The sequence below is a fragment of the Streptomyces diastatochromogenes genome (assembly GCF_002242805.1).
Lineage (GTDB): Bacteria > Actinomycetota > Actinomycetes > Streptomycetales > Streptomycetaceae > Streptomyces > Streptomyces diastatochromogenes.
Genome location: NZ_MCGQ01000004.1, coordinates 114781 through 160442, shown reverse-complemented (window position 1 = coordinate 160442; position 45662 = coordinate 114781). Strand labels below are relative to the sequence as shown.

Here is a 45662-nt window from a genome sequence, read left to right as displayed (position 1 = left end):
CCACGCCGACGTAGAGGAGGGGGAGTAGCGTGCCGGGCGTCGGGTGGAAGGCGCCTTGGGTGGCGAGGCTTGCCGCCTGTACGGGCAGCAGGAGGACCGTGCCGACGAGGAATGTGGTGAACAGGAAGGCGGTGCCGTCCAGTTCGGCGGGGCGGCGGCGGAGCAGCGCGCTGTAGGCGGCGAAGCAGCAGGACGCGGCGATCATCCACAGGTCACCGGCGCCGAAGCTCGCCCCGCCGCCCATGAGCAGCAGCACGCCCGCGCAGGCCGTCAGCAGTCCGAGGGTCCGCCGCGCTCCGAGCCGTACGCCGCCCAGCCGCTCGAACACCGCCATCAGGACCGGCGAGGCGGCCATGATCATGCCCATGGTGGGGGCCGGGGTGGTCAGGCCCGCCTGGTTGACGAGGGTGTTGTAGACGGCGACGCCGAGGAGGGAGGCGAGGAGGACGTAGCGGGCGTGGCGTCGGATCAGGGCCCGTTGCCGCCAGGCCCGGCGGGCTCCGAAGGGAGCCACGGCCACCAGCGCGATCACCCAGCGCCAGAAGGCGTGCTGGATCGGCGGGACGCTGTCGTGCAGCGCGCGGGAGGTGACGAAGCTGCCGGACCAGACGACGGTGGCGAGGGCGGCCAGGGCCAGGCCGAGCAATGGGGCGGCTGTCTTGCGGGGACGGGTGGTGGAGGCAGGGGAGGCGGTGGTCCGGTGCAAGACGGCTGCCACTGGGGTCCTTTCGCTGTGGGGTGGGTGGATGTGCACCTACCGTCGCAGCGCCGGAACCGTCAGGTCCATCGAATCTTTTCGAGCAGTCTTTTCAGCAGAGCTGAATGATCGGCGGCGACCCGCTCCCAGCTGCCCGGCCACCGTCGCCCCGAACGCCAGCGCCATGCCCGCCACCTGCAGCGGCGTGAGCGCCTGTCCGAGGGCCGCCCAGCCGACCACGGCGGCGGTCAGCGGGGAGAGCGGGCCGAGGAAACCGACCTGGGTGGCGCTGAGCCGGCCGATGCCGCGGAACCAGAGCCAGTAGGCGAGCGCGGTGTTCGCCAGCGCCAGGTAGAGGTAGCCGCCGGCGGCACGGCCGTCGAGCGCGGGCGGGGCACCCTCGGCCAGGAAGGCGACCGGCGCGATGAGCAGGCCGCCCGCGGTGAGCTGCCAGCCGGTGAGCGCCAGCGGGCCGACGCCGTCCGGGCGGCCCCACCGCTTGGTCAGCACCGTCCCGGCGGCCATCGAGGCGGTGGAGGCGACGGCCGCGAGCACCCCGACCACGTCCAGGGCACCGGCCCCCTTGAGGACGACGAGACTCACACCGAACGCGGCGACGACCCCGGCGACCAGCGTGCGCCCGGCCGGCCGCTGCCCGAGGAGCAGCGCCGAGAGGCCCACGACGAACAGCGGCCCGACCGATCCGACGACGGCGGCCATCCCGCCGGGCAGCCGGTACGCCGACACGAACAGCAGCGGGAAGAAGGCGCCGATGTTCAGCGCGCCCAGCACGAACGCCTTCGCCCACCAGGCGCCGCGCGGCAGCGCCCGGGTCAGGGCCAGCAGGACGAGCCCGGCGGGCAGGGCCCTCATCAGGGCGGTGAACAGGGGGCGGTCGGCCGGGAGGAACTCGGTGGTGACGGCGTAGGTGGTGCCCCAGGAGACGGGGGCGAGGGCGGTGAGCAGGACGGTCATGGGGCGTTTCATCGCAGGTCCCTTCGGATTCCGAAGATGTGGGGTCATGCCGTGACAGGAGCGGGGGTGGCGGCGCCACCGTGGGTCACGGTCACCGGCTGGGGTCGTACCGCCTCCGCCGGCAGCCGGCGCTCGACCCGGATCAGCAGGGCGGCGGCGACCGCCGAGGTGAGGACGAGGACGGCCCACGGCGCCCGGCCGTCCAGCGTGAGCAGGGCCGTGAACAGGGACGGCGCCACCGCCTTCGCCAGCGACCAGGACATCTGGTAGGCCGCCATGTACCGGCCGCGCACCGCCTCGGGCGCCGCCGAGACGGCGAGGACCTCGGCGGCGGGGCTGTGGATCAGCTCGCCGATCGTGTAGACGACGACCACGGCGACCAGAGCGACGCCCAGGACCGCGCCCGAGCCGGGCCGCAGGGTGCCGAGCACGATCTGCGCGGCGAAGGCGGTCGCGAACAGGGCCCCGCCCAGCGCCGCCGCCCGGGTGCGCCGGGCGCCGGCCCGCCGGACCCGCGAGCCGACGAAGACACCGGCCACCGCGCACAGCACCGTGTTGATGGTGAACGCGGCACCCGTGAACACGGCGGGCCCGTGCAGCCACTCCACGACGAACAGCGGGAAGAGGATCGAGAGGGCCGAATAGCTCAGCGCGTTCAGGAAGTTGGCGCCGGTGACGACCAGGAAGGGCCGGTCGGCGAGGACGAGCCGGTAACCGGCGCCCGCCCGCCGCGGGGCCGGGGCTCCGCCGGCCGCGCGCACCGGCTTCAGCGGGCGCAGCAGCAGCGCCGCCAGCGCGAAGGAGAGGGCGTTGCCCCAGGCCGCGTACGTGTACCCGGTGCTGCCCGCGAAGGCGATGACCAGCGTGGCCAGCAGCGAGCCCGCGCCGTTGCCGGCGTTCTGCAGCGCGCGCGTCGACGCCTGCAGCCGGTCCCGGCCGGCCCCGCGCGCCACCTCACCGATCAGGGACTGCTGTGCGGCGGGAAAGGCGCGGTCGGCGGCCGCGGTGACCAGGGCCACGGCCGCGAAGGCGGCGAGGGAGTGGGCGAGGGGGTAGAGGGCGAAGCCGGCGACCCGGACGCCGTAGAGCAGGTACTGCACACGCTTGGCGCCGTACCGGTCCACGGCCGCTCCGGCGAGCGGGAGGGCGCCGATGCCCACGAGACCGGTGGCCGTGAGCACGGCGCCCACGACCGTGAAGGACAGCCCGGTGATGTAGTGGAAGAACACCAGCGTGAACGGGATGTACATGCCGGTGCCGACGCCGTTGACCGCGGCGGCGACGGGCAGGGCCCACTCCCCCGGGACGCGCTCGCTCTCCCCGCTCTTCCTCTTCATCGTGCCTCCCCCTTCGGAATGACTTAATGGGAAGTAGCTTAGCCCTAAGCTACTTTTCGTCAAGCTACTTTCTTGCGGGCGACCGAACGAAGCCGGATACTCACCCCATGAACCCGAGCCAGCCCCCCAGGGATCCCGTCGACGCGATCATCGACCAGTGGGCGGCGGTGCGGCCCGACCTGGACACGAAGGCGATGGAGGTCTTCGGGCGGATCTACCGCCTCTCCCGCGCCATGGGCGACCGCATGGAGAAGGCCTACGCCCCCTACGGCATCTCACGCGGCGAGTTCGACGTCCTCGCGACCCTGCGCCGCTCCGGCGAGCCGTACACCCTCTCCCCGCGCCAGCTCTCGGCGACGCTGATGCTCACCACCGGCGGCATGACCGGCCGCCTCGACAAACTGGAACGGGCCGGCCTGCTGCGCCGCTCCCCCGACCCCCACGACCGCCGCGGCCTCCAGGTCACGCTGACCGAGAAGGGGCTGGACGTCATCGACCGGGCGGTCGGCGCGGGCCTCGACGTCCAGACGGCGGCCCTGACCTCCCTCGAAACGGAACAGGCCGACCAACTGGCCGGCCTGCTACGGGAGTTGCTTGCGGGGACTCAGGGGACGGAGCACTAGGCGGCTACGAAAGCCCCATGGCCGCCGACGTTTTCGTTCACGGCCGCCTCGATCCGAACCACGTCCGTGGAGTCCGCCGCCCAGGCCACGTATCCGTCGGGGCGCACCAGCACCGTCGTACGACGGTCGCTCGCCCACCGCACCACGGCGAGCCGCTCCTCGCGGCCGCCCTCGTACGGCTCCGGGGTGATCAGGACGAACCGGCCGCCGCGCAGGGCCTCGTAGAGGCGGCCGCCGTCGGCCAGGGCGACGTCCGGGACGCGGGTTCCGGTGAGGCGGTGGGCGCCGCGGGGCGCGGGGTAGCGGTAACCGATGCCGGTGATCTGACCGGCGGCCTTGCGGCGGGCCGGGCCCACGGCGTCGAGGAACGTGGTGAGTGCGGCGCGGGCCGCCAGCGTCCAGGGGCGCTTGGCCATGGCGAGGCGGACGATGCCGCCGCTGCTGCGCAGCACCGCCCTGCCGACCGGGTGGCGCTCGGCCTGGTAGCTGTCGAGCAGCTCCGGGGCCGCGTGACCGGTGACGACGGCGGCGAGCTTCCAGCTCAGGTTGGCCGCGTCCTGCAGCCCGGTGTTCATGCCCTGGCCGCCGGCCGGGGTGTGCACGTGGGCGGCGTCCCCGGCGAGGAAGATCCGGCCGACCCGGTAGGCGGGCGCCTGGCGCTCGTCACTGTGGAAGCGGGACATCCAGCGGGCGTCGTGCATCCCGAAGTCCCGGCCGAGCGCGAGGCGGGTGATCTCCTTGACCTCGGCCAGGTCCAGCGGCTCCCGGTCGGGGACGTTGCGGCCGCGGTGCCAGCCGATCACCCGGTAGTAGCCGTCGCCGAACGGCGCGAGGAAGGCGAAGGCGTCGCCGACGGCGTTGACGGTGAGCAGGGTCGGGGGCTTCTCCGCGAGCCGCACGTCGGCGAGGACGACGGAGCGGATCACCGACCTGCCGGGGAAAGGCAGGCCGATCTCGTCCCGCACGGCGCTGCGCATGCCGTCGGCGCCGACGACGTACGCGGCCCGCAGGCTCTCCGTCCGGCCCCCGGGTCCGCGGGCCTCCACCGTCACGCCGTCCGCGTCCTGGGCGAGGCCGGTCAGCTCGGTCTCGTACCGGAAGTCGACGCCCGCCTCGACCGCGCGCCGCTCCAGCACCTTCTCCACCTCGTACTGCGGGAGGACGAGGAGGTGGTTGAAGCGGGAGGGGAGGGCGCCGAGGTCGATGGTGAGGCGGCCGAAGAGGCGGAGCCGGTCCAGGGGTTGACCGACGGCCTCCAGGTCGTCGGCGAGGCCCCGGGCGTCGAGCTGTTCGAGCGTGCGGGCGTGCAGGACGAAGGCCCGGGAGAGGTTGCTGATCTTGTGCGGGCGCTTTTCGAGGACGGTGACCGGGACGCCGGCGGTGGCGAGGTCGCCGGCGAGGAGGAGGCCGGTGGGGCCGGAGCCGACGACGAGGACGCGAGGGGTGGTACCGGGACCGGTGGTGTCAGTGGTGCTGGTGGTTCCAGTGGTGCCGTTCATCGGAGGCCTCCTGGGGTGCCAACGGCCGTTTGCCAACATGTGTTGACCAACGCTTGTTGGCAAACGTAGGACGGCCCGCGAGTAATGTCAACGCTTGTTGGCCTACGCATGTTGGCCTACGCTTGTTGGCATGACCGGCAGCCCCAGCACCAGCACAGATTCCGGTACCGGCAAGGCGACCCGCCGATCCGACGCCACCCGTACCGCGATCCTCGCCGCCGCCCGCGAGCGCTTCGCGGCTGACGGCTACGAGCGTGCCACCATCCGCGCCATCGCCAAGGACGCGCACATCGACCCGTCGATGGTGATGCGGTACTTCGGCAGCAAAGAGGGCCTGTTCGCAGCGGCCGTCGCGCTCGACCTGCGGCTGCCGGACCTGACGCGGGTGCCCAGGGACGAGGTCGGCCTGACGCTGGTGACCCACTTCCTCGGCCTGTGGGAGGAGAACGAGGAACTCACCGCCGTACTGCGGGTGGGCGCCACCAACCAGGCCGGGGCCGAGCGCATGCAGGGCATCTTCCGGGACCAACTACTGCCGGTGGCCCGGCAGGTGTGCCCCGATCCGGAACAGGTGCCTGCTCGGGCCGCGCTCTGCGCCGCGCAGCTGCTCGGGCTCGCGCTCACCCGTTATGTGCTGCGGCTGCCGCCGGCGGTGGCCCTGCACCGCGATGAACTCGTGGCGTGGTTGGGGCCGACCGTGCAGCGGTACCTGACCGCGCCGAGCCCCTGAGACCCGCCCGGAAAACACCGAGGGCGCCGACCCCACCGCACACATGCGGCAGATCGGCGCCCTGGGCAGAGATCAGATGGGCGCTCAGGCCTTCGCCTTGGCCTTCGCCGTGCCGGGCTTGACCACGCGGATCTTGGACTTGTCCAGGACCATCACCAGCCCGGTGATGATCGCGAACAGCGCCAGCGGAAGCAGCACGTACAGGCCCAGCGTCGCGCCGACGCTCAGGCCCGTGCCGGGGTCGTCACCGTCGTCGCGGGTCAGCGCGAGCGCGGGGGACGACATGAGCAGCATCATCAGCGTCGTACCGGCAGCCAGGGCGCCGGCGCGCAGGGCGTTCTTCTTGTCCACGTTCTCAAGTTAGCGAACGCCCAGGAAGGCCGCGCGCCCGGGGTGCCCTATGCGGACCCGCCCTGCCGGAGAGCCGTCAGCAGCGCCCTGAGCCGAGGTGACGCCGTCAGTTCCTCCAGGGGCACCGGCCTGCCGTCCGCGTCGGCGATCGGCAGGCGCCAGTTCGGGTACTGGTCCCAGGTACCCGGCAGGTTCTGCGGGCGGCGGTCGCCGACGCCGTCCGGGAGCCAGACGCCGATCAGGCGGGCCGGGGTGCGCAGCAGGAAGCGGTACACGCCCTGGATCTCCGCCTCCTCGTCGGATCCCGGGGGCCCGGCGGCCGGGCTGTCGAGCAGGCCCAGGCTGCCCAGCAGGGCGAGCCACTCCGCGGTGTCCGCGGTCGCCTCCGCGCGCTCCTCGGTGACCGGGCGGGTCAGCAGGCCCAGGCGGTCGCGCAGGTCGACGTGGTCGCCGGTGAGCCGGGCGGCGGTGGGCGGCAGGTCGTGGGTGGTGGCGGTGGCCAGGCAGTCGGCGCGCCAGCGCTCCGGCGGCAGCGGGTGGCCGTCGCCCTCCCAGTCCCGCTCGAACCACAGCACGGAGGTGCCGAGCACCCCGCGCCGCTGCAGCGTCTCGCGCACCCCCGGCTCCACGGTGCCCAGGTCCTCGCCGATCACCACCGATCCGGCGCGGGAGGCCTCCAGGAGGAGCAGGGCGAGCATGGCGTCGGCGTCGTAGCGGACGTAGGTGCCCTCGGTGGGCGGGCTGCCGACGGGCACCCACCACAGCCGGAACAGGCCCATCACGTGGTCGATGCGCAGGGCGCCGGCGTAGCGGAAGAGGGCGCGCAGGAGGTGGCGGTAGGGGGCGTGGCCGGAGGCGGCGAGGCGGTCGGGGCGCCAGGGGGGCAGCCCCCAGTCCTGGCCGCGGGCGTTGAAGGCGTCGGGCGGGGCGCCGACCGACATGCCGGCGGCGAAGTGGTCCTGCTGGGCCCAGGCGTCCGCGCCCCCGGGGTGCACGCCGACGGCGAGGTCGTGGACGATCCCGACGGGCATGCCGGCCTCCCGGGCGGCGCGCTGGGCGGCGCGGAGCCCGCTGTCGGTGAGCCAGGCGAGCCGGGCGTGGAAGTCGACCCGGCCGGCCAGCTCGGCGCGGGCCCGGGCGGTCTCGGCGGAGCGCGGGTCGCGCAGCCCCTCGGGCCAGCCGTGCCAGTCGGGGCCGTGGGTCTCGGCGAGGGCGCACCAGGTGGCGTGGTCCTCCAGCGCCTGCCCCTCCTCGGCGCGGAAGGCGTCGTACGCGGCCTGCCGTCCGGGTCCGAGCGGGACCCGGACGACCAGCTCCAGGGCCTGCCGCTTCAGCTCCCACACCGCGTCCCGGTCGATGAGGGCGCCCTTGTCCAGGACGTCGGCGCGCAGCCGCTCGGCGCGCTCCAGCAGGGCGCGGACACGGCCCTGGTCCTCGACGTACGCGAACTCGGGGATCTCCTCGATCCGCAGGTGGACGGGGTCGGGGTAGCGGCGCGAGGACGGCCGGTACGGGGACGGGTCGGTCGGGGTCCCGGGTACGGCCGCGTGCAGCGGGTTGACCTGTACGAACCCGGCTCCGGCGGTACGCGCGGCCCAGCCGGCCAGCTCGGCGAGATCACCGAGGTCGCCCATGCCCCAGGAGCGCCGGGAGAGCAGCGAGTACAGCTGGACGAGCAGGCCGTGGGAGCGGGTGGCGGGGGCGGGCAGCCGGTCGGGGGCGACGATGAGGTGGGTGTGCCCGGTGCGTCCGTCGGGTGCGGTGGCGCTCACCCGGTGCACACCGGCGGGCAGCCCCTCGGTCCCGTCCCGCTCCTCCCCCTGCTCGGTCTCGACGCGCAGGCGGGTGCCGGGCGGCAGCGCGGCGAAGGCGGGCGGCGGCCCCTCGGTGCCGGCCCACTGGACCACCGTCGTCGGCAGCAGCCGGGCGCGCAGCTCGCGCTCCCGTGCGGCGAGCGCGGTGCGGACGGCGTCCGGGGTGCTCGCGTCGACGCCGAGGGCGGCCAGGGCGGCGACCACGGCGGAGACGGAGACCGCGACCGTACGGTCCGGGGCGGGGCTGTAGGAGGTGGCGACCCCGTGCAGCCCGGCGAGCCGGGCCAGCTGCTCGTCCTCGAGCGCCGCGGCCATCTACAGCCCCGCGCCGAAGGAGGCCGGGACGGGGTCGGACTCGCTGGTCAGCGGGGCGGCGTCGGCGAGCGGCGGCTCGCTGGTCAGGGGCTCGGCGTCGGGCAGCGGCGGCTCGCTGGTCAGCGGCGCCTCGGCGCTCGCGCTCTCCGCGCTGAAGACACCGGCGGGCGCCTCGTGGGTCTCGGCGGACTGCTCCGCCACGGGTTTCCACTGGGCCGGAATCGAGGGATGCGCGGGTGCGGCCACGGGGGCCTCCTTGCCTCTGAGTCTGTTAGGCGGGTTGCCCAGATTGTCCGGGTCTTTTCGCCGGGCCGGATGCCGCGGCTTGCGAGGGTCAAAGGCAGGCCTACCCCGAGACCGCGATGGCACTCTCCAGGGCGGTGGAGCACGGATGTGCGCGCCTCGTGATCCGTGGGCCCCCGGCCGGTCGATAGACGGGGTGTGAGACTGTTCCGCCCCATGGGGGGCCAGCGGGAGAAGGACGGCGCGGGGGACGCGGCTCTGCTGCGGGCCGTCGCGGCGGGGGATCCGGCGGCGATGGCCGACCTGTACGACCGGCACGCGGGATGGCTGCACGCCCGGCTGACGCGGCGCTGCGCCGATCCGGAGGTCGTACGGGAAGTACTGCAGGACACCTTCGTCACGGTGTGGCGGTCGGCGGCCGGGCATCGCGGGGAGGAGGCCGGCGGCTGGCTGTGGACGATCGCGGCGCGGCGGCTGGTCGACGCGCGTCGGGCACAGGAGCGGGCCGCGCGGGTGGCGGGGCCGCCGCTGGAACCCGAGCCCCACGGGGGGTACGAGCCCGCCGCCTCCGCCGAGGACAGGGTGCTGGCCGGGCTGGAGTACGGCGATGTCGGCGCCGCCCTCGACCGGATCTCCCCCGAGCTGCGCGAGGTGCTGCGCGCGACCGTCGTCGACGGGTTGAGCACCCGTGAGGCGGCCCGGCTGCTCGGCATACCCGAGGGCACGGTCAAGTCCCGCGCCCGGCGCGCCCGCGCCGAACTACGCACGGCCCTGGGCCACTTGAACCCGTCCCCGCTGGGAGGCATGGCATGAGCAACGGCAATGCGCGCACCTGGCACGCCTCCGACGGTCTCATCGCCCGCTACGCCGACGGCTCCCTTCCGGAGCCGGACGCGTGGTCCCTGGAGAAGCACCTGGAGGGCTGCGCCGGATGCGCGGCGCGGGTGTCGCGGGCGGTGCACGGTACGGCGGCGGGGGCGGTGCTGGCCCAGGTGCGGGAGTCGGTGCTGGCGGCGGCGCCGCCGGTACTGAAGCAGGTCGCCCCGGAGGCACCTCCGGCCCCGGCACCACCCCGGCTCGCCCGGCTCCTGTGGGCCGTCGGGCCCGCCGTGCGCGGGGCCTGGCTGCCCGCGGTGCTGCTGGTCGCCGTGGGGGCGATGGCCCTGGGGTACGGGGGCGGGTTCCCCGACGCGCGGGCGCTGCTGCTGGCGATCGCCCCCGTCGTGCCCGTGGCCGGGGTCGCCCTGTCCTACGGGCCGCACGCCGACCCGCTGTACGAGGTCGTCGCGGCCACCCCGGCCGGCGGGCTGCGGCTGGCGCTGACCCGGACGGCCGCCGTCCTCGGGGTGAGCCTGCCGCTGCTGACCGTCGCCGGCCTGCTGCTGCCCGCCTCCGGCGCTCCGGCGGCCGCGGCCTGGCTGCTGCCGGGGCTGGCGCTGACGCTGGGCTCGCTGGCCCTGGCCTCCTTCGTCGGCTGCCGCACGGCGTCCGGCGTCACGGCCGGGGGCTGGCTGTGCGCCGTCCTCGCACCGGTGTCCGCGGCGCCGGCCGACGGAGCCGGCGCACGGCTGGCCGAGCAGCTCTCCCGTTGCCTCGACGGCACCGGGACGCAGGGCGCGTGGGCCGCGGCGGCCGCCCTGAGCGCCGCACTGCTGGTCGCCCGCCGCCCGGCCTACGACCGCCTGATCCGCAGCTGACGACGAGGGGCGCCGTAGGACCCTCTCCGGTCCTCGACCGCCCCGCCCGGCGCCTGCTTCCTCTTGCTTCATGGGCCGCACCGGCTTTCGCGACCACCGGGCGGCCCGCCCACGGCGGCCTCGCCGCCCCCGAACCATTCGAACGGCAGCCGCGCGACCGCCCCGCGGTCCGTCCCGGCCCCATCCCTGGAGACATCGTGAGTTCCATACGCGTGACCGGCCTACGGGTCCGGCACCGCAAGACCCTTGCGCTCGACTCGGTCGACCTGGCCCTCGGCACCGGCGTGCACGGGCTGCTCGGGCCGAACGGGGCCGGCAAGACCTCTCTGATTCGGGTGCTGGCCACGGTGGCGCAGCCGTCCGGCGGAAGGGTGGAGATCGTCGGGCAGGACAGTACCGACCAGCGCGGGCGGGCCGAGATCCGGCGCCGGCTCGGCTACCTTCCCCAGGAGTTCGGCTACTACCCCGGCTTCACGGTGCGGGAGTTCGTGGCGTACGTGGCCTGGCTGAAGGAGCTGCCCGGCGCCCGGGTCCCGGCCGCCGTGGAGCGGGCCGTGGCCCGGGTCGGGCTCGCCGACCGCATCGACGCGAAGATCAAGACGCTGTCCGGGGGCATGGTCCGCCGCGTCGGCATCGCCCAGGCCATCGTCAACGACCCGAGCGTGCTGCTGCTGGACGAGCCGACCGCGGGGCTCGACCCCGAGCAGCGCGTGGAGTTCCGCGAGCTGCTGAGGGAGCTGGGGGCGTCGGCCACCGTGGTGGTCTCCACCCACCTGGTGGAGGACGTGGCCGCCGCCTGCACGGAGGTCACCCTCCTGGACCGGGGCCGGATCGCCTACCGGGGCACCCCCGAGGCGCTCACCGCGCTCGGCGCGGCCTCGCACGGCCCGGGCGACCACCCGATCGAGCGCGGGTACACCGCCGCGCTGCGGGCCCACCGCGCGCCCCGGGGCACGGAGGCGGCGCGATGACCCTCGTGACGGAACCGACGGCGGCCGTCCGGACCCGGCACCCGCTGCGCGCCGAGTCGGTCCGCGGCTTCGCTCCCTTCGCCGGGGCGGGGATCCTGCTGACGCTCGGCGCGATGCTGGCCGGGTCCTCGGCCCGCTGGCAGGGCGGCTGGGCGGAGACCGCGGCCGAACTGCACACGGCGGTGCTGATCACCGCCCCGTTCGCCGCCGCCGCGGGCTGCTGGCAGGGCGGCCGGGAGCGGCGGCGGCACACCGAGGAACTGTGGGGGACGGTCGTACGCACACCGCTCGCGCGGTTCCTGGCGTCCGCCCTGCCGGTCGTCGCCTGGGTGGTGGCCGGCTACCTGGTCGCAGCGGCTTTCGCGATGCTCGCCACCTGGCCCTTCGCCCGGGGCGACCGGCCGCACCTGGCCCTGCTGCCGGGGGACGCGGTGGCCGTGGCCGCCGCCGCACTGCTGGGGCATGTGGTGGGTCGCGTCGTCCCCACCCGGCTGGCGGCGCCGCTGCTGGCGATGGCCGGGTACGTGGGGCTCGGTATGGCGTCGACCGCCCGGTCGGGCTCCGGCATCCACCTCAATCCCGCGTTTCCCGTCCCGTCCGCCTCGCTGCCGGTGTGGTGGCAGCCGGTGGCGATGGCGCTGTGGACGGGCGGGCTGGCGGTCGCGGCCACACTGGCGTATGCCGCCCGACGCCGGGTGAAGGCCCTGGTGCCCCTGGCCGTCGCCGTGACCGCGGGGGCACTGCTCGCCCACACCGGGAACGGCCTGTGGCACCGGGACCCGCTCGTCCACCGTCAGGTCTGCGACACCTCCACCACCCCGGCCGTCTGTGTCAACGCCCGGTACGCGGGCATGCTCCCGCAGGTCAGGGAGGCTCTGTCGGGGGTCACCGGCAAGCTGAAGGGCGTACGGAACCTGCCGGTGCGGTGGGCGGACCGGGGCGGCGCCCCCCGTGCCCACGAGGCCGAGCTGCCGACCCTGGCGCCGTTCGGCTGGTCGGTGGTACGGGGCCGGCTGACCAGCCCGACGGAGTTCGCGTGGCAGGCCGTGGCGTCGCTGCAGAACCGCGACTGCCCCTTCGAGAAGCAGGAAGACCCCCGTGTGCAGCGGGCGGACGACGTCGTGGCGGCCTACCTGGCGCCGAGCCCCCAGCAGAAGTACTTCGACGACCTGGACGCCCAGGGAGACGCGTCCCACCGCGCGGAGCTGCGCGAGCGCCGCGCCGCCAAGGCCCGTTTCGCGGCGATGACCGGGGACGAGCGCCGCGCGTGGCTGTCCGCGTACTTCGCCGCCCGGGGCGACTGCGACCCGAAGGGGGTGCCGTCCCTGTGACCGGACTCCTTCTGTACGCGCGCTCCCGCGCGCTGCCGGCCGCCCTGGCCGCCCTCGCCGGCACCGCCGCCTTCGCGCTCTGGGCCGCCGGCCGCCTGGACACCTATGTGGACCCCGACCGCCGGGTGCCCATCGTCGCCTTGGCCCCCCTGCTGGCCGCCGCCGTGATCGGCACGACCCTGTACACGGCGTCGGACGAACTCGACCGGACCGCCGTACGCCCCTGGTGGCCGCGCCGGCTGCTGCAGCTGGCGGCGCTGACCGCGCTGGCGGCGGCGCTGCTGCCGCTCGCGGTGCTCGGGCATCCGGAGGTCTTCGGGCCCGCGACGGTGATCCGCAACGTACTCGGGTGTACGGGGCTCACGGCGGCGGCAGCCGTACTGCTCGGCGCACGGCTGAGCTGGCTGCCCGTCTTCGGGTACGTCACCGCCGTGTATCTGGGCTCCTCGGGGGCGCGCGGGCGCGCGGCGACGGTGTGGGCGTGGCCGATGCAGCCGGGTGCGCAACCGGGCGCCTGGGCAGCTGCGCTGGTGGCGTTCTCCGTGGGCGCCGCCCTGTACGCCGTACGCGGGGCGCGCGTGGAAGGACCCCGCGGCTGAACGGAGCCGCTCGGCCACGGGGTACACAAAGGCCCGGATCGTCAGGCGGAGATGCCGTCGATCCGGGCCATGGCGTCGTCCGCGCCGAACGGCTGCAAGTAGGGCAGCCAGCGCGGGTCCCTATGGCCGGTCCCGATGATGCGCCAGGCCAGACCGGAAGGCGGGGCCGGTTTGTGGCGCAGCCGCCAGCCGATCTCGACGAGGTGTTTGTCGGCCTTCACGTGGTTGCAGCGGCGGCAGGAGGCCACCACGTTGTCCCAGACGTGCTTGCCCCCGCGGCTGCGCGGGATGACGTGGTCGACGCTGGTTGCGACGCCACCGCAGTACATGCACCGGCCCCCGTCGCGGGCGAACAGCGCCCTGCGGGTAAGAGGAACGGGCCCCCGATAGGGAACCCGGACGAATCGCTTGAGCCGGACCACGCTGGGTGCGGGGACTGTGACGGTTGCGCTGTGCATATAGGCGCCGGATTCCTCGAGGGAGACCGCCTTGTTCTCCAGGACGAGGACGAGAGCGCGACGAAGCGGTACGACGCCGAGTGGCTCGTACGACGCGTTGAGGACCAGGACATGCGGCACGGGGGCCTCCTTGGGCGTCGGCGGCGCGTGGCTCGCGCCGGGACGATCTGCAGTCAGTCTCCCCTCTTGCCTGGTGGAAGCGCCACCATGTCCCGGTAACGGGCTGGGAGTGTTTTCGACCACACCTGATTCATCCCCAGGATCATGGCCTGTTCAAGCCCGGGTGAGACCGGTCTCTCCTGAGCCTCTCCACCGCGGAACGGCATGGCACACACACAATGCCCCGTTAGTGTGGTGGTCCTGTCCGTCCGGTGACCTTTTCGTGACCTTGACCGCCCCACCGGAGCGGACCGGCCAGCACCATGGAGGTACCCGCCGTGTCCTTGCCCGTCGTCCTACAGGCCGCCGGTGCGACGCCGTCCCCGTCTCCGTCGGGGTCCACGGCCCCGGCCGTGCCGACGCTCCAGGACGCCCAGGAGAGCGCGACGAACGCGGCGAGCTGGGTGGAGCAGAACTGGTCGACCTGGCTCGCGATGGGCCTGCAGATCCTGCTGATCCTGGTCGTGGCGTTCGTGCTCAGAGCGGCGGTGCGGCGGGCGATCACCAAGCTGATAGACCGGATGAACCGGACCGTGGAGTCGGTGGACGGCACCGCGCTGGGCGGGCTGCTGGTCAACGCCGAGCGGCGCCGGCAGCGCTCGCAGGCGATCGGCTCGGTGCTGCGCTCGGTGGCGAGCTTCCTGATCCTCGGCACGGCCGCGCTGATGGTGCTGTCCACCTTCAAGATCAACCTGGCCCCGCTGCTGGCCTCGGCCGGTGTGGCCGGTGTGGCGATCGGTTTCGGTGCCCGGAACCTGGTCACGGACTTCCTCTCCGGCGTGTTCATGATCCTGGAGGACCAGTACGGCGTCGGTGACGTGGTCGACGCGGGCGTGGCCTCCGGCGAGGTGATCGAGGTCGGGCTGCGGGTGACCAAGCTGCGCGGTGACAACGGCGAGATCTGGTACGTCCGCAACGGCGAGGTCAAGCGGATCGGCAACCTCTCCCAGGGCTGGGCGACCGCCGGGGTCGACGTGACCGTACGGGCGAGCGAGGACCTGGACCGGGTGAAGGCCACGCTGGACGAGGTCGCCGAGCAGATGACCAAGGAAGAGCCCTGGAACGAGCTGCTGTGGGGGCCGATCGAGGTGCTCGGCCTGGACAGCGTGCTGATCGACTCCATGGTGGTCCGGGTCTCGGCCAAGACCATGCCGGGCAAGGCGGTGGCCGTGGAACGCGAGCTGCGCTGGCGCATCAAGCGGGCGTTCGACGCGGCCAGCATCCGCATCGTGGGCGGGGCGACGGCCACGGAGGACACCGAGGACACCCCCGACCCGACGGCCTCGGTGGCGGCACCCTCGGTCTACTCGAACACCGCGTCCCCGCAGTCGGAGGCGGCGACGCCGATCACTCCGCAGCAGCGGTCGGCGCCGAAGTAGTTCCGCAGGCCAGGCGGTAGCCCTCGCGGACCCAGGCGTCCTTGCCGGGGTGCCTTCCGCATCGCAGGAGCGCACTGCCGTCGCCGTCCCAGGTGGTCACGCTGCCGTACAGGTCGGTGTCCCGGCCGGCACAGGTGACGGTGAAGCTCGCCTGCACGACGTGGACCCCGTCGGCCTCGACGAAGCGGCCCGGGACTCCGCGGAGGTCCACCGTGACCAGGTCCTGCTTCCGGTTCACGGTCGTCCGGCCGGGCTTGCCCAGCATGGCCACGTCCACGCTGAGGCGGTCGGCGAGCGAGGCCAGCACACGCCGGTCCGAGACGCTCGGCGCGCTGGTCTCCACGCTCGCCGTCACCGTGCGCACGTGGACGGCCGGGAACGCGAAGTGCGCGTACTTCCCGGCCCTGACGTCGCTCTTGCCGACCGTCACCACCGGGGAGACCTCGGTGAGCCGCCATTCCGCCGCGGTCGTACGCCAGTGGATGGCACCGGAGCGGCAGGAGGGCACGGACGCGGAGGGCGTCGCACGGGCGACCGGCTTCTCCTGCGCCGAACACGCCACCGCGCCCAGCAGCAGCACCGCCGCCGCGATGTGACGCTTTTTCATTCCGCCCCCACCATCCTCGCCATCTGGCACAGCGCCACGAACGCACTCGCCCTGCGCACCCCCTGCATGCTCGTCAGCCCCTCCCCCGCCCGGATCCACACCCGGGCCTCGCCCGAGGGTTCGAACGTCACCGAACCGGCGACGGACTGCCGGCCACGGAACGGACGCCAGCGGAACTCCAGTCGCTCCTCCCCGCCCATCACGGCGAACGCCCGCTCGGACGTGTCCAGCAGGGTCCTCAGCCGCGCCGGCGGCCCGGCGGGGAAAGTGCGTTCCTGTGTCTCCGCGAGGGCCGCCACGGTGACCGGGATCCCGGTGCCCCGGGCACGTCGTATCAGGGCCCCGTGCACATAGAGGGCGCCGAGGAGAGCCAGCACCGCCCACACGAGCGGCACGGGGAGGAGATCGCCGAGCGTCGGCCAGGCGAAGCCGTCGTCGGAGGCCTCGACCAGGGCCATGATCACCATCAACGGCAGAAAGCTCGCGAACGTGCTCAGCCAGAGCCTCAGCACCAGTCTTCCATCGGGCACGAATCGTGAATCTAAGCCCTCTGACCAGCGAAAACCAGATCCGTGACGGACTCGTGACGCACCCGGGGATTCAGATCGTCTTCACAGGAACCCCGCGTTCCCTCCGCATACGGTGATCCTTTAGGGTCACCTCCACAAGGGCCCTTGCTCTGGAGCGCGACGCCGCCCGGGGGCCCCCTCCGAATGTGGGGAAACATGAGAAAGCTCGCCATAGGCACGGCCCTGTCCGGTGCCCTGGCACTCGCCGGCCTCGCCGCACCCGCGGCCTCCGCGGCCGGCACGCCCGACCTGACCTTCGCCGGCGTGACCGTGAACAACGGCAAGCCGGTCGTCGTCGGCATCAGCAAGGCCGTGACCGTGCCGGTGTCCTACACCCTGACCCGCCCCAAGGACCTGGTCATCGACCAGAAGAAGACGTTCCAGGCGGTGATCCTCTACCGCGGCACCCTGCGGACCATGCCCAACGAGCTGGACCCGGAGGCGGCGCCGAGCTGCACGCCCACCGCCACGACGGACACCACGGTCACCGAGAGCTGCACCGAGACGATCACCGTGGACCCGGGGGACTCCCTGTTCGAGGCCGCGGACGCCACCACCTGGAAGGCCGCGGGCCTGTACGCCCACGCCGACGGCACCGTCTCGGACGACTACCTGCACAACGAGACCGACGTGACCATCTGGGGCAACCTCGCCTCGGCGAACGTGCAGCGCGCCGCCAAGGTGACCGTGAACGCCTCCCCGGAGCCCGCGGCCAAGGGCAAGACGCTGACCGTCAAGGGCAAGCTGACCCGGGCGAACTGGGAAAGCCTGAAGTACACGGGCTACCAGGGCCGGACGGTCCTGCTCCAGTTCAAGGCGGACGGCGGTTCGTACAAGAACGTCAAGGCGATCACCTCCGGCACCGGGGGCGCCCTGTCCACCACGGTGACGGCGACCAAGAGCGGCACCTACCGCTTCGTCTTCACGGGTACGGCCACCACCGCGGCCAAGACCTCCGCCGGTGACCACGTGACGGTCAGGTAGTCCGGCACCCCGCTTGACGCAGGCCTGTGAAGCAGGCCCGCACCCCCTTACGGCACGCCCCCGAGGTAACGACTCTGTTGCCTCGGGGGCGTTGTCTATTGACGCCCTCTTCGTCCTGGGCTTACGTTCCTCCCACCCGAATAGGAAAGTTTCCTAACAGTGATCTTCCGGCGCCCCGGTGATCAAGACTGGACGTCATGACCAGGTCACTGGGAAGCTGGGCAGTTGGAAAGGCAGGTGTCGACCCCCATGGCAGGAACCGCCGGTACGCCGGGCACCCCGCGCGTCCTGCGCGCCATGAACGACCGCGCCGCCCTGGATCTCCTGCTGGAGCACGGGCCGCTGTCCCGCACCCGGATCGGCAAGCTCACCGGCCTGTCCAAGCCGACCGCCTCCCAGCTGCTGGCCCGTCTGGAAGCGGCCGGTCTGGTCCGGGTCACCGGCACCAGCGAGGGCCGGCCGGGCCCCAACGCCCAGCTTTACGCGGTCAACCCCACGGCCGCGTACGCCGCCGGGCTCGACGTCACTCCGCACCGCATCCGCGCCGCCGTCGCCGACATCACCGGCCGCACGGTCGGCGAGTACGAACTGCCCACCCCCGGCCGCCGCCCCGCCCACCCGGTCGTCCAGCAGGTCACCGACGCCCTCGACGGCGCCGTCAAGGCCGCCGGGCTGGCCCGGGACCACGTCCACCGGCTGGTCATCGGCACCCCCGGCGCCTTCGACCCGGGCACCGGCCGGCTGCGCTACGCCTCCCACCTGCCCGGCTGGCACTCCCCCACGCTGCTCGACGAACTCGCGGCGGCGCTCCCGATGCCGGTCGAGTACGAGAACGACGTCAACCTCGTCGCCATCGCCGAACAGCGGCTCGGCGCGGCCCAGGGGCACGCGGACTTCGTGCTGCTGTGGAACGAGGAGGGCATGGGCGCCGCCCTGGTCCTCGGCGGCCGGCTGCACCGCGGCTGGACCGGCGGCGCCGGCGAGGTCGGCTTCCTGCCCGTGCCAGGCACCCCCCTGGTGCGCCAGGTGACCAAGGCCAACAGCGGTGGCTACCAGGAGCTGGCCGGCTCCCAGGCCGTACCGAAGCTGGCCCGCGAACTCGGCATCGAGGACGTGCCGTCGGGGCCGCACACCGAGGCCGCCGCGGAACTCCTGGCACGCGCCGCCGACCATGCGAGCGGCCCCCACCGGGAGCTGCTCGCCACCTACGCGACCCGGCTGGCCACCGGTCTCGCCTCGCTCGTCTCCGTCCTCGACCCCGAACTCGTCGTCCTCAGCGGCTCCGCCCTGACGGCCGGCGGCGAGGTGCTGCGCGCCCTCGTCCAGGCCGAGCTGGAGGAGCTGGCGGCGGCCCGCCCCCGGCTCGTCGTCGGCGACGTACGTGAACACCCCGTGCTGCGCGGCGCGTTGGAGTCCGCGCTAGCGACCACCCGCGACGAGGTCTTCGACACCTCGCACTGAGCCCGCCCCCCTCCGCAGTCCCCCTCTCCTCACCCACCCCTGCCCCGGGAGACCTCGCCATGCCCGAAGTCATGCCCTCAGCCATACCCTCCATTGCCCGAAAAGCGGCTTTCGCGGTAACCGCCTCCCTCGCCCTGCTCGCCACCGCCTGTACGGGCCAGTCCAACTCCGGCGCCACCGACGACGCCTCCAAGGACACGACGATCAACTTCTGGCACGCGTGGAGCGCGCCGAACGAGGTGAAGGCGGTCAAGGACCTGGTCGCCGGCTTCGAGAAGGCGCACCCCAACATCCACGTGAACATCGTCGGCAACATGACCGACGACAAGATCAACCAGGCGCTGCGCTCCGGCGGCGACCAGGCACCGGACGTGATCTCCTCCTTCACCACCAACAACGTGGGCAAGTTCTGCTCCTCGGGCGCGCTGGTGGACCTCAACCCCTTCTTCAAGAAGTCGGGCATCGACCCGGAGACGACCTTCCCGAAGCCGATGAACGAGTACACCCAGTTCGACGGCAACCGCTGCGCGGTGCCGCTGCTGGGCGACGCGTACGGCCTCTACTACAACAAGACGGCGTTCGAGAAGGCGGGCATCACGGCCCCGCCGAAGACGTGGTCCGAATTCGAGGCCGACGCCAAGAAGCTGACGATCCCGCAGGGCGACAGCTACAAGCAGCTGGGCTTCATGCCGGACTACCACGGCTGGGAGTCCACGACCGAGCACTACTTCGGGCAGTTCTCGCCGACGTACTTCGACAAGGCCGGCAAGTCCAACGTGGCCAAGGACCCGGCGTTCGAGAAGGGCTTCACCCTCCAGAAGCGGCTGGTCGACGAACTCGGCGGATTCCAGAAGCTGGAGAAGTTCCGGGCCACGCTGGGTGACGAGTGGGGCGCCAGGCACCCCTTCCACACCGGTCAGGTCGCCATGCAGCTGGACGGCGAGTGGCGGCTCGGGATGGCGCTCGACACCAAGCCGAAGTTCGACATCGGGGTGGCCCCCCTGCCCGTCCCGGACGACCAGGCCGACCAGTACGGCAAGGGCTACATCACCGGCACCATCGCCGGCATCGCGGCCACCAGCCACCAGCAGAACGCGGCCTGGGAACTGGTGAAGTACATGACCACGAACACGGACGCGGTGGTCGGCTTCGCCAACGGCATCCACAACGTGCCCTCCACGCTCGCCGCGCTGAAGTCCCCGAAGCTGAAGTACGACCCCCGGTTCAAGACCTTCCTGGACATCGCCGCGAACCCGGACTCCACCACCACTCCCGCCTCGATCAACGGCGGCGTGTACCTGGTGACGATCCAGCAGTTCGGCTACGACTACGAGAGCGGCAAGGTCACCGATCTGAAGGCCGGCCTGAAGAAGACGGCCGCCCAGATCGACACCGACATCGCGCAGGCGAAGTAGCCATGAGCACCATCACCCTGGCGTCGAAGCAGCGGAGACAAGCACTGCGCACGGCCGCCTTCATGTCGCCCTGGCTGATCGGCTTCGCGGTCTTCTTCGCGTACCCGCTGATCTCGACGGTCTACTTCTCGTTCATGCACTACGACGGCTTCAGGCCGCCGACGTGGAGCGGCGGGAAGAACTGGACGTACGTCTTCGAGCACTACCCGCTCTTCTGGCCGGCCCTGCGCAACACGCTGTGGCTGGTCGTCGTGGTGGTGACCCTCCGGGTCCTCTTCGGGCTCGGCGTCGGCCTGCTCATCACCAAGATCAAGACGGGGACGGGTGTCTTCCGCACCCTGTTCTATCTGCCGTACCTGGCCCCGCCGGTCGCCGCGACCATGGCCTTCGCCTTCCTGCTCAACCCCGGTACGGGTCCGGTCAACTCGCTCCTGGAGAAGACCGGCATCCCGGCGCCGGGCTGGTTCAACGACCCCACCTGGTCCAAGCCGGCCCTGACCCTGCTCTTCCTGTGGGGCGTCGGCGACCTGATGGTCATCTTCATGGCCGCGCTGCTCGACGTGCCGGCGGAGCAGTACGAGGCGGCCGAGCTGGACGGCGCGTCCGCGTGGCAGCGGTTCCGGTACGTCACGCTGCCGAACATCTCCCCGATCGTGATGTTCGCCGTGGTCACCGGCGTGATCCAGACCATGCAGTGCTACACCCAGCCCCTGATCGCGGGGAAGGTCGCCTCGGGCGTGATCCAGGGCGCGGGCACCCAGTTCGAGCCCGGCTACCCGGACAAGTCCACGCTCACCCTCCCCCAGCTCGTCTACAACCTCGGTTTCCAGCGCTTCGACTACGGCTCCGCGTGTGTCGTCGCCCTGGTCCTCTTCGTCCTGTCGATGGCGTTCACCGCACTGCTGATGCGGCGCCGGGGCGGTCTCATCCAGGCAGGTGACTGACCATGACCCAAGTACTGGACCGGCCGGTGAAGCCGGCGCCGCAGGTGTCCGGGGCGGAGCGCACCGCCCGCCGCCGGGCCCTGCTGGAGTGGATCGCGATCCACTCCCTCGGCGTCGCCGCCGCGCTGTTCTTCACGCTCCCCTTCGTGTTCGTGTTCCTGACCTCGCTGATGAGCGACACCCAGGCGCTCAGCCGGGACCTGATCCCGCACACCTGGGAGTGGGGCAACTACCGGAAGGTCTTCGACACGCCCGGCTTCCTCACCTGGTGGAAGAACACCCTGATCTACGCCGGCCTCGGCACCGTGCTGACCGTGGTGTCCTCCGTCCCGGTGGCGTACGCGCTCGCGAAGTTCCGCTTCCGGGGCCGCAATCTGTCCCTCATGCTGGTGATCTCGATGATGATGCTGCCCCCGCAGGTGATCATCATCCCGATGTACCTGTTCTGGGCGAAGCAGCTGGACCTGTCGGGCACGCTGTGGCCGCTGGTCATCCCACTGGCGTTCGGGGACGCGTTCTCCATCTTCCTGCTGCGCCAGTTCCTGATGACGATCCCGAACGAGTACGTCGACGCGGCGAAGGTGGACGGCTGCGGCGACCTGCGCACCCTGCTGCGGGTGGTCCTGCCGATGGCGAAGCCGGGCATCGCCGCCGTCGCCCTCTTCCAGTTCTTCAACGCCTGGAACGACTACTTCGGCCCCCAGATCTACGCCTCGGAGAACCCCGGCGCCTGGACCCTCTCCTACGGCCTGGAGTCCTTCAAGGGCGCCCACCACACCGACTGGAACCTCACCATGGCCGCGACCGTGCTGGTCATGGCCCCCGTGATCCTCGTGTTCTTCTTCGCCCAGAAGGCGTTCGTGGAAGGCGTCACGCTCACCGGAGTGAAGGGTTAACCACTACATGAAACTCACCGTGGTCGGCGGAGGCTCGACCTACACCCCCGAACTCATCGACGGCTTCGCGCGCCTCAGGGACACCCTGCCCATCGAGGAACTGGTGCTCGTGGACCCGGCCGCCGAACGCCTGGAGCTGGTGGGCGGCCTGGCCCGCCGGATCTTCGCCAGGCAGGCGCACCCCGGCCGGATCGTCACCACGTCCGACCTGGACGCGGGAGTAGACGGCGCCGACGCCGTCCTGCTCCAGCTGCGCGTCGGCGGCCAGGCGGCCCGCGAGCAGGACGAGACCTGGCCGCTGGAGTGCGGCTGCATCGGGCAGGAGACGACCGGGGCGGGCGGCCTCGCCAAGGCGCTGCGGACGGTCCCGGTCGTCCTCGACATCGCCGAACGGGTCCGCCGTACGAACCCGCGCGCGTGGATCATCGACTTCACCAACCCGGTCGGCATCGTCACCCGCGCCCTGCTCCAGGCGGGCCACCGTGCGGTGGGCCTGTGCAACGTGGCGATCGGTCTCCAGCGCACGTTCGCGACGCTGCTGGGCACCGACCCGAAGGACGTCCACCTGGACCACGTGGGCCTGAACCACCTCACCTGGGAGACGGGGGTGCGCCTCGGCGGCCCCGAGGGCGCCAACGTCCTGCCCAAGCTCCTGGCCGAACACGGCGACACCCTCGCCGACCACCTGCGCCTGCCCCGCCCCCTCCTGGACCGCCTGGGCGTCGTCCCCTCGTACTACCTGCGCTACTACTACGCCCACGACGAGGTCGTACGAGAACTGCGCACCAAGCCCTCCCGGGCGGCCGAAGTGGCCGCGATGGAACGCGAGTTGCTGGCGATGTACGGCGACCCGTCCCTGGACGAGAAGCCGGCGCTGCTGGCCAAGCGGGGCGGCGCCTTCTACTCGGAGGCGGCGGTGGACCTGGCGGCGGCCCTGCTGGGCGGCACGGGCAGCCCGTACCAGGTGGTGAACACGCTCAACAAGGGCACGCTGCCCTTCCTGCCGGACGACGCGGTGATCGAGGTCCAGGCGGCGGTCGGCCCGACCGGCCCCACCCCCCTCCCCGTCCCGGACCTGGACCCGCTGTACGCGGGCCTGGTGGCGAACGTGACGACCTACGAGGACCTGGCCCTGGAGGCGGCGCTGCGCGGCGGCCGGGACCGCGTCTTCCGGGCGCTGCTGGCCCACCCCCTGATCGGCCAGTACGAGTACGCCGACACCCTCACCGACCGACTGATCGCGCACAACCGGGAGCACCTGGCGTGGGCCTGACCGCACCTGAATCCGGGAGTGTTCTCGCCATCGACGCGGGCAACAGCAAGACCGACGTGGCCGTGGTGACCGGCGAGGGGGAGGTCCTGGCCACGGCCCGCGGCGGCGGCTTCCGCCCGCCGGCGGTGGGCGTGGAGGCGGCGATGGACGCCCTGGCCGACCCGGTCGGGCGGGCCCTGTCGGACGCGGGCCTGTCCGCCGCCTCGCACGTCTCCGCCTGCCTGGCCAACGCCGATCTGCCGGTCGAGGAGGAGCAGTTGGCCGACGCGCTGCACACACGCGCGTGGGGCGCGTCGGTGGAGGTCCGCAACGACACCTTCGCGATCCTGCGGGCGGGCGTGGCCGAGCCTCGGGGCGTGGCCGTGGTCTGCGGCGCGGGCATCAACTGCGTCGGCATGCGCCCCGACGGCCGCACCGCCCGCTTCCCGGCGATCGGCCGCATCTCCGGCGACTGGGGCGGCGGTTGGGGCCTGGCCGAGGAGGCCCTCTGGTACGCGGCCCGCGCGGAGGACGGCCGCGGCGAGCCGACGGAGCTGGTCCGCACGCTCCCGGCCCACTTCGGCCTCCCCTCCATGTACGCGCTGATCGAGGCCCTGCACCTGGAGCACGTCGAACACGGCCGCCGGCACGAACTGACCCCGGTCCTCTTCGAGACGGCCGTACAGGGCGACCCGGTCGCCCGCTCGATCGTGCACCGCCTCGCGGAGGAGGTCGCGACGATGGCCACGGTCGCCCTGACCCGTCTCGACCTCCTCACCGAGGAGACCCCGGTCCTCCTGGGCGGCAGCGTCCTGACCGCCGGCCACGCCCAACTCGACGACACCCTCCGCGACCTGCTGTCCTCCCGGGCCCCCAAGGCCGACATCCGGGTGGTGACGGCCAGCCCGGTCCTGGGCGCGGTGTTGCTGGGCCTGGACCGACTGGGGGCGCGGGCGGAGGCGCGGGAGCGGGCCCGGGCCTACTGGGAGATGAAGGGGGACTGAGCGCCGGGTGCGCGTTCTGCCTGCTCGGCGACGGCGGACCCGACGGCCTTTTCGAGGAGCGTGAACGACTTGGGCGCACCGCCCGGCTGCGGCTTGCCCGCCTTGTGGCCGACGGCCTGGTAGCCGGCGTTCAGGTAGTAGGTGTTCAGGCGCTCGTTGCCGGCCAGGCAGTCCAGGCGCGCCAACGCCCGCCCCGCCGCGGCCACACGACGCTCCGCGGCCTGCAGAAGCAGTCGCCCCGTCCCGGGCGGGGCACTGCCGCGGTCCACCATCAGCCGGTGGACGTAACCGGCCACCGGCGGCTGCGGCCCCCAGGCGTCCTCGTCCTCCCACCACAGCTCCCAGGCCCCGGCCAGGCGGCCGTCGGCCTCGGCGAGCCAGACCTCGCCACTGGCCAGGATCCGGCGGAAGTGGCTCTCGTCCAGCTCGCCGGGCCGCCACTGGCCGGTGATGCCCTGGGTGAGCATCCAGCGCGCGGCATCGTCACGCAGGCGAACGACACGGGCGAGGTCGGCGTCTTCGGCGCGGCGGAAGCGTATGTCGGTCACGCCGCGATCCTCGCACGGGCATCAACTGCCCCGGATCGCGAGCGCGTCTACTCGTCCTCGCCGTCACCGCCGTCGCCGCCGTCACCGCCGTCCACATAGAGGCAGAAGGGATGCCCGGCCGGGTCGAGCAGAACCCTGACGTTGTCCTGGGGCTGGTGGTCGGCCTCGCGGGCGCCGAGGTGCAGGGCGTGTGCCACCGCGGCTCGCAGGTCCGTCACCTCGAAGTCGAGGTGCATGGTGATGCGTTGCGCGCCCTCGCGGGCGGGCCAGACCGGGGGGACGTAGTCGTCCGCGCGCTGGAAGGCGAGGTAGGCCACGCCCTCCGGTGGGGTGAGGGCCGCTTCGTCGGCGTCCTCCTTGGCGATCTCCCAGCCGAGGAGTTCCGAGTAGAAGCGGGCGAGCGCGTGCGGGTCGGGGGCTTCGAGGACCACGCCCCACCAGTCGTGGCGTGCCATGCGGGGAGTGCCGGGGTCGTGCCGGGGTCGTCCGTGCATGTCGGCGAAGGGTACAAGGGAACCGATCCGACGCACCCGGCGTGTTCATCGGCAGGGGGTGGTGCGGAAGGCTCCCCGCGCCGTCATTCCGCAGGTTGCGCTGCGATCCGATCAAGATCGAGTGAAGGCTGGTGCGGATGTCAGTCCGGGCGGTGATACTTGGCGGCGAACGGATGACCATGGGGGAGGTCAAGTGACACACCCGCCGAAGAGCAGCGCGGCGCCACCACAGGTGGGCTCCGCCCTGCCCACCGTCCCCCCTCAGCCCGGCTCACCCGCACGACCGGGCCCGCCTCCGGCCCCCCGCCGTACCGCCTTCGCCGAGGGTGTCGAGCGGGTGCGGGCCGCCGCGACCACCGAGCCGGGGCGGCTGCGGATCATCGGCGCCGTCCTCGCGCTGCTCGTCGTCGCGTTCGGCGCGGTCACCGCCTGGCAGACCTCCGAGCGCGCGGCCGCCGCCGACGACGTGCTGCACCGCAGCCAGCCGCTCAGTGCCGGCGCGGCCGGCATCTACCGCTCGCTGGCCGACGCCAACACGGCCGCCTCCAGCGGGTTCCTGGCCGGCGGGCAGGAGACCGCGGACTCACGCGACCGGTACGAGAAGGACATCCGTGCGGCCGCCGCGGGGCTCGTCACGGCCGCCGCCAACGCGGAGCCGGGCTCCCCCTCCGAGGCGACCGTCGCCAAGCTGAACCAGCTGCTGCCCGAGTACAAGGGGCTCATCGAGCGCGCCCGGACCTACAACCGCCAGGGATATCCGGTCGGCGGCGCGTATCTGCGGTACGCCAACGAGAAGATGCAGAACGAGATGCTCCCGGCGGCGGAGGATCTCTACACCACGGAGAACCAGCGGCTCGACGCCGACTACGGGGACGCGACGCCGTACCCCTGGGCGGCGATAGCGCTCGGCGTGCTCGCCCTGGCCGCGCTCGGCTGGGCCCAGCACCGTACGTACCGGCGCACCAACCGCGTCCTCAACCACGGCCTCGTCGCCGCCACCGCCGCCACCGGTGTGGTGCTGCTGTGGCTGGTCGTCGGGCACACCGTCGCGCGCTCGGGCCTCGACGGCTCGTACGACCACGGCATCCGCTCGCTCAAGGCCCTGCACGACGCGCGGATCGCCTCCCTGAAGGCGCGTGGCAACGAGAACCTGAGCCTGGTGGCGCGCGGCGCCGAGACGGTCACGGTCGGCGGACAGACGTACGACGCGTACTACTACAACTTCGACAAGGACATGACCGTGCTCGGCAGGGGCCTCACCGAGGCCGACCGGCTGGCCGACGACCAGGCGGGCACCAAGCCGGTCAAGGCGGCCGAGGGCAACATGGCGGTGTGGAAGAAGCGTCACACCTCCGCCCGTACCGAGGACGAGAACGGCAACTACCAGCAGGCGCTGGACATGGTGATCGGCGGCAAGGGCGCGACCGGCGAGTGCTTCGACAGCGTCGACAGCAACCTCGCCCGGGCCATCGACCACGAGCAGACCGAGTTCCAGCAGGCCGCGGGTGACGGACTGGACGCGATGACCGGGCTGACCGTGGGCGCCGCCGTGCTGGCGGTCCTCGGCGCCGCGGGCGCGGTCGCCGGCATCGGGCGCAGGCTTTCGGAGTACCGGTGACAGGGGGCAGGACGATGTACGCAGCACGTGCACGGGCCTCCCTGCGGGGCTGGGGCGGAGTCGGCGCGATGGCGGTGCTGTGCGCCCTGGCGCTGGCGTTCGTCCTGCTGCTGCCGCGGACCCAGGAGTCCCCCACGGGCGGGCACACGGCCGGCCCGGGAGTGGCGGAGGCCACCCAGGCCCGGGCCGCGGACTGCAAGGACTCCGAGGCGCAGAAGCAGACGCTGTCGCCGTCCGGTGCCGACGGGCCGACGATCGACGCCATCAAGTCCCGTACGGGCGCCAAGCGCAAGCTGGTCGTCGGCGTCGACCAGAACAGCTACCACTGGGGCTACCGCAACCCGAACACCGAGGGCGCGGAGCTTGAGGGCTTCGACATCGACCTGGTGCACCGGATCGCCGAGGACATCCTCGGCGACCCGGACGCGGTGCAGTTCAAGGCGATACCGACCAGCCAGCGCATCCCCGCCATCCAGGACGGCCGGGTCGACATGGTCGTGCGCACGATGACCATCAACTGCCAGCGGCTCGGCGAAGTCGCGTTCTCCGCGCCCTACTTCAAGACCGGACAGCAGGTGCTCGCGCCCAAGTCGTCGGCCATCACCGGGTACGACGACACGCTCGCGCACAAGAAGATCTGCACGGCGTCCGGTTCCACCGCCTACCTCAAGCTGAAGGCGGACCGGGGCAAGGGCACCCTGCCCGCCTCCACCGACATCTCCACCACCGTCCCCAACCAGCTCGACTGCCTGGTCCGGCTGCAGCTCGGCGAGGTCGACGCGGTCGTCACCGACGGCGCGCTCGCCGCGAGCCAGGCCGCCCAGGACCCGACGGTCGAACTGAAGGGCAAGGCGTTCACCACCGAGTACTACGGCGTGGCGATGAAGAAGGACGCCACCGATCTGGTACGCCGGGTCAATCGCATCCTGGTCGGCTACCGCGCGAACGGCTGGCAGGCGTCGTACGACAGATGGCTGTCGGCCACACTGGGCAAGGACTCGGGACCGTCCAAGCCGCCGGCCCCGGAGTACCTGCGCACGAGCTGACCCCACCCACCAACCATCCAGGCCAACCACACAGCAGCGAGAGGTGATCGATGGGCGTCACGGACCCCGCCGGGCCGGTGATGGACCGGGACGAGGTGGACCGTGCGCTGGCGCGGCTCGGCGCGGAGCATGAGGCGATCGAGACCTCGCTGCTCGCCCTCCAGGACCACGCGGGCCGCAGACTCCTCGAAGGCGCCGAACTGACCGGCGTCACCAGGGAACGCTGGGCGGCCACGGAGGCGTCGATCACCCTGCTGTGGGCGTACTTCGACGCCTACACGGCCGCGCTGCGCTCCGCCCGGGAGATCCGCTCCCGGCGCCGCTGGTCCAGCCGCGAGGACCTGGTGGAGCTGACCGAACTGCTGCGCGGCGAGGGCGTCACGGTCCCGGGCGGCACCGGCAAGCTCAGCGAGAGCTTCTCGCTCGGCACCCTGGTCGACCGGATGAACGAGCTGTACGCGTCCTCGCTGGATCTGGTCGTCACCGCCGACGCGGTCTGGTCGGCGCTGCCCGCCCGGATCGATTTACTCGCCGCGGAACTGCAGCGCACCCGCAAGCTCGCGCACTCCGTCGGCGTGCGCCCCGGCGAGCACCCGGCCGGCGACGACCTGGAGCGCATCACCCGCACGCTGACCAAGCTGCGCGAGGACGTGGTCTCGGATCCGCTGGCCTTCTGGGTGCCGGCGGAGGGCAGTTCGGCGCCCGGCGGCGGCCGCCCGGACACCACGGTGTACGACCGTGAGGCGCGCGCCCTGGAGGACGTACGGCGCGAGATCGACGCCGTGCTGACGGTGCGCCAGGATGCCGAGGCGCGGCTGATCCGGCTGCGGGACGTGCTCTCCCGCGCGGACCGCACCCTCGCCGAGGCGCGCACCGCGCGCGGTGAGGTGCTCGCCAAGATCGCCGCGACCGAGGTGCCCGTCGTCAGCGGGCCGCCGACCGTGCTGCAGGAACAGCTGGCGACCGCGGCCGAGTACCGGCGGCATGCGCAGTGGCACCGGCTCTCCCCGCTCCTGGAGTCCCTGGAGCAGAAGGCCGAGGACGAACTGCTGCGCGCCCGTGAGTCGTTGACGGCGGTCACCGCACCGCTCGCGGTCCGCGCCGAGCTGCGCGGCCGCCTGGACGCGTACAAGGCGAAGGTCGCCCGGCACGGGCTGGCCGAGGACCCGCTGCTGATGGAGCGGTACGACGCCGCCCGGCGCATGCTGTGGAGCGCGCCCTGCGACCTGCGGGTGGCCGAACAGGCCGTGCTGCGCTACCAGCAGGCGGCGGCCGAACAGTTCGGCGCACCGCGCGTGCCCGAGCAGCACGGGCCCGAGGACCGGAAGGGGGAGCACGCGTGAGCCAGGCACAGCAGAGCTGTCAGCGGCCGGGCTGCGAGGGGACGTACGAGGACGTCGGCGGCGGTGAGCTGTACTGCGACACCTGCGGGCTCGCCCCCGTCGTCTCGTCGAGCGGCCTGGTCGGCTCGCCGCCCACCGGGATCACCAGCGGCGGCAAGGGCTCGGCGAGCAGCGGCAGTTCCCGCAGCGCGCGTACGTCGTCGCAGTCGTCCCGATCGCGGCGCTCGGTGTCCGGGCGGCTCTCGCGCTCCCTGTCGGGCAAGTCCACCGGCCGCTCGGTGTCCGTGCGCAGCTCCGGCTCCGCCTCGGGCACGTCCACGCGGGGGCGGCTGGGCGCGGGGCTTGTCTCGGTGCCGCAGGTGCCGCGGCCCGACCCGCGCGCGATGGTGCTGGAGAACCCGGAGGTGCCCGAGCGGAAGCGGTTCTGCTCGCGGTCCGACTGCGGGGCTCCCGTGGGCCGGGCGCGCGGTGACCGGCCGGGGCGCACCGAGGGGTTCTGCACCAAGTGCGGGCACCCGTACTCCTTCGTGCCGAAGCTGAAGGCCGGGGACGTCGTGCACGGCCAGTACGAGGTCGCGGGCTGCCTCGCGCACGGCGGCCTGGGCTGGATCTACCTCGCCGTGGACCGGGCGGTGTCCGACCGGTGGGTGGTGCTCAAGGGCCTGCTGGACACCGGCGACCAGGACGCGATGGAGGCCGCGATCTCCGAGCGGCGGTTCCTCGCGGAGATCGAGCACGCCAACATCGTGCGGATCTACAACTTCGTCGAGCACCTCGACCAGCGCACCGGCTCCCTCGACGGCTACATCGTCATGGAGTACGTCGGCGGCAAGTCGCTGAAGGAGATCGCCAACGCCCGCCGCACACCGGACGGCCGGCGCGATCCGCTGCCGGTGGAGCAGGCCTGCGCGTACGGCATCGAGGCGCTTGAGGCGCTCGGCCATCTGCACAGCCGCAATCTGCTGTACTGCGACTTCAAGGTCGACAACGCCATCCAGACCGAGGACCAGCTCAAGCTGATCGACATGGGCGCCGTGCGCCGCATGGACGACGACGAGTCGGCGATCTACGGCACGGTGGGCTACCAGGCGCCCGAGGTCGCCGAGGTCGGCCCGTCGGTGGCGAGCGACCTGTACACGGTGGGCCGTACCCTCGCGGTGCTCACCTTCGACTTCCAGGGCTACACGAACGTCTTCGTGGACTCCCTGCCCGACCCGGACCACATCGAGGTCTTCCGCCGCTACGAGTCCTTCTACCGGCTCCTGGTCCGCGCCACCGACCCCGACCCGGCCCGCCGGTTCGCCTCCGCGCAGGAGATGGCCGAGCAGCTGACCGGGGTCCTGCGCGAGGTCGTCTCGCTGCAGACGGGGCAGGCCCGGCCCGCGCTGTCGACGTTGCTGGGGCCCGAAGTGAAGGTCACGGACGCGGAGTTGTTCCCCAAGCTGGACGGGGACGTGTCACGGCTCGGGGCGCGGCAGGTGCGCAGCGCCCAGCCCGTCCCCGCGCTGCCCCCGGCGGCGATCGTCAAGCCGGTCGACACCCCCGCCGCCGCCCTCGCCCTGCCCGTCCCGCTGGTCGACCCGGGCGACCCCAACGCCGGTTTCCTGGCGGGCCTGATGGCGTCCGCGCCGGCCGAGCTGATCAGCGCGCTGGACGCGGCGCCGGTGGCGACCGTCGAGACCCGGCTGCGGCAGGTCCGGGCCCGGCTGGAGAGCGGCGACCACCAGGCCGCGCTGATGGCGCTGGCCAAGCTGGACGAGGAACGGCCCGACGACTGGCGGGTGGTGTGGTACCGGGGCGTGGCCGCCCTGGTCACCGGTGACTTCGAGGGCGCGGCGCTGTCCTTCGACGCGATCTACGACGCCTTCCCCGGCGAGGCCGCGCCCAAGCTGGCGCTCGGCCTGTGCGCGGAGGTGCTCGGCCAGCTGGACAACGCGGCCGAGTACTACGGCCTGGTATGGGCGACCGACCCGAGCTTCGTCAGCACGGCCTTCGGGCTGGCCCGGGTGCAGCTCGCGGCCGGGGACCGGCGCGGTGCCGTACGGACCCTGGAGTCGGTGCCGGAGTCCTCCATCCACTACACGGCCGCCCGGGTCGCCGCGGTCCGGGCCCGGCTCAGACAACGCACGGCGACCGCCGCCGACGTACCGTTCCTGGACGATCTGACGGCCGCCGCCGGGCAGGTCGAGGCGCTGGACGCGTACGGTCTGGATCCGGCCCGGCGCGAGCAGTTGTCGGCCGAAGTCCTCGGCAGCGCGCTGGACTGGATACTCTCCACAGGCGAGGGCACCGCCCAACCCGCCGTCGGCGGACGGGTGCTGCTCGGCAGCGGTCTGGACGAGCGGGGCCTCCGCTTCGGACTGGAGCGCGCGTACCGCACGCTGGCCCGGCTGGCGACCGGCGGCGAGGAGAGGATCGAACTGGTGGAACGGGCCAACCGTTACCGCCCCCGGACGTGGGTGTAGTTGATGTCGCAGATGCCCCAGCAGGCCGCACTGTCGAAGTGCCCGAGCTGCACGGAGCCGCTCGAGTCGGGTGACCTCTTCTGCGGCGCGTGCGGATACGACCTCTCCGTCGTGCCCGTGCCGCCGCAGGACCATCCGACGCTCACCATGGCCGGCTCCGCCGCGCCCGAAGACGGCGTGGACTGGCCCGCCCCCGAGCCGGCCGGCTCCGGCAGCACCCCGGGCGAGGTGCTTCTGCCGGCCGATCTGCCCGGCACCGACTCGGGCGGCAAGTCCCTGCACGCCCAGGAGCCGGCCGCGCCCGGCGTCCGCTTCGACCGGCCCCCGGAGCCCGACGAGTACCCGCTGCAGGCCCCGGACCCGCGCGCGGCGGCCCCCGCCGTGCCGGAGGAGCCCCAGCCGGTCTGTGTGGCCTGCCGGGCGGGCCAGGTGGACAGTGACGGCTACTGCGAGAACTGCGGGCACGCCCAGCCCCGTGAACGCGACCACATGGAGCGGGAGTCGGGCCCGGTCGCCGCGGTCAGCGACCGCGGCCTGCGCCACCACCGCAACGAGGACGCCTTCACCGTCGACCACACCGCGCTGCCCGACGGCTCGCCCGCCACCCTGGCGATCGTCTGCGACGGCGTGTCCTCGGCGACCCGCCCCGACGAGGCCTCCGCGGCCGCCGCGCAGGCGGCCGGTGACACCCTGCTGGCCGCCCTGCCGCGCGGGACCCACCCGCAGCAGGCGATGCACGAGGCGATCGTGGCCGCCGCCCAGGCCGTCAACGCGCTCGCCGAGGAGCCCGCTTCGGCCCGCGAGCACGCCCCGCACCAGAACGCCCCGGCCTGCACCATCGTCGGCGCGGTCGTCACCTCCGGGCTGCTGGTGGTCGGCTGGGTCGGCGACAGCCGCGCCTACTGGGTGCCGGCCGACCGCGGCGCGCCCGCGGCCCGGCTCACCGAGGACGACTCCTGGGCGGCGCAGATGGTCGCGGCCGGCCTGATGAACGAGGCGGAGGCGTACGCCGACGAGCGCGCCCACGCGATCACCGGCTGGCTCGGCGCGGACGCCTACGAACTGGAGCCGCACACCGCCTCCTTCAAGCCGGACCGGCCCGGTGTCGTGGTGGTGTGCACCGACGGCCTGTGGAACTACGCGGAGACGGCCGAGGAGATGTCCGAGGTGGTCCCGGCAGACGCGGCCGAGCGGCCGCTGCACAGCGCCCGGGTTCTGGTCGGCCACGCCCTGGACGGCGGGGGCCACGACAACGTAACAGTGGCCGTCGTGCCGTTCCCCGCGCCGCCGCAGGGGGCAGGATCGGCCTGAGGCCGTAGAAAACGGGGAAGCCTCGACGGACCGGAGGGGACCGGTCCGTCCACACGCATGTGCCTCGCTTCGGCGGGGTGTCCGAGGGGGATCTAGACAAACATGGCCAATTTCGCGAAGTCGCACGTGCCGCAGTTCTCGGTCGACGTCTACCAGAACGAGTACCTGCCCGAGGGCGGCCGTGAGGTCAACGCCATCGTCACGGTGACGGCGACGGGGGGCGGCACGATCGGGAGCGCGGTCGCCGCGCCCCTGTACACACCGGGCCACGGACCCTCCGCCGCGGTGGCGATCATGGTCGACTGCTCGGGCTCCATGGACTACCCGCCGACCAAGATGCGCAACGCCCGGGACGCCACGGCCGCCGCGATCGACACCCTGCGCGACGGCACCCACTTCGCGGTGATCGGCGGCACGCACGTCGCCAAGGAGGTGTACCCCGGCGGCGGACGGCTCGCGGTCGCCGACGCCAGCACCCGCGAGCAGGCCAAGCAGGCGCTGCGCCGGCTCAGCGCGGGCGGCGGCACCGCCATCGGCACCTGGCTGCGACTGGCCGACCGGCTGCTGTCCTCGGCGGACGTGGCCATCCGGCACGGCATCCTGCTCACCGACGGACGCAACGAGCACGAATCGCCGGAGGACCTCCGGGCCGCGCTGAACGAATGTGCCGGGCGGTTCACCTGTGACGCGCGCGGCGTGGGCACCGACTGGGAAGTGAAAGAAGTCACAGGCATCGCCTCCGCGCTGCTCGGCACCGCCGACATCGTCGCCGACCCGGCGGGCCTGGCCGCCGACTTCACGCGGATGATGGAGACGGCGATGGGCAAGGAGGTCGCCGACGTCGCCCTCCGGGTGTGGACCCCGGTCGGTACGACCATCAGATTCGTCAAGCAAGTCGCGCCCACGGTCGAGGAGTTGACCGGTCGGCGCACGGAGGCCGGGCCGCGGGCCGGGGACTATCCCACCGGGTCCTGGGGCGACGAGTCCCGTGACTACCACCTGTGCGTCGAGGTCGCGGCGGCCGGTCTCGGCCAGGAGATGCTCGCCGCCCGGGTGTCGCTGGTCATCCCGCAGGCGGACGGATCGGTGCAGAACCTCGGCGCGCAGGGGCTCGTACGGGCCGTGTGGACCGACGACATGACGGCCTCGACCTCGATCAACCCCCAAGTCGCCCACTACACCGGGCAGGCCGAACTGGCACAAGCCATCCAGCAAGGGCTCGATCTTCGCAAAGCGGGCGATTTCGATGGAGCAACGGCCAAACTGGGTCGCGCTGTTCAGCTCGCCAGTGCCTCCGGGAACGCCGATACTGCGAAACTGCTTGCGAAGGTGGTGGACGTGGTCGACGCGGCGACAGGTACTGTGCGACTGAAGGCGAAGGTCGCGGAGGCCGACGAGATGACTCTCGAGACCCGGTCCACAAAGACTGTTCGTGTAAAGAAGTAGTGACTCAGCCGTACTGAGTAGGACCCTGAAGGAGAGGGGGAAGCGCCGACATGCCGACCTGCCCGAACGGACACCAGTCGGGTTCCGACGACTGGTGCGAGGTCTGCGGTCACCGCATGGCCGGTGCCGTACCTCCGCCCCCACCACCGCCCCCGGCCGCCGGTGGCTACGGCTTCCCGCCCCCGCAGGGCACCCAGGCCGGCGGCCGCCCGCAGGGCGCGCCCGAGCCGGAGCTGTGCCCGCAGTGCCGTACGCCCCGCGAGGGCGGCGCGCCCTTCTGCGAGGAGTGCCGGTGGAACTTCCTGACCAACACGGCCACCTCCTACACCCCGGCCGCCCCGCGCCCGGCCCAGCCGCGCTTCCAGCCGCCCAGCTCCACGTACGGCGGCGGTGACTCGTACGAGTACCAGGGCTCGCGGCCCTCGCAGGTGAACCGGCCCGCCGAGCCGATCCCGTCCTTCGGCAGCGAGCCCTCCGGCCCGACGCCGTTCGCCGGCGAGCGCACCCCGCCCGGCCCGCCGCCCACCTCGGGCGGCCCGGGCGGCTTCGGCGGCAACCAGCGTCCCTCCGGCCCTCCGCCGAGCTTCGGCGGCGGTCCGGGGCAGGGCCAGGGTGGACCCGGCGGTCCTTCCGGCTTCGGCGGTGCTCAGGGTCAGGGTGGCCCCGGCGGGCCCGGCGGTCCGTCCGGTTTCGGTGGTGGCCCGGGGCAGGGCCAGGGTGGACCCGGCGGTCCTTCCGGCTTCGGCGGCGCTCAGGGTCAGGGTGGCCCCGGTGGTCCCTCGGGCTTCGGCGGCGGTCCGGGGCAGGGCCAGGGTGGTCCCGGTGGCCCGTCCGGCTTCGGTGGTGGCCCGGGGCAGAACCCCGGTGGGCCCGGCGGCCCCTCCGGCCCTCCGCCCTTCGGCCGTGAACCCTCTGGTCCCGGCGGCCCCGGTGGTCCCGGTGCGCCCGGCCCCTCCGGCTTCGGTGGCGACCCCTCCCGTCCGGTTCCGCCGCCGCCCGGGCCGACCCCGCCCGCCGGTCCCGGCGGTGCGCCGCAGGCCTTCCAGCAGTCCGGCCCGCCCGCGCCGCCCGCGTTCCCGCGGGAGACCGGCCGGCCCCCGACCGGCGGTCCGGCCTTCGGCGGCGGTGAGGACGACTGGGTGATCTCCCCGCCGTCGGCCGGAAGCCCTGGTGGTCCCGGCGTCCCCGGCGGTGGACAGGGCGGCTACGGCTACCCGCCGCCCGGCGCCACCCAGGCCCCGCCCGGTCTGGGGTTCCCGCCGGCACCGCAGGGTCCGACGACGTGGACGGCGACCATCGGCCCGGACCGCGAGTACTTCATGGCGATGATGCACCGCTCGGGGCCCGAGGCCACGGGTCTCAACCTGCCCGCGTACTCGCCCGAGCAGCAGCGCATGCTCACCGGCAACCAGGTCACCATCGGCCGCCGCCGGCACTCCACCGGCGACACCCCCGACATCGACCTGTCGGTGCCGCCGGAGGACCCGGGCGTCTCGCACCAGCACGCGGTGCTGGTCCAGCAGCCGGACGGCAGCTGGGCGATCGTCGACCAGAACTCGACGAACGGCACCACGGTCAACGGCTCGGACGAACCGATCCAGCCGTTCGTGCCGGTGCCGCTGCAGGACGGCGACCGGGTGCACGTGGGCGCCTGGACGACGATCACCGTCCGCAGGGGCTGAACAACACGGACGACGACTAGGGGAGGGGCCAGGTGTACGGCCCCTCCGGGTCGTCCAGCCATGCCCAGACGCGTTCGCCGCTGACCGTGACGCCGTACCGGGCGCGGTGCGGTCTGCCCTCGCGCTCCCACAGGGCGTAGGCGTCCTGGGGGTCGAAGGCGCCGTGGGTCAGGGCGAGCAGGAAGCGGAACAGCTCGTGCTCGCGGGCCGGGCGCGGCAGCCCGTGCAGGGACACCGCCCCGGGTTCCGCCCGGCCCGTGCCCCGCAGGGGCACGAAGTAGGCGGGCGTGGACAGGAAACGGCCCTCGGCGTGCCCGGGGTCGGTGACGGCGAGGGCGAGCAGTCCGGTCGCGAACGGGGTCAGGACGCGGGCGCCGGGGCCGCACTGGTCGAGCCAGGCGCGCGGCACCGTGGGCAGCGTGCAGGTGGCGATGATCCGGTCGAAGGGGGCCCGTTCGGGCACCCCGCGCGCGCCGTCGCCGGTGACGACCACCGGGTGGTACCCGGCCAGGGCCAGGTGCTGCCGGGCCGACTCGGTGATCTCCGGCTCCAGGTCGATGGTGGTGACGAGGTCGTCGTCGCCGAGCCGGTGGGCGAGCAGGGCCGCGTTGTAGCCGGTGCCCGCGCCCACCTCCAGGACCCGGTTGCCGTCCTCGACCCGCAGGGCGACCAGCATCTTCGCCATCAGCGAGGGCTGGCTGGCGGAGGAGATCAGCTCGCCGTCGCGCAGCCGGGTGGCCAGCGGGGTGTCGGCGTAGGCGCCGGACACCCAGCGCTTGCGCTCCTCGGGGTCCGGGCTCTCGCGCCAGCGGCGCTCGTAGCCGCCTCTGACGCCGACGTAGTAGTACGGCACGAACAGGTGCCGGGGGACCTCCGCGAACGCCTCCCGCCACACCTGGTCCTCGTCCCAGACCCCCTCGGCGTCGATCTCCCGCACCAGCGCGGCCCGCGCCACGGCGGCGAGCACGTCGATCTCGGTGTCGTAGGCGCCCATATGTCCACAGTAGGGCTGCCTCGTGCCGCGGCAGGCCCGCCTCCGCAGGACGGGGTCCTAAGCCTTGAGTCCTGGGTCACCCCGTCTGAGACCATGGACGAGTGAAAGAGATTCGGCGCGGCACGCTTCAGGAGCAGACCTTCTACGAGCAGGTCGGCGGGGAGGAGACCTTCCGCCGGCTCGTCCACCGTTTCTACGAGGGAGTCGCCGGGGACCCGCTCCTCAAGCCGATGTACCCGGAGGAGGACCTGGGCCCGGCCGAGGAGCGGCTGACCCTGTTCCTGATGCAGTACTGGGGTGGCCCGACGACGTACAGCGAGAACCGTGGCCATCCCCGGCTGCGGATGCGGCACGCCCCGTTCACCGTGGACCGGGCCGCGCACGACGCCTGGCTGAAGCACATGCGGGTGGCCGTCGACGAGCTGGGGCTGTCCGAGGAGCACGAGCGGACGCTGTGGAACTACCTGACGTATGCGGCCCAGTCGATGGTGAACACTCCCGAGTGACCCGCTGAACGCCGGATTCCGGTCGTCCGGCGCCGGAATCCGGTCACGATCCGGTATAGACCGATCGACAAACGCTTACCCTCGGCCCGTCGCCTCTGCCAACATCGCCCAAAGGTCTGGGAGTTCAGGAAGTCCGGACAACACGGGGGCAGGGTGACGGGGTTCGTCTTGGCACGCGCGCGGGCACACCGCCTGCTGCTCGGTTCCACCCTGCTCACGGTGCTGCTGACCACCGCGGTGCTGGCGACGCTCACGGCGTACTCGGGCGCGATCGGGGACGCGGCACTGCGCCATGTACTGAGCGACCCGGGCAATGCGGCCGCCACCTCGCTGATCGTGAAGGCCGAGGTACCGGCCGACGGGCGCGCCGCCGCCGACACCGCCGTACGACAGGGCGCGCGCCGGACCTTCGACGGGCTGCCGGTGACCTTACGGACGCTGCGCCGCTCGGGCCCGTACGCGCTGCCCCGCTCGCTGCAGCCGCCCGCCGAGCGGTCGGGCGACCCGGATCTGACCTTCTTCGCCGCGCTGGACCGCACCCAGGTGCGGCCGGTCGCCGGCCGGCTTCCGGGCCGGACGGGCGGCGAGATCGAGGTGGCGCTCCCCCAGGCGGCGGCCCGGCCGCTCGGCCTGAAGCCGGGCGACCGCCTCACCCTGGCCGACCGGCTGGGCGAGGGGAAGGTGCGGGTGCGTGTCACCGGGCTGTACCGGCCCGCCTCCGCGAACGCGCCGTACTGGCAGCTGGACGACCTGCTCGGGCGCGGGGTGAAGGAGTCCGGCTTCACGACGTACGGGCCGCTGCTCGCCGACCCCTCGGTGCTCGCCGGCGGACGGGTGAGCGCCGGGCCGACGGCCTGGCTGGCGTCGGCCGACTTCGGCTCGGTGACGACCGGGCGGATCGGGGCGCTGCGGGACGCGGCGCGGACCGGGAGCGCGGCACTGCGCACGTCCCACGCCCTGAGCGGGGTGACCGCGTCGACGACCTCGCTGCCGGACGTCCTGGACCGGGCCGACCGCTCGCTGCTGGTCGCCCGCTCGACCCTGCTGATCGTCGCGCTCCAGCTGGTGCTGCTCGCCGGGTACGCGCTGCTGCTGGTGGCCCGGCTGCTCGGCGCCGAACGGGCGGCCGAGACCAGGCTGCTCAGGGCCCGCGGCGCCTCCCGGGCCCGGATCGCGGCGCTCGCCGCGGCCGAGTCGCTGCTGCTCGCCCTCCCGGCGGCCGTCTGCGCGCCCCTGCTCGCCGGACCGCTCACCACCCTGCTGACCGCGCACGGGCCCCTGGCCCGCCTCGACCTGCGTCTGGACCTCCCGCCCGGTGGCAGCCCCGGTGTGTGGCTGGTGGCGGCCGCGGCGGCCCTGGGCTGCGCGCTGACGGTGACGCCGCCGGCGCTGACGGGGGCGGACCCGGAGCGGCGCGGGCGGCGTGCGGAGCCGGGCCGCCGGGCGCGGCGGCCGCTCATCTCCCGCTTCGGGAGGGGCCGTTCGGCCGGCTCGCCCGGCTCCCGCCCGCGCGCCCGCCGCGTCGGCGCCGGTCTGCTTCCCAGCCCGTTGCGCGCCGGAGGCGACCTGGGCCTGCTCGCCGTGGCCGCGGTGGCCTACTGGCAGTTGGCGCAGCAGGACTCGGGGAGTGTCGCCGCCGACCGCTCGGGGGCGCTCGGGGTGGACCCCCTGCTGGTCGCCGCGCCGGCGCTGGCGCTGCTCGCCGGGACCGTGCTGACGCTGCGGCTGCTGCCGCCCGTGGCGCGGCTCGCCGAGCGGTGGGCGGCGGCCGGGCGGGGGCTGCCGATGGCGCTGGCCGGCTGGCAGTTCAGCCGCCGCACCGCACGGGCCGCTGGCCCGGTGCTGCTGCTCGTCCTCGCCGTGGCGCTCGGCATGCTGGCCATCGGGCAGGCGTCCTCCTGGGACCGCTCGCAGGACGACCAGGCCGACTTCCGTGCCGGAGTGCCGGTGCGGGTGCTGTCCGCGGGGGACGGGGAGCTGGGCCGTACGGACGTGTACGCGGCGCTTCCGCACGTACGCGAGGCCGTGCCCGCCGCACGCGCCGAGGAGCCGCTGTCCGGCGACCGTACGGCGACCGTGCTGGCCGTGGACATCGCGCGCGCGGGCGACGCGATGCTGATGCGCCCGGACCTGGCGGCCGTACCGGTGAAGCCGCTGCTGGCCGCTCTGACGCCGAAGGACTCCCCGGCCGGGGCCCGGGTGCCGGCGCACACCGCGCGGCTGCGGCTGACGGCGACTCTGCGCAGCTCCGCCGGCCCCGGGACGACCGCCGACGTCACGGTCGGTCTCGAGGACCGGTACGGGGTGCCGTACCAGGTGCCGTTCGGCCGGCTCCCCGCCGACGGCCGCCCGCACACCCTCACCCTCGACCTCGGCTCCGCCCCCGGCCCGGCGATCCTCACCGCGCTCCAGCTGGACATGCTCCAGCCCGCCGAGCGGGCGGAGCGACACCGACTCACGCTCGGGGACCTGACCGCCGAGGGGACCGACGGGACCCGGCGCCCGCTCGCCCTGCCCGCCTCCTGGACCACGGCCGTGCACACCGGCGGCGCGGCCGTCTCGACCCCCGCCAGCAGCCCCACCCGGCCGCGGATCGTCTCCACCCGGCCGCTGACCGTCTCCTACGGCACCGGATACCTCCCGGACCCGGGCTGGACGGTCGCCACCGTGTCCGTGCAGCTCCAGGTGGCGCGTCCCGCGCCGCCTGAGGTGCGGGCCGTCGCGACCGACCGGTTCCTGGACTCGGCGGGCGCCCGCACCGGGCAGCGCGTGGACGTGCAGATCGGGGACCAGAGCATCCCGGTGCGGATCGTCCGGGCGGTGCGCGCGCTGCCCACGACCGGCGCCCCGGGAAGCCATGACGGCGGCGCGGTGCTGGTCGATCTGCGGGCCGCGAACCGGGCGTTGCAGGCGCGGTACGGGGAGAGCGTCACGCCCACCGAGTGGTGGCTGCGCACCGCGCCGGGCGAGGCGGCCCAGGTCGCCGCCTCCGTACGGGCGTTGCCGGATGTCATCGACCCGGGGCAGGTGGTGGTCCGGGACGAGATCGCCGCCGAGCTGCGCGACGACCCCTTCGGTGCCGGTCCCACGGCCGCGTTCGCCGCGGCGGCCGTGGTGGCGGCGGCCCTGGCCGCGGTCGGCTTCGCCGTGGGCGCCGCCGGGTCGCTGCGGGCGCGCGAGGCGGACTTCGCCGTGCTGCGCGCCCTCGGCGCCCCACGCCGCCGGCTGGCCCGCACGGTCGCCGCCGAACAGGCCGTCCTGGTGGGCCTGGCCCTGGCGGTGGGCGTCGCCCTCGGCACCGTACTGGCCCGTGGAGTCCTCCCGTTGATCGTCCTGACCGGCGATGCCACCCGCCCCGTCCCGGACCTGCTGGTCCAACTCCCGCCCGCGCGCGTGGCGTTGCTGCTGGTGGCCGTCGCCGCGGCTCCGCTGGTGGTCGCGGCGACGGCGACCGTACGGCGGGCGGATCCGGCACAGGCACTGCGCGAACAGAGGGGTGAGTGACGTGAGTTCCTCACCGACGGTGGTCGCCCCCTGGGTGCGTACCCGGCTGCGGGCCGCGCCCGGTGCCGCGCTCGCGCTCGCGCTGCTGGTCATGGTGACCGCCTGTCTGGCGGGGGCCTTTCCACGGGCGGTCGAGCGGTACGAGGACGCGGGGCTGGTGCACACCATCGACCAGGCCCGCCCCGAGCGCACCACCGTGCGGGTGAGCGCGCCGCTGCCCCTGTACGGCATGTCCAGCGACGACCAGGACACGCTGCTCGGCCCCGGCGTGCTGAGACGGCAGTACGAGAAGCTGCTGGGCACGGTCGGCGGCTCGCTGTCCGTCGACCGCGACCAGTCGGCGTACGGCATCGCGACCGGGACCAGTCCGGCGGTGGCCGATCCCTGGATACCGCGCCCGAGCGGTCTGCTCGCCCATGTCTCGCTGGTCGCGCAGAGCGGCCTGGCCGGACACGCCGACGTCCGCGCGGGACGGCTGCCGCGCGCCTCGGGTCCGGTGGACTCGATGTCGCCCGAGGTGGAGGCCGCCGTCACCGCCGCCACCGCCAAGAGCCTGCACATCAAGGTGGGTTCGGTCATCCATGTGCCCGGCGTCGGCCGCGGCCCGCTCGCCGTCCGGGTCACCGGCATCCTCGCCCCGCGCGACCCCGCCGGCGCCTACTGGTCGACCGTCCCGCTGCTGCGCACGCCCAGTCTGATGCGGCTGCCCCAGCCCGGCCCGCCGCAGACCTACTGGCTCGGCGCGCTCCTGCTGCCCCAGGAGGCGGCCCCCGCACTGGTGGGCACGCGCGGAGAACCCTTCCGCTACTGGTACTTCGCCCCGGACCTCGGCGGCCTGCGCGCCCACGAACTGGACCGCCTGAAGTCCGGAGTCGCCTCCCTGGAGTCCGGCCCCGGCCTGCAGCGCGCCCGTACCGCCACGGGCGAGGAGAGCGACGTCGACACCGGCCTGGACGACGTCATCGCCGCCTTCTCCCGGCTGCGCTCGAACATCTCCCCGCTGGTCGCGGTGGCCGCCGCCGGCACCGCCACGGTCGCCGTCGTCGTGCTGCTCATGGCGGGTGGACTGGCCGCCGACCGCCGTCGCACCGAACTCGCCCTGCTCCGCGCGCGGGGCGCCTCCCTGCCCGGCCTCACCGGGCGGCTGCTGGCCGAGACCGCCGTGGTCGCCGTACCCGCGGGCGCGGTCGGCCTGGGCGCCGCGCTCCTCCTCTTCCCCGGCGCCCGGACCGGTCACGCCGTGGCCGCCGCGCTGGCCGTCACGCTCACCGCCTGCGCCGCCCTCCCGCTGCGCGCCGCGCTCGCCCACCGGTCGGTACAGCTGACGGCCCCGCGTGCGGACGTGACGGCCGTACGACCCTCCCGGCGCCGTACGGTCGCCGAGCTGACCCTGCTGGCGCTGGCGGCCGGGGCGGTGGCGACCCTGCGCAGAAGCGGCACGTCTGCCGGTCAACTGGTGTCCCTGGCCCCGGTGCTGACCGGCATCATCGCGGCCCTGCTGCTGCTCCGCCTCTACCCCCTGCTGCTGCGGCGTCTCGCCCGCCCGGCCGGGCGGCTGCGCGGCGCGGTGGGCCATCTGTCCCTGGCCCGCGCGGGACGCACGCAGGCCTCCGCGGTACTGCCCCTGCTGGCCCTGCTGACCGCGCTGACCACGGCGGCCTTCGGCGGCTCGGTCCTGGCCGGCGTGGCCGAGGCCCGGGACCACGCGGCCCTGCTCACCGTCGGGGCCGACGCCCGCATGGACGCGGCCGTCCCGCTCCCGGCGGACCTGGCCGCCCGGGTGCGCGCGCTGCCCGGGGTGCACGGGGTGGCGGCGGCGAGCATCGCGTACGACGCGAAGCCGCTGGACGAGGAGGACGCGGTGACGCTGGTCGGGGTGGACCCGGCCGCGTACGGCCGGTTGGCGGCCGACACCGGTCTGGGGACCTTCCCGGCAGGTGAGTTGAAGAACTCGAAGACGCTCCCGGCCCTGGCCTCGCCCTCCATCGCCCGCGCGTACGGCACCCGACGGCCCTTCCTGGTACGGCTGAACGACGGCAGCGCGGTCACCGTCCGGATCACCACCGTCCTCGACCGCACCCCGGCCGTGCCCGGCGCCGACTTCCTGATCGTGAACCGCGCCGGGCTCCCGGCGGCGGCCGCCCGCCCGACGACGCTGCTGCTGACCGGCGCCCACCTGGACGCGGAAGCGCTGCGCCGCGCGGCCCCCGCCTCGGTCACGGTGCAGACCCTGGCCGAGGTGCGGTCCGGGTACGCCGACTCGCCCCTGCAAACCGGTGCCGGGCACGTCTACACGGCGGCGGTGGCCGCGGGCGCCGGCTTCGCCGTCCTCGCCCTGCTCCTCGCGCTGCTGCGGGCGGCTCCCGAACGCGCCGCGCTCCTCGCCCGCCTGCGCACGATGGGCCTCACCCGCGCCCAGGGCCGCCGCCTGCTCGTGCTGGAGTCCCTCCCCCAGGCCCTCCTCGCCGCGGCCGGCGGCACGCTGACCGGCTGGATCGCCATCCACCTCCTCTCCCCCGGCATCGACCTGACCGCCATCGCCCTGACCACCTCCCAGACCCCGGCAGGCAAGGCCACCCTCCACCCCGACTCCTGGTCCCTGACGGCTCCGGCGATCACGGTCGTGGTGCTCGCGGTGGGGGTGGCGGGGGTGCAGGCGTGGTGGACGGGGAGGCGGGGGTCTGTGCGGGAGTTGCGGGCGGGGGAGGGGAGATGAGCAGTCGCCCTGGAATCCGCCGTAGGTGCGGGCAGTCGTACCGCCATAGCTGCGGGCAGTCGTGCCGCTGGGGCGGCACGGGTGGGCGCAGCGGCACCCCGCCGGCGCCGGGCTGCGCGACCCACCCCGCCCAGCAGCAGCACGGGGCAACCACACAGGAGACCCCATGACAACGAACCCGAGCCTCACCGACCTCGCCGACCGCGTCACCGAGACCCGCAACCGCCCCGCCTACGGCCACGACGCCCTCATCACCTGCGACCGCCTCGTCCGCATCTTCTCCGCGGACGGCGTGGAGGTGCAGGCACTCCAGGGCCTCGACCTCCTCGTCCGCGAGGGCGAGCTGATGGCCCTGGTCGGCGCCTCGGGCAGCGGCAAGTCCACCCTCATGAACATCCTCGCCGGCCTGGACACCCCCACCGCGGGAGCGGCCCGCGTCGCCGGCCGCGACCTGCTCACCATGACCGCGAAGGACCGCCTCGCCTACCGCCGCGAGGTCGTCGGCTTCGTCTGGCAGCAGACCTCCCGCAACCTGCTCCCGTATCTCACCGCGGCCCAGAACGTCGCCCTCCCGCTCCAGCTGTCCGGTACCCGCACCCGCCGCCGCGCCCGCTCCGAACGCGCCCTGGAACTCCTGGAGTTGCTCCAGGTGGCCGACTGCCGCGACCGCCACCCGCACGAGATGTCCGGCGGCCAGCAGCAGCGCACCGCGATCGCGGTTGCCCTCGCGAACGCCCCCGCGGTCCTCCTCGCCGACGAACCCACCGGTGAACTCGACTCCCAGACCGGCGCGCAGATCTTCGACGCGTTCCGCACCGCGAACGAGACCCTCGGCACCACCATCGTCATCGTCACCCACGACCAGGCGGTGGCCGGCGAGGTCCGCCGCACGGTCGCCATCCGCGACGGCCGCACCTCCACCGAGGTGCTGCGCCGCAGCGAGGTGGACGCCACGACGGGCCACGAGACCGTGGTGGCCCGCGAGTACGCCATGCTCGACCGCGCGGGCCGCCTCCAGCTGCCCGCCGAGTACACGAAGGCCCTGAACATGCGCGACCGGGTGGCCCTGGAACTGGAGCCGGACCACATCGGAGTCTGGCCGGACGACAGCGAGCCCCGCTGATCACCTTCCGTAATCAAACGGAAATGCGTGCCCGGTATTGACGCGCCCCCACCCCGGTGCCATGGTTACCGACACAGAGACATCAGATGTCTGACGTCAGACATCTGAGGCTCCCACTGCCGCCACCGCACCCACCCCGTACGGTGGCAACCGACCCGCACCGATCCACGCCCGCCGGAGGCCCAACGATGTCGCTCTCCGAAGACCTCGCCGAGCGTCTGCTCAGCGCGATCATCGACGGCACGTACCCGCCGGACGCCGCCCTCCCCCCGGAGGCCGAGCTGGCCGAGCAGTCCGCCGTGAGCCGCCTGACCGTGCGCGAGGCGGTGAAGCAGCTGCGCGCGCAGAACGTCGTACGCGTGGTCCGCGGCCGTGGCACCTACGTGAACCCGCCGGATCGCTGGACCGCGCTGGAACCGGTGGTCCGCGCCGCGTCCCGCTCCGCCCACACCTCGCTCTCCCAGCAGCTCATCGAGGCCCGCCGCCTCATCGAGAACGGCGCCACGGAACTGGCCGCGCTGCGCCGCGACGAGACCCACCTCGCCGAGCTGCGCGA

Annotated in this window: 40 protein-coding genes (1 of these 40 running past the window's edge); 27 read left to right on the top strand and 13 right to left on the bottom strand. The window is 73.5% G+C overall.

Going from position 1 to position 45662, the window contains the following annotated elements; translation table 11 throughout:
* From BEK98_RS02210 to BEK98_RS02200, 3 genes are all read right to left on the bottom strand, one after another.
* The coding region (locus BEK98_RS02210; RefSeq protein WP_094214625.1) for a DMT family transporter at positions 1–718 on the bottom strand (718 nt) is incomplete at its 3' end.
* Positions 719–754: 36 nt separating this feature from the next.
* On the bottom strand, positions 755–1684 hold the full coding sequence (locus BEK98_RS02205; protein WP_094214612.1) for an EamA family transporter: 930 nt from the start codon (positions 1682–1684) through the stop codon (positions 755–757).
* A 32-nt stretch (positions 1685–1716) separates the two neighbouring features.
* On the bottom strand, positions 1717–3009 hold the full coding sequence (locus tag BEK98_RS02200) for an MFS transporter (protein WP_094214611.1): 1293 nt from the start codon (positions 3007–3009) through the stop codon (positions 1717–1719).
* A 107-nt stretch (positions 3010–3116) separates the two neighbouring features.
* Between BEK98_RS02200 and BEK98_RS02195 the strand changes: the two genes are divergently transcribed.
* The gene (locus BEK98_RS02195; RefSeq protein ID WP_094214610.1) at positions 3117–3632 is read left to right on the top strand and encodes a MarR family winged helix-turn-helix transcriptional regulator; all 516 of its coding nucleotides are present in this window, start codon (positions 3117–3119) and stop codon (positions 3630–3632) included.
* Here the strand turns inward: BEK98_RS02195 and BEK98_RS02190 are convergent.
* Positions 3629–5131, bottom strand: a complete 1503-nt coding sequence (locus BEK98_RS02190; RefSeq protein ID WP_094214609.1) for an FAD-dependent monooxygenase — start codon at positions 5129–5131, stop codon at positions 3629–3631. The two genes, BEK98_RS02195 and BEK98_RS02190, sit on opposite strands and share 4 nt — an antisense overlap.
* 130 nt (positions 5132–5261) lie before the next feature.
* Between BEK98_RS02190 and BEK98_RS02185 the strand changes: the two genes are divergently transcribed.
* Positions 5262–5861 (top strand): TetR/AcrR family transcriptional regulator, encoded by a 600-nt coding sequence (locus tag BEK98_RS02185; RefSeq protein WP_094214608.1) that lies wholly within the window; start codon positions 5262–5264, stop codon positions 5859–5861.
* Between the two features lie 84 nt (positions 5862–5945).
* Here BEK98_RS02185 and BEK98_RS02180 read toward each other — a convergent pair whose 3' ends face one another.
* Genes BEK98_RS02180 through BEK98_RS02170 form a run of 3 tightly spaced genes read right to left on the bottom strand, consistent with a single transcriptional unit; the run spans position 5946 to position 8587 of the window.
* Positions 5946–6212, bottom strand: a complete 267-nt coding sequence (locus BEK98_RS02180; protein WP_094214607.1) for a hypothetical protein — start codon at positions 6210–6212, stop codon at positions 5946–5948.
* A gap of 47 nt (positions 6213–6259) precedes the next feature.
* Positions 6260–8341 (bottom strand): 4-alpha-glucanotransferase, encoded by a 2082-nt coding sequence (gene malQ, locus BEK98_RS02175; protein WP_094214606.1) that lies wholly within the window; start codon positions 8339–8341, stop codon positions 6260–6262.
* Positions 8342–8587: a hypothetical protein gene (locus BEK98_RS02170; protein ID WP_094214605.1), complete on the bottom strand. Its 246-nt coding sequence runs from the start codon at positions 8585–8587 to the stop codon at positions 8342–8344.
* A 213-nt stretch (positions 8588–8800) separates the two neighbouring features.
* Between BEK98_RS02170 and BEK98_RS02165 the strand changes: the two genes are divergently transcribed.
* The 5 genes from BEK98_RS02165 to BEK98_RS02145 all read left to right on the top strand — a co-directional run bounded on the left by BEK98_RS02165 (position 8801) and on the right by BEK98_RS02145 (position 13182).
* Positions 8801–9397 carry an RNA polymerase sigma factor gene (locus BEK98_RS02165; RefSeq protein WP_094214604.1) on the top strand — a complete coding sequence of 199 codons (597 nt, stop codon included), beginning with the start codon at positions 8801–8803 and terminating at the stop codon, positions 9395–9397.
* Positions 9394–10281, top strand: coding sequence for a zf-HC2 domain-containing protein (locus BEK98_RS02160; protein WP_094214603.1), 888 nt, complete (start codon positions 9394–9396; stop codon positions 10279–10281). The genes BEK98_RS02165 and BEK98_RS02160 overlap by 4 nt, the downstream gene beginning before the upstream one ends.
* Positions 10282–10493: 212 nt before the next feature.
* Positions 10494–11252, top strand: coding sequence for an ABC transporter ATP-binding protein (locus BEK98_RS02155; protein WP_094214602.1), 759 nt, complete (start codon positions 10494–10496; stop codon positions 11250–11252).
* A complete protein-coding gene (locus BEK98_RS02150) occupies positions 11249–12583 on the top strand; it encodes a hypothetical protein (protein WP_094214601.1) in 1335 nt (444 codons plus the stop codon). Before BEK98_RS02155 ends, BEK98_RS02150 begins: the two co-directional genes overlap by 4 nt.
* The gene (locus BEK98_RS02145) at positions 12580–13182 is read left to right on the top strand and encodes a hypothetical protein (protein WP_094214600.1); all 603 of its coding nucleotides are present in this window, start codon (positions 12580–12582) and stop codon (positions 13180–13182) included. The genes BEK98_RS02150 and BEK98_RS02145 overlap by 4 nt, the downstream gene beginning before the upstream one ends.
* A gap of 41 nt (positions 13183–13223) precedes the next feature.
* Here BEK98_RS02145 and BEK98_RS02140 read toward each other — a convergent pair whose 3' ends face one another.
* On the bottom strand, positions 13224–13760 hold the full coding sequence (locus tag BEK98_RS02140) for an HNH endonuclease (protein WP_094214599.1): 537 nt from the start codon (positions 13758–13760) through the stop codon (positions 13224–13226).
* 317 nt (positions 13761–14077) lie between these two features.
* On the opposite strand from BEK98_RS02140, the gene BEK98_RS02135 reads away from it, so the two are divergent.
* A complete protein-coding gene (locus tag BEK98_RS02135) occupies positions 14078–15178 on the top strand; it encodes a mechanosensitive ion channel family protein (protein ID WP_257033444.1) in 1101 nt (366 codons plus the stop codon).
* Here the strand turns inward: BEK98_RS02135 and BEK98_RS02130 are convergent.
* A complete protein-coding gene (locus BEK98_RS02130; protein ID WP_094214597.1) occupies positions 15147–15785 on the bottom strand; it encodes a hypothetical protein in 639 nt (212 codons plus the stop codon). The two genes, BEK98_RS02135 and BEK98_RS02130, sit on opposite strands and share 32 nt — an antisense overlap.
* Positions 15782–16315, bottom strand: a complete 534-nt coding sequence (locus BEK98_RS02125) for a hypothetical protein (protein ID WP_094214596.1) — start codon at positions 16313–16315, stop codon at positions 15782–15784. Before BEK98_RS02125 ends, BEK98_RS02130 begins: the two co-directional genes overlap by 4 nt.
* Before the next feature lie 195 nt (positions 16316–16510).
* Between BEK98_RS02125 and BEK98_RS02120 the strand changes: the two genes are divergently transcribed.
* The 7 genes from BEK98_RS02120 to BEK98_RS02090 all read left to right on the top strand — a co-directional run bounded on the left by BEK98_RS02120 (position 16511) and on the right by BEK98_RS02090 (position 24310).
* Positions 16511–17338 (top strand): hypothetical protein, encoded by an 828-nt coding sequence (locus tag BEK98_RS02120; RefSeq protein ID WP_094214595.1) that lies wholly within the window; start codon positions 16511–16513, stop codon positions 17336–17338.
* Positions 17339–17587: 249 nt separating this feature from the next.
* Positions 17588–18799 (top strand): ROK family transcriptional regulator, encoded by a 1212-nt coding sequence (locus BEK98_RS02115; RefSeq protein WP_094214594.1) that lies wholly within the window; start codon positions 17588–17590, stop codon positions 18797–18799.
* A 71-nt stretch (positions 18800–18870) separates the two neighbouring features.
* Positions 18871–20214: an ABC transporter substrate-binding protein gene (locus tag BEK98_RS02110; RefSeq protein ID WP_244201714.1), complete on the top strand. Its 1344-nt coding sequence runs from the start codon at positions 18871–18873 to the stop codon at positions 20212–20214.
* Positions 20215–20216: 2 nt separating this feature from the next.
* Entirely contained in the window at positions 20217–21158 is a 942-nt protein-coding gene (locus tag BEK98_RS02105) for a carbohydrate ABC transporter permease (protein ID WP_094214592.1), read from the top strand.
* Between the two features lie 2 nt (positions 21159–21160).
* Positions 21161–22054 carry a carbohydrate ABC transporter permease gene (locus BEK98_RS02100; RefSeq protein WP_094214591.1) on the top strand — a complete coding sequence of 298 codons (894 nt, stop codon included), beginning with the start codon at positions 21161–21163 and terminating at the stop codon, positions 22052–22054.
* A gap of 7 nt (positions 22055–22061) precedes the next feature.
* A complete protein-coding gene (locus tag BEK98_RS02095; protein ID WP_094214590.1) occupies positions 22062–23327 on the top strand; it encodes a 6-phospho-beta-glucosidase in 1266 nt (421 codons plus the stop codon).
* Complete coding sequence (locus BEK98_RS02090; protein ID WP_094214589.1) at positions 23318–24310, top strand: N-acetylglucosamine kinase; 993 nt, start codon at positions 23318–23320, stop codon at positions 24308–24310. Before BEK98_RS02095 ends, BEK98_RS02090 begins: the two co-directional genes overlap by 10 nt.
* Here the strand turns inward: BEK98_RS02090 and BEK98_RS02085 are convergent.
* Together BEK98_RS02085 and BEK98_RS02080 are read right to left on the bottom strand one after the other, a co-directional pair.
* Positions 24286–24858, bottom strand: coding sequence for a GNAT family N-acetyltransferase (locus BEK98_RS02085; RefSeq protein ID WP_094214588.1), 573 nt, complete (start codon positions 24856–24858; stop codon positions 24286–24288). The genes BEK98_RS02090 and BEK98_RS02085 overlap by 25 nt on opposite strands.
* A gap of 47 nt (positions 24859–24905) precedes the next feature.
* Positions 24906–25352 carry a VOC family protein gene (locus BEK98_RS02080; protein ID WP_094214624.1) on the bottom strand — a complete coding sequence of 149 codons (447 nt, stop codon included), beginning with the start codon at positions 25350–25352 and terminating at the stop codon, positions 24906–24908.
* Between the two features lie 193 nt (positions 25353–25545).
* Between BEK98_RS02080 and BEK98_RS02075 the strand changes: the two genes are divergently transcribed.
* From BEK98_RS02075 to BEK98_RS02045, 7 genes are all read left to right on the top strand, one after another.
* Positions 25546–26970, top strand: a complete 1425-nt coding sequence (locus BEK98_RS02075) for a hypothetical protein (protein WP_425276578.1) — start codon at positions 25546–25548, stop codon at positions 26968–26970.
* A 14-nt stretch (positions 26971–26984) separates the two neighbouring features.
* Positions 26985–28016, top strand: a complete 1032-nt coding sequence (locus BEK98_RS02070) for a glutamate ABC transporter substrate-binding protein (protein WP_094214587.1) — start codon at positions 26985–26987, stop codon at positions 28014–28016.
* 50 nt (positions 28017–28066) lie between these two features.
* Positions 28067–29359 carry a hypothetical protein gene (locus tag BEK98_RS02065; RefSeq protein ID WP_094214586.1) on the top strand — a complete coding sequence of 431 codons (1293 nt, stop codon included), beginning with the start codon at positions 28067–28069 and terminating at the stop codon, positions 29357–29359.
* The gene (locus BEK98_RS02060; RefSeq protein ID WP_094214585.1) at positions 29356–31824 is read left to right on the top strand and encodes a serine/threonine-protein kinase; all 2469 of its coding nucleotides are present in this window, start codon (positions 29356–29358) and stop codon (positions 31822–31824) included. Before BEK98_RS02065 ends, BEK98_RS02060 begins: the two co-directional genes overlap by 4 nt.
* The gene (locus tag BEK98_RS02055; RefSeq protein WP_425276577.1) at positions 31825–33135 is read left to right on the top strand and encodes a PP2C family protein-serine/threonine phosphatase; all 1311 of its coding nucleotides are present in this window, start codon (positions 31825–31827) and stop codon (positions 33133–33135) included.
* Between the two features lie 102 nt (positions 33136–33237).
* Positions 33238–34581, top strand: a complete 1344-nt coding sequence (locus BEK98_RS02050) for a vWA domain-containing protein (RefSeq protein ID WP_094214583.1) — start codon at positions 33238–33240, stop codon at positions 34579–34581.
* 50 nt (positions 34582–34631) lie between these two features.
* Positions 34632–36263, top strand: coding sequence for an FHA domain-containing protein (locus tag BEK98_RS02045; protein WP_094214582.1), 1632 nt, complete (start codon positions 34632–34634; stop codon positions 36261–36263).
* Positions 36264–36279: 16 nt separating this feature from the next.
* Here BEK98_RS02045 and BEK98_RS02040 read toward each other — a convergent pair whose 3' ends face one another.
* Positions 36280–37257 (bottom strand): methyltransferase domain-containing protein, encoded by a 978-nt coding sequence (locus BEK98_RS02040; protein WP_094214581.1) that lies wholly within the window; start codon positions 37255–37257, stop codon positions 36280–36282.
* A 101-nt stretch (positions 37258–37358) separates the two neighbouring features.
* Here BEK98_RS02040 and BEK98_RS02035 point away from each other — a divergent pair, with 101 nt between their 5' ends.
* From BEK98_RS02035 to BEK98_RS02015, 5 genes are all read left to right on the top strand, one after another.
* The gene (locus BEK98_RS02035) at positions 37359–37763 is read left to right on the top strand and encodes a globin (RefSeq protein ID WP_094214580.1); all 405 of its coding nucleotides are present in this window, start codon (positions 37359–37361) and stop codon (positions 37761–37763) included.
* A gap of 153 nt (positions 37764–37916) precedes the next feature.
* A complete protein-coding gene (locus tag BEK98_RS02030) occupies positions 37917–41267 on the top strand; it encodes an FtsX-like permease family protein (RefSeq protein WP_094214579.1) in 3351 nt (1116 codons plus the stop codon).
* Positions 41268–41358: 91 nt separating this feature from the next.
* The gene (locus BEK98_RS02025) at positions 41359–43983 is read left to right on the top strand and encodes an FtsX-like permease family protein (RefSeq protein WP_107428248.1); all 2625 of its coding nucleotides are present in this window, start codon (positions 41359–41361) and stop codon (positions 43981–43983) included.
* 166 nt (positions 43984–44149) lie between these two features.
* The gene (locus BEK98_RS02020) at positions 44150–45106 is read left to right on the top strand and encodes an ABC transporter ATP-binding protein (RefSeq protein ID WP_094214578.1); all 957 of its coding nucleotides are present in this window, start codon (positions 44150–44152) and stop codon (positions 45104–45106) included.
* A 188-nt stretch (positions 45107–45294) separates the two neighbouring features.
* A protein-coding gene (locus BEK98_RS02015) for a FadR/GntR family transcriptional regulator (protein ID WP_094214577.1) crosses the window boundary here: on the top strand, positions 45295–45662 show its 5' portion. 328 nt of this gene lie beyond the right edge of the window; the window shows 368 of its 696 coding nt (coding positions 1–368); its start codon is at positions 45295–45297; the stop codon falls past the right edge of the window.

Excerpts from the sequence above, each read along its gene's own strand:
- BEK98_RS02205 (WP_094214612.1), bottom strand. The coding sequence starts at position 1,684 with ATGAAACGCCCCATGACCGTCCTGCTCACCGCCCTCGCCCCCGTCTCC.
- BEK98_RS02200 (WP_094214611.1), bottom strand. The coding sequence starts at position 3,009 with ATGAAGAGGAAGAGCGGGGAGAGCGAGCGCGTCCCGGGGGAGTGGGCC.
- BEK98_RS02195 (WP_094214610.1), top strand. The coding sequence starts at position 3,117 with ATGAACCCGAGCCAGCCCCCCAGGGATCCCGTCGACGCGATCATCGAC.
- BEK98_RS02190 (WP_094214609.1), bottom strand. The coding sequence starts at position 5,131 with ATGAACGGCACCACTGGAACCACCAGCACCACTGACACCACCGGTCCC.
- BEK98_RS02185 (WP_094214608.1), top strand. The coding sequence starts at position 5,262 with ATGACCGGCAGCCCCAGCACCAGCACAGATTCCGGTACCGGCAAGGCG.
- malQ (WP_094214606.1), bottom strand. The coding sequence starts at position 8,341 with ATGGCCGCGGCGCTCGAGGACGAGCAGCTGGCCCGGCTCGCCGGGCTG.
- BEK98_RS02165 (WP_094214604.1), top strand. The coding sequence starts at position 8,801 with ATGGGGGGCCAGCGGGAGAAGGACGGCGCGGGGGACGCGGCTCTGCTG.
- BEK98_RS02160 (WP_094214603.1), top strand. The coding sequence starts at position 9,394 with ATGAGCAACGGCAATGCGCGCACCTGGCACGCCTCCGACGGTCTCATC.
- BEK98_RS02150 (WP_094214601.1), top strand. The coding sequence starts at position 11,249 with ATGACCCTCGTGACGGAACCGACGGCGGCCGTCCGGACCCGGCACCCG.
- BEK98_RS02130 (WP_094214597.1), bottom strand. The coding sequence starts at position 15,785 with ATGAAAAAGCGTCACATCGCGGCGGCGGTGCTGCTGCTGGGCGCGGTG.
- BEK98_RS02120 (WP_094214595.1), top strand. The coding sequence starts at position 16,511 with ATGAGAAAGCTCGCCATAGGCACGGCCCTGTCCGGTGCCCTGGCACTC.
- BEK98_RS02115 (WP_094214594.1), top strand. The coding sequence starts at position 17,588 with ATGGCAGGAACCGCCGGTACGCCGGGCACCCCGCGCGTCCTGCGCGCC.
- BEK98_RS02110 (WP_244201714.1), top strand. The coding sequence starts at position 18,871 with ATGCCCTCAGCCATACCCTCCATTGCCCGAAAAGCGGCTTTCGCGGTA.
- BEK98_RS02105 (WP_094214592.1), top strand. The coding sequence starts at position 20,217 with ATGAGCACCATCACCCTGGCGTCGAAGCAGCGGAGACAAGCACTGCGC.
- BEK98_RS02100 (WP_094214591.1), top strand. The coding sequence starts at position 21,161 with ATGACCCAAGTACTGGACCGGCCGGTGAAGCCGGCGCCGCAGGTGTCC.
- BEK98_RS02095 (WP_094214590.1), top strand. The coding sequence starts at position 22,062 with ATGAAACTCACCGTGGTCGGCGGAGGCTCGACCTACACCCCCGAACTC.
- BEK98_RS02080 (WP_094214624.1), bottom strand. The coding sequence starts at position 25,352 with ATGCACGGACGACCCCGGCACGACCCCGGCACTCCCCGCATGGCACGC.
- BEK98_RS02070 (WP_094214587.1), top strand. The coding sequence starts at position 26,985 with ATGTACGCAGCACGTGCACGGGCCTCCCTGCGGGGCTGGGGCGGAGTC.
- BEK98_RS02065 (WP_094214586.1), top strand. The coding sequence starts at position 28,067 with ATGGGCGTCACGGACCCCGCCGGGCCGGTGATGGACCGGGACGAGGTG.
- BEK98_RS02050 (WP_094214583.1), top strand. The coding sequence starts at position 33,238 with ATGGCCAATTTCGCGAAGTCGCACGTGCCGCAGTTCTCGGTCGACGTC.
- BEK98_RS02045 (WP_094214582.1), top strand. The coding sequence starts at position 34,632 with ATGCCGACCTGCCCGAACGGACACCAGTCGGGTTCCGACGACTGGTGC.
- BEK98_RS02040 (WP_094214581.1), bottom strand. The coding sequence starts at position 37,257 with ATGGGCGCCTACGACACCGAGATCGACGTGCTCGCCGCCGTGGCGCGG.
- BEK98_RS02025 (WP_107428248.1), top strand. The coding sequence starts at position 41,359 with ATGGTGACCGCCTGTCTGGCGGGGGCCTTTCCACGGGCGGTCGAGCGG.
- BEK98_RS02020 (WP_094214578.1), top strand. The coding sequence starts at position 44,150 with ATGACAACGAACCCGAGCCTCACCGACCTCGCCGACCGCGTCACCGAG.